Below are 57,671 nucleotides of genomic sequence, written 5' to 3'. Positions count from 1 at the left end.
ATATCCGTTGAATCAAAATCAGAATCCGCAGTATGGGAATCCATACCCGCCGAATCAGAACCAGAATCCGCAGTATGGGAATCCGTACCCGCCAAATTGCAATCAGCGTCCGGCAGATAACCGGAAAGAGGAGCCGGGAAAAGGTTTCGCAGTTGCATCCATGGTGTTGGGGCTGATTTCACTGGTATTATTTTGCACCGGAATCAATATTATAACTGCAATTCTGGCAATTGTTTTTGGAATTATACATCTGGTGAAACAAAAACAGAACCCTGGAATGGCAGTTGCAGGTATTGTAACAGCTGTAGTTGGTATACTTGCATTTGTAACGTACTGGCTTTTGATTATTCATGCAGCAGGCAGAACCAGTGGGCCGGATGAATTCCTAAGACGTTATGAATATCAGTTTGATGGTGAAATGAATGCACCGGATGACTATCAGGATTTAGAGGATTATCTGCAGCATAATTTTGAGAATTTTTAAGAAGAACATAAGAAGCATTGAATGGAGAATCAAATCTGTTCAGTGCTTTTTACTTCATTTACCTGGAAATACCGGAAAGTAAAAGGAAAGCACTAACCGTTGAAAAAAATAGTGCTTGACGCACAGACACACAAGTGTAATAATACAATAGTACAATCAAGACGATAACTGAAAGGAGAAGTTATGGAGGAGATTATGAAGGTAAAGGGTCTCAATAAGACCTTTACATTATCCCAGAAACAACAAAAGATTGAGAAAACCAATGAGAAGAAGCGAATTGCAGTGCATGATTTATCATTTACTTCTTATCGGGGAGAGGTGTTTGGACTGCTTGGACCAAACGGAGCCGGAAAGACAACCACACTTCGTATGCTGGCAACACTGATTAAACCGGATTCCGGAGATGCTGTTTTAGATGGCAGCAGTATTGTTAATGCACCGGAAGAAGTACGTGGCAAGATTGGCTTTCTGACCAGTGAACTGAAATTAGAGGGCTTTTTTACACCAAATTATTTATATAATTTCTTTTCGGATTTATATGGAGTAGAGCCGGCTGTCCGGGATGAAAGAAAGAAGAGACTTTTTGACCGCTTCGGCATCACACAGTTTGCAGAAGTGAAAGTAAAGGATATGTCTACCGGTATGAAACAGAAGGTTTCTTTGGTTATTTCCTTAGTCCATGACCCGGAAATCATTATCTTTGATGAACCGACCAACGGCCTTGATGTTCTGACAGCCAAAGTAGTAACGGATTTCCTGTTAGAGCTTAAGAAAGAAGGAAAGAGCATCATCGTTTCTACCCACATTTTCAGCCTGATTGAGAAAATCTGTGACAGAGTCGGAATTATCATCAAGGGAGAAATGATTATCTGCGATACATTAGAGGCAGTGAAAAATGGCAAATCATTAGAAGACAGATTCTTTGAAATCTATGAAGAAACGGTAGGTGAAGCAGAATGAGAAACAATCTTATGACAATTATAAAGAAAGAACTTGCCCGCTTCTTCGGGGATAAGAGAATGGTATTTACGACTATTTTAATGCCAGGCTTACTGATTTATATCATGTACAGCTTCATGGGCAGCGGACTGACCTCCAGATTTGAAGCAGAAGAGGATTATACTTACCGTATTTATGCAGAAAATATGCCATCCTCGGTTTCAGCCATGATAAAAGGCAGTGACATCAATGTGGAATATTTAGACCGGGATGGTGTCAGCGAAGAGGATATGAAGCAGGCGGTAACCGATAAAGATGCGGAAATGCTGATGGTATTTCCGGAAAATTTTGAAGCAGATGTACTGGCATATGACAGCATGACTGCTACCACACCAGCTCCGCAGGTAGCCTTATATTATAATTCCGCAGATACCGAATCCACGGCATGTTATCAGATTATGGCTTCTGTATTAGATGGATATGAAGCTTCTATGGCAAATAAGTTCGATGTCAACAGCGGTGACGAAGAATATGACCTTGCCAGCAAGGAAGACAGCACCGGACAGATTTTCTCCATGATGCTTCCAATGCTGCTTATGATATTCCTCTTCTCAGGATGTATGGCAATTGCACCGGAATCCATAGCAGGGGAAAAGGAGAGAGGAACTATTGCTACCTTATTGGTAACACCGATGAAACGTGGACAGCTTGCCATGGGTAAAATCATCAGCCTTGGTATTATCGGACTTTTAAGTGGAATTTCCAGTTTTGTGGGTACCATGTTATCCCTTCCAAAATTAATGGGAACAGAATCCAATGCAATGGATGCCAGCGTATACAGCGTCACCGATTATATCCTTTTATTGCTGGTGATTCTTACCACAGTACTGGTACTGGTTGGAGCATTAGCTGTAATTTCAGCATTTGCAAAGACAGTAAAGGAAGCCGGTTCTATGATTATGCCGCTGATGGTTGTGGTAATGGTAATTTCCATTACATCCATGCTTGGAAGCGGAGCACCGAAGGAATTTTACTGGTATCTGATTCCTTTCTATAACAGTGTGCAGGGCATGACCGGAATTTTTGATTTCTCCTACAGCGGAATCAATATTGTGGCATGTCTTGTCAGCAACCTTATTTATACCGGTATTTTATCAACGGTACTGGCGAAAATGTTTGGCAGTGAGAAAATTATGTATTCCTAGAAAAAAATACTAGACAAATAGCTTTTATAGGACTAAAATAATGAAAAAACATAGAACAATAGAAAGCTATAACATCAGGTTATAACATCTATTTGCGACAAATGAATGGAGGATGTTATTATGGAAAAGAAGGACTTAGACTGGTCTAATCTTGGATTCGGTTATGTAAAGACCGATAAGAGATATGTATCAAATTTCAAAAACGGAGCATGGGATGAGGGAGCTTTAACCGATGATGCAGATATTGTATTGAATGAATGCGCGGGTGTATTCCAGTATGCACAGACCGTATTTGAAGGATTGAAAGCATATACAACAGAGGATGGACATATCGTTACTTTCCGACCTGACTTAAATGCAAGCCGTCTTGCAGATTCAGCACGCAGACTGGAAATGCCGGTATTCCCGGAAGAGCGTTTTGTAGATGCAGTACAGAAGGTAGTAGAAGCAAATGCAGCATATGTTCCACCATATGGTTCCGGTGCAACACTTTACATCAGACCATACATGATGGGAACAAATCCTGTAATCGGTGTAAAACCAGCGGATGAATATCAGTTCCGTATGTTCTGTACACCGGTAGGACCATATTTCAAGGGTGGCGCAAAGCCAATTACCATCCGTGTCAGTGACTATGACCGTGCAGCACCTTGCGGAACCGGTAATATCAAAGCTGGTCTGAATTACGCAATGAGTCTTCATGCAATCGTAACTGCACATGCAGACGGATTTGATGAGAATATGTACTTAGACCCTAAGACAAGAACTAAGGTAGAAGAGACAGGTGGAGCAAACTTCATCTTCGTTACCAAGGATAATAAACTTGTTACACCGAAGTCAGATTCTATTCTGCCATCCATTACACGTCGTTCACTGGTATATGTTGCAGAACATTATCTTGGAATGAAAGTAGAACACAGAGAAGTATACTTCGATGAAGTAAAAGACTTCGCAGAGGCAGGACTTTGCGGAACAGCAGCAGTTATTTCTCCAATCGGAAAGATTGTTGACCACGGCAAAGAAATCTTAATTCCAAGTGGAATGGAAGAAATGGGACCTGTAACAAAGAAACTTTATGATACTCTGACCGGAATCCAGATGGGACGTATTGAAGCTCCGGAAGGATGGATTAAGAGAATCCTGTAAGAGACATATTGTAAATGAAATATAAGAAACACTCATTGCGGGTTTCCTACATAAACGAGAGGCGGTATCCGGAAGGATGCCGCCTCGTTTTGTGTTGTTCAGTATTTGTAAGAAGCTGCCAGAAATCTGTAAGAACTCCCGGTGGTAGCATCTGTAGATATAGAAAATTTGAAAATAGGAATTGACATTTAAAAATACAGGTTCTATACTTATTAAGAATATGAAAAGACGATGACGAAGAGAGTAGTTTTCCATGGAAAGTCAAAGAGAGCCGGGGCAGGTGGAAACCGGCATGAGTAAATGGAAAATGAAAATCACTTCCAAGTTGCAGTTCGAACAGGCAAAGCTGCGTTAGTAGAAACTGACGGATTTCCCCCGTTATGGGAACGTATATGCGAAGCAGAAAGCTTCAAGTATGTTGTAACAAGGTGGTTAGAAACGACAGGCGCGCGTCCTTATTACAGGACGGCGCCTTTTTACTTTACAGGAAATTGCTTTCCAGTAAAGTAAAAAACGCTCCGCGAGGATGCACACTGCGGCGTATAAGGTAGATGTCGCAAGCGATCGCCGCAGGCGCGAGAATGTGCCAAGGCACATTCTTTTTTACGCGGCTAGCGAGAAACTGAAAATTTTAAAGGAGGACTAACATGTACGAAAAAGTTTCCCCAAATCTGAATTTTGTGGACAGAGAAAAACAGACCGTAAAATTCTGGAAAGAAAATGACATTTTTAAGAAAAGTATGGAGAACCGGAAAGAAGGCGAGACCTATACTTTCTATGATGGACCGCCAACTGCAAATGGTAAGCCACATATCGGTCATGTATTAACCCGTGTTATCAAGGATATGATTCCAAGATACCAGACTATGAAGGGCAAATATGTCCCACGTAAAGCCGGATGGGATACCCATGGACTTCCGGTAGAGCTGGAAGTAGAAAAGCTTTTAGGATTAAACGGAAAAGAGCAGATTGAAGAATATGGTATGGAGCCATTCATCAAGAAATGTAAAGAATCCGTATGGAAATACAAAGGAATGTGGGAAGATTTTTCAGGAACCGTTGGATTCTGGGCTGATATGGATAACCCATATGTAACCTATGATGATAATTTCATTGAATCTGAGTGGTGGGCTCTTAAGAAAATCTGGGATAAGAAGCTGTTATACAAAGGTTTCAAGATTGTTCCTTACTGCCCGAGATGTGGAACTCCGCTTTCTTCTCAGGAAGTAGCACAGGGATATAAGACGGTAAAAGAACGTTCCGCAATCGTAAGATTCAAAGTAATCGGAGAAGATGCATATTTCCTGGCATGGACCACAACTCCATGGACACTTCCATCTAACGTTGCACTTTGTGTAAACCCGGACGAGACTTACTGTAAAGTAAAAGCTGCTGACGGATATACTTATTATATGGCAGAAGCACTGTTAGATAAGGTACTTGGCAAATTTGCGGATGAAGAAAATGGCGTAAAAGCATATGAAGTATTGGATACTTTCCCAGGAAAGTCCTTAGAGTACAAGGAATATGAGCCATTATTTGACTGCGCAAAGGAAATCTGTGAGAAACAGCATAAGAAAGGCTACTATGTAACCTGTGATACTTATGTAACCATGACAGATGGTACCGGTATCGTTCACATCGCACCTGCATTTGGTGAAGATGATGCCCAGGTTGGACGTAGATACGAACTTCCATTTGTCCAGCTGGTAGACGGAAAAGGAGAACTTACCAAAGAAACTCCATATGCCGGTGTATTTGTAAAGAAAGCAGACCCAATGGTATTAAAAGACCTGGAAGAAAAAGGACTGCTCTTTGATGCACCAAAATTTGAACATGAATATCCACACTGCTGGCGTTGTGATACTCCGCTGATTTACTATGCAAGAGAATCCTGGTTCATTAAGATGACCGCTGTAAAAGAGGATTTGATCCGCAATAACAATACCGTAAACTGGATTCCGGAATCTATCGGAAAAGGACGTTTCGGTGACTGGCTTGAAAATATTCAGGACTGGGGTATTTCCCGTAACCGTTACTGGGGAACTCCGCTTCCTGTATGGGAGTGTTCCTGTGGATATCAGGAGTGTATCGGAAGCCGTGCAGAATTAGCAGAGCGCAGTGGTAACCCGGATGATGCCAAAGTAGAATTACATCGTCCATACATTGATGCAGTAACCTTCAAGTGCCCGGATTGTGGCGGCGAAATGCATCGTGTACCGGAAGTAATTGACTGCTGGTTTGACTCAGGAGCAATGCCATTTGCACAGCATCATTATCCATTTGAAAATGAAGACCTCTTTAAACAGCAGTTCCCTGCACAGTTTATTTCCGAGGCAGTAGACCAGACCCGTGGATGGTTCTATTCCCTGATGGCAGAGTCTACCTTATTATTTAATAAAGCACCATATGAAAATGTTATCGTATTGGGACATGTACAGGATGAAAATGGACAGAAGATGAGTAAGTCCAAAGGAAATGCCGTTGACCCGTTTGATGCATTAGAGACTTACGGAGCAGATGCAATCCGCTGGTATTTCTACATCAATTCTGCACCATGGCTGCCAAACCGTTTCCATGGAAAGGCAGTACAGGAAGGACAGCGTAAATTCCTTGGAACACTTTGGAATACTTATGCATTCTTCGTGTTGTATGCAAATATTGATGAATTTGATGCAACCAAATATACATTGGATTATGAGAAACTTTCCGTTATGGATAAATGGCTTCTCTCCAAACTCAATACACTGATTAAGACTGTAGATAATAATCTGGGTAATTATCGTATTCCGGAAGCTGCAAGAGCACTGGATGAATTTGTAGATGAGATGAGTAACTGGTATGTAAGACGTTGTCGTGAGCGTTTCTGGGCAAAGGGCATGGAGCAGGATAAAATCAATGCATATATGACTCTTTATACTGCACTGGTAACTGTATGCAAGGTAGCAGCGCCGATGATTCCTTTCATGACAGAAGAAATTTACCAGAACCTGGTATGCAGCATCGACAAGAGTGCGCCGGAAAGCATCCATCTTTGCGACTATCCGGTGGCAAACGAGAGCTGGATAGACAGTGAATTAGAGAAAAATATGGACGAAGTATTGAAAATCGTTGTTATGGGCCGTGCCTGCAGAAATACTGCAAATATCAAGAACCGTCAGCCGATTGGAAATATGTTTGTAAAAGCACCATTTGAATTATCCGAATACTTTACAGAGATTATCGAAGATGAGCTGAATGTAAAGAAAGTGGCATTTACAGAGGATGTCAGTGCATATACTAGCTATACCTTCAAACCACAGCTTCGTACCGTTGGACCGAAATTCGGTAAATATTTAGGCCAGATTCAGAAAGCACTTGCAGAATTAGACGGCAACAAGGCAATGGCTGAGCTTAAGAGCACAGGTGCACTGAAACTTGACAGTATAAGCGACGAAGTTGTATTATATGAAGAGGATTTACTTATCACCATGACACAGCAGGAAGGTTACATGACAGAAGGTGATAATGAAGTGACCGTAGTTCTTGATACGAACCTTACTCCGGAACTTTTAGAGGAAGGAATGGTAAGAGAATTAATCAGCAAAATCCAGACAATGCGTAAGGAAGCAGGATTTGAAGTAATGGATAAAATTACTGTTTCTTATAAGGCAGATCAGAAGGTAAAAGACATCTTCGCAAAATATGGAGATGAAATTGCAAAAGAAGTTCTGGCTGATAGTGTTGTGGCTGATACGGTGAGCGGATATCAGAAAGAATGGAACATTAATGGTGAAACAGTTGTGCTTGGCGTGGAAAAGAAATAAGCAGAATAAAGATAAGGGAGTGGAGCCGTCAGGGGTCTGCTCCCTTTTTGCACAAAAAACACCGGAATCGAAACAAAAGGAGAACATTATGAAAAGCAAAATGTTTGAAAAGGAAACCTTCAAAAAAGAGGTAGTTGAGAACGTAAAACACCTCTATCGTAAGACAATGGATGAAGCAAGCGAGCAGGAAATTTTCCAGGCAGTATCCTACGTTGTAAAAGATGTAATCATTGACCAGTGGCTTGCAACCCAGCAGGAATTTGATAAAGCAGATCCAAAGATTGTATACTATATGTCCATGGAGTTCTTAATGGGCCGTGCATTAGGCAATAACCTGATTAACCTAACTGTGTACAATGAAGTGAAAGAAGCTTTAGAGGAAATGGGAATCAACTTAAATGCCATAGAGGATCAGGAGCCGGACCCGGCACTTGGAAATGGTGGACTGGGAAGACTTGCTGCCTGCTTTATGGAATCTTTGGCAACTCTGGGATATCCGGCATATGGTTGTGGAATCCGTTACCATTATGGAATGTTCCGTCAGAAAATAGAGAATGGTTATCAGGTAGAAGAGCCGGATAACTGGTTACAGAATGGATATCCATTTGAATTAAAACGTCCGGAATACAATTTCGAAGTAAAATTTGGTGGATATGTACGTGCAGAGGCACAGCCAGATGGAAGAACCAGATTCGTACAGGAAGGCTATCAGTCCGTAAAAGCAATTCCTTATGATATGCCAATCGTAGGTTATAACAATAATGTAGTAAATACATTGATGATCTGGGATGCAGAGCCAATGGAATGCTTCGAGCTGGATTCCTTTGATAAAGGTGATTATCATCGTGCAATCGAACAGCAGAACTTAGCAAAGAACTTAGTAGAGGTTCTCTATCCGAATGATAACCATATCGCAGGAAAAGAGCTTCGTTTAAAACAGCAGTACTTCTTTGTATCTGCCAGCTTGCAGCGTGCTATTGCAAGATTTAAGAAGAATCATCCAGACATCCATATGCTTCCTGAAAAAGCAGTATTCCAGATGAATGATACCCATCCAACCGTAGCAGTTGCAGAGTTAATGCGTATCTTACTGGATGAAGAAGGCTTAGAGTGGGAGGATGCATGGAATATTACAACAAAATGCTGTGCATATACCAACCATACCATCATGGCAGAAGCATTAGAGAAATGGCCAATCGAGATTTTCTCAAGACTGCTTCCTAGAATTTACCAGATTGTAGAAGAAATCAACCGTCGTTTTGTACTGGAAATCCAGCAGAAATACCCGGGAGACAACCGCAAGGTTGAGAAGATGGCAATTGTATATGATGGTCAGGTTAAAATGGCTCATCTGGCAATCTGTGCAGGATATTCTGTAAATGGTGTAGCGGCACTTCATACAGAAATCCTTAAGAAACAGGAATTAAAAGATTTCTACGAGATGTTCCCGGAGAAATTTAATAATAAGACCAATGGTATTACACAGCGTCGTTTCTTAATGCATGGTGATCCATTGCTTGCAGACTGGGTAACCAAATATGTTGGAAAAGACTGGATTACAGACCTTTCCCGCATCAAGAGATTAGAATTCTATGCAGATGATGAGAAAGTTCAGCAGGAATTTTTAAATATCAAATATAAGAACAAGCTGCGCCTTGCTTCTTATATTGAAGAGCACAATGGTATTGAAGTAAATCCTCGTTCTATCTTTGATGTACAGGTAAAACGTCTGCATGAGTACAAACGCCAGCTCTTAAATATTCTTCATGTAATGTATCTTTACAATGAATTAAAAGAGCATCCGGATATGGAATTTATTCCAAGAACTTTCATTTTCGGAGCAAAAGCAGCAGCAGGCTACCGCAATGCAAAACTTACCATCAAATTAATCAACTCTGTTGCAGATGTCATCAACAATGATAAGTCTATCAACGGAAAGATTAAGGTTGTATTTATCGAAGACTACAAGGTATCCAATGCAGAGATTATTTTTGCAGCAGCAGATGTCAGCGAGCAGATTTCTACCGCAAGTAAGGAAGCATCCGGAACCGGTAATATGAAGTTCATGCTGAATGGAGCGCTTACCATCGGAACCATGGATGGTGCAAACGTTGAGATGGCAGAAGAAGTTGGCAAAGAAAACATGTTTATCTTCGGTATGAGCTCTGACGAAGTGATTGCTCATGAGCAGAAACGTGATTATGATCCAATGCAGATTTTCAACAATGATCAGGATGTCCGTAAAGTTCTGATGCAGTTAATCAACGGATTCTATTCACCAAATGATCCGGAACTGTTCCGTGACCTTTACAACTCACTGCTGAATACACAGTGCACACAGTACGCAGATACTTACTTTATTCTGGCAGACTTCCGTTCTTATGTGGAAGCACAGAAGAAGATTAATGCTGCATATGCAGATGAAAAAGAATGGGCTAGAAAAGCAATCTTAAATATTGCAGCTTCCGGCAAATTCTCATCTGACCGTACGATTCAGGAATATGTGGATGATATCTGGCACCTGAACAAAATCACTGTTACAGTAGATGACAAAGCAGAATAAAATTAAGAAATAAGAGCATAAGCATAAAAACAGAAAGAGGCAGCAGCCCGGCAGGGTTGTTGCCTCTTTCTGCTTTAAGACGTTAGGCATCCGTAAGAAGCACCGGTGACAGATTCTGTGAGGTTTAAGCTACTGGGAAAAATTTACTTGTATTCAAAGAACTTATTTGTTACAATCAACACAAAGCATATATTCTGATTTTCGAATGGCGAAAGCCAGTCTAAATTTCTAGTATCAATTCAATGAATTCTATGCTTTTAAATTCTAATTACAATTAATAAACGCATAGTGCATTGAAGAGGCGGAAGTTTAGGAAAACATGAGATATATGCAATCCTGCTTTTCACTGCATTATGGGAAAAGGAGGAAAATGAGAACTTTAGAAGAACTGAATCTGGTGGATGACTTTTTAGTAAACAGCTTAACCAGTCACAAAATTTATGGGGAACAGTCAGCGAGGTATATTTTGGAATGCATTCTGCATCGACAGATAGGAAAGCTTACGGTAGTGCCGCAGCGTTTCTTTTGCGGAGAAAATTTGGAAACTCACGGCATCCGGCTGGATGTATATCTGGATGAAGAGAATGGAGAAATCTTTGATATAGAACCGGACCAGAATGATGGGAAGAACGAGATGGCAGCATTACCAAGAAGAGTTCGGTTTTATCATGCAAAAATTGATGCCGGAAATTTACCATCGGGCGAAACCTATGGAAGTCTTCGGAATGTTGTTGTTATTTTCATTACAACCTATGACCCCTTTGGACTGAATCGTATGGTGTATACCGTTAAGAACTGCTGTGTAGAAGTGCCGGAATTAAAGTATGAAGATGGGGCACAGACCATATTTTTGTATACAAGAGGAAGTGAAGGAAATCCGCCGGAGGAATTAAAACAGCTACTGCATTACATGGAACATTCATCCGTAGAGAATGCTTCCACCGAGAATCTGAAAAAGTTACACCGGATGGTAACAGCAGTCAAGCGGGATGGAGAGGTAGGTCTTGCATATATGAAGAGCTTTGAGAGAGAAGAAAGAATTCGGAAACAGGGCGAAGAGGAAGGCAGAAAAGAAGGAAAAAAAGAAGGAAAAAAAGAAGGCTTGGAAGAGGGCGAAATAGTAGGAAAAACGAAGGAAGTTATAAAACTTGGACGCAGGTTCGGAAAGTCAGAGAAGGAAATTATTTTATTGCTGCAAGAGGAACTGCATATAGATAAAGATAAGGCAACGTATTTCCTGAAAAAGTATGATAAGTAAGACGATTAGAAAGAATGTGAGAATTACAGCATGAGCAACAAATTGGCGAAGCATCAGAAACAAAAAGAACGATTAACCGGAAAGCAGAAGAAAGTTCTGTTCTGGAGTTGTTTTGCTGCTTTAAGCATAGCTTTTCTGGCGGTCTGGTTAAACGTATTTTTGACGTCGAAGGCACTTCACAGACAAATGGAAGAGATGGTATTAGGAGAAGATTATGATAGAGAAGATGTTGTGATAACGGATAAAAAGAGTGAAGATGCTACGGCGGATAATGCCATATCTCAAAATTATTTCTTCTATTATCATGGTGGCAAAACGAATGAATATAATAAGCGGATGCAGGTGCCGGAAAGTGTATATACAGAATATGAGGTGGGAGATACCATAACTGCATATACTACAGATCATATAAAATATTCTTATAATAAAGCGGGCATTCTTCCAGATAAAAAATTTAGGAACAATGAATTAATGAAAGTAGCCGGAGTGGTGCTTGGGGCTGCAATAGGTTTCCTGAGTTTGTGGGGCTTATTAAACAGAAAGATAAGTTAAAAACTATGATTTTAGGAGAAATTCAAAATGTTATATATTATGCGGCATGGAAAAACGGAATGGAATGCATTACATAAAATACAGGGAAGAACGGATATCCCATTAAATGAAGAAGGACGCCTGATGGCGGAAAAAGCATGCGAAGAGTATAAGGATTTGCACATAGATGTGTGTTATTGTTCTCCGTTGATAAGGGCTGTTGAGACAGCACAAATTGTGTTAAAAAACCGGAAAATTCCAATAATAAAAGACGAACGGCTGATGGAAATGAGTTTTGGCGATTATGAGGGAATCGAAAACAGCTTTGCTATTCCGGATTGCCCGATTAATATTTTGTTTCAAAAGCCGGGAGAATATCACGAATCGATAGGTGGAGCAGAAACCTGGGAGGAACTCTTTGCAAGAACAGGAGCATTTTTGAAGGAAGTGATAGACCCGCAGCTACAGGAAGGTAAGGATATCCTGATTGTGGGACATGGTGCGATGAATGCAAGCATTATCTGTCAGGTGAAAGGTATGCCGATTGAGGAGTTTTGGAGTGCGGGACTTGAACAGTGTAAAATTTTGGAAGTGTAAATTGGATAGATGTTGGAATATGATAAGTGAATGGAATGGAAAAACGGAATGACATGAGTAAATTGGAGTGGACAATAAAATTAATTATTATAGTGGCTGGTTCAGTCGTTGCGGCATATGGCATTACGCTGGCGCTGTATGCGGGATTTGGTGGTGCCACCCTTGCGGTATTATGGCAGGGAATTTCAAAAACATTTCATGTAAGCATCGGTATGGCATCCATGATAGTAGCCATAGTTATGATTGTATTTGCGTTTTTCTATGACAGGTCACAGATACATATCGGCACGATACTTTATCAGATTGTATATAGCCTTTGTGTAGATTTGTTTGCAAATGCACATGTGTACAGTACGCATATATGGGTAAATGCACTTATCATGTTATTAGGAATTGTGATTTTTGCCATAGGAACCGGATTTTATGCGGCAGCCTCCCTGGGGCGGGGTTCTTATGAGGCACTGACTTTTTCTCTTGCAGAGAAGAACAACTGGCAGGTAAAAATTGTACGAATGGTACTGGATGTCGTGATGGTTGTGACAGGTGTTATGCTGGGCGGAAAATTTGGCATATGCACCATAGTAACAATCCTCATTTCCGGACCGGTCATCCAGTTTACTGCGGCAAAAACGAAAAAGTTAATTTGTGTTGCTTGTGGCAACGACCGTTCTGATATCTAATAGAGGTATCAAAACAAAGGAGGCACATAGGACTGTCCCACTGTGCATCTTATAATTCAAGAATAACTCCTTTACCGGCATATGGAGAATGCGAAGAATAAGAAACAGACAGAGTCGGAGAGGGCAGAAGCAGAGAGAGTGGAAGCAGAGGCTGAATTGGAGGAATAGACATGGCTGCTACAATTATTTATTTGGTAATTTCATTATTGATTTCACTTATTTTTATCATACTTGGAATTATGCAGTATAGGTCTGAAAAACCAGTATCAATAAATACAGGAGAGAAACCACTTCGTAAAGATGAACTGACAAATGTTACGGAATGGAACCATAGACATGGCAGAAATTTTATTATTTTGGGTAGTGTGCTATTTATTACACAAGCTGTTTTTGGATATTTTATTAAAAAGCTGGATGGCGTTGTGGTTCAGGTGGTTATTTATATGATAGTTCTATTTTCTGAAATCGCATGGGTTGAGTTTGAACATAATATGATGAAAAAGAAAATGATAAAAAAGCATTGAAATAACAACTTATAATTGACCGAGCTCTTTGAGCGAGGGATACTTCTTGTCCGAAGGGCAAGAAGGTGGAACTGAGAAGAATTAAAACAATCGGAAGTTATAAAGGAGAAACACTATGGGATTATTTGGTAAAAGCAAAAAAGAGCGAGAAAAAGAGTATATGAACAGATTAGATGTTCCATTATGTTTAAAAGAAGACTTTGAATTGATTATTGATGATGTATTTACAATTATGGGGGTTGGAACAGTTGCCACAGGAAACATATCAACAGGAATGTGTAGAGAAGGAGAAAATGCGTGTGTTTATAAAACAAATGGAGGTGTATTAGAGACTATAATTACTACCATCGATATACATACAAAAGAACGAAAATCAAATGGTTGTGGATATAAAACAGAGCATGTTGGACTTGGGTTAAGAGGAGTTTCTAAGGAACAATTAGAAAAAGGAGATAGAGTGATTGTAAAGAATGCCAATATGTATGGAATGTAATTACAAATTCCAGTTTGATGGAGAAAAAATCATTCATGCCCTATGTTATATAGTTTTTGTATGTTTTCAGGAAGACTCCTTTATATAGTTCGTTTTGCCTTCCTGATAATGTTCTTACACATAGGCGTGTAAGGAATGTTATTCCTTGATTTTTTTCATACGCCAAATCCATGAAGTCGATGAAGATAATCTTGATGTCAGGAGTGCCATTCAGTTCAATGATTCTATCAATATATTTTGCTCTCGTGATTGTTTTTATATAGGCACCCACTTTCAAAAACACAAATTTTTTTATTTTTTGAAAGTGGAAACTATGTAAAGGCAACCCGAAGGCTGCCCGGACATCAAAGCCTATAGAAACGCTCAGAGGCTGTTTTACAGTGGGGAAAAAGAAAAAATATCAAAAAATTGATGATTAATGGTGAGCTTGTGATAGAATGAAAAAAGAGAAAAGCAGAAAGGATGTAGTTGTGGAGAATATTTGTTATGATTAGAAAGTTGCTGAACGGAGATATCGATAGAGTTGCTGACATATGGTTAAAGACAAATCTGAAAACGCATTATTTTATTTCCAATCAATACTGGAAAAGTAATTATGAATTAGTGAAAGAAATGATGTCACAATCCGAAGTCTATGTGTTTGAAGTGGATAAGATGATACAAGGATTTGTAGGACTAAATAATGAATATATTGAAGGTATTTTTGTTTCTGAAGAAATGCAGTCATGTGGCATAGGTAAGCTTTTATTGAATTATATTAAGGATAAAAAAGATAGATTACAATTAAATGTATACCAGAAGAATGCCAGAGCAATTTCTTTTTACCAAAGAGAAGGGTTCATTATTCAATGTAAAGGTTTGGATGAAGCTACTGGTGAAAAAGAATACACTATGCTATGGAAACAAAAATAGAAATCAAAATTTGACGGAGTGACAATATATGAAGTATTTATATTTGCATGGATTAGGGCAAAAACCAGACAGTTGGAATAGAGTAATAAAAGAAACGAAAGTATCGAAAAGCAGTTGCAGTTTGAGTTTATCAGAGCTGTTAGAAAGGAAATCTGCTACATATAAGGAATTATATTCAGCATTCTCATCAGAATGCGACAAGGAGAACGAAGAAATTGTCTTATGTGGACTTTCTCTAGGAGCTGTTCTGGCACTTAATTATGCAATAGACCACCCAGATAAAGTAAAGGCACTCGTATTAATTGCAGCACAATATAAAATGCCCCGAAAATTATTGAAAGTTCAGAATATATTGTTTCATCTTATGCCGAATTCGGCATTCAATAAAATGGGCTTCAAAAAAGCAGATGTTATTAACCTATGTGGTACGATGGCTGAATTAGATTTCAGTGACTCACTGCATAAGGTGTCTTGTCCGGTATTAATCGTTTGTGGAGAGAAGGACAATGCAAACAAAAAAACTTCAAAAGAACTTTGCCATTATCTGAACAATTCCTACTTCCATGAACTTATGAAAACAGGTCATGAAGCAAACATAGAAGCCCCGGAAGAGTTGGCGATTGTGTTGCAAAGATTTTATGATAGTATCAGTTAACTTCCTGCTTGTGAGGATTGCACCATTTGTTCTTATTGCATCTGTAATTGGAGTTGTATTCACATATAAAAGAAGTTAAAATGGAAACAGAACAGGAAAAGAAAATTAATAAGAAGATAGGAAAAACAAACTATGAAAATCGAACATATTGCATTATATGTAAATAATCTGGAAGAAGCAAGAAATTTTTTTGTGAAATATTTTGATGCAAAATCAAACGATGGATATCATAATTTTCAGACGGATTTCCGCTCTTATTTTCTTTCATTTGATGATGATACACGCATAGAGATTATGAATAAACCAGAAATGTCGGATTGTCCCAAAGAGCTTACTCGTACCGGATATGCGCACATTGCTTTTAGCGTAGGCAGCAAAGAAAAGGTTGATGCTTTGACTGCAGAGTTAAGGGCGGATGGTTATAAAGTTGTCAGCGGTCCAAGAAAGACTGGAGATGGTTATTATGAAAGTTGTATTGTTGCATTCGAAGATAACCAAATTGAAATTACAGTCTGAAAAATAGGAGGCACAAATCGGAAATGGACGAGGTTTGGAGAGATAATCAAAAAGCAGGCAATGCAGGAAGAGAGGAAAAACCTTGATTCCTGCATTTTTTATACGCACTAAACCAGGAGTAGAGTGCAAAAATATCGAAATTCAAATAGAATAAAGGTATCAAAATATCAGGGAGGAGAAGAAGTCCGGCAAACGGACGAGGAGGGGTATGGATAAAGAAAAAACAGGCGAATATATCAGAAACCTTCGGAAAAAGAAAGGCTGGACACAAATGCAGCTTGCAGAACAGCTTCATATTTCAGACAAAGCAGTTTCGAAATGGGAGCGCGGAATCTCATTTCCGGATATTGAATTAATGGAGGAGCTGGCACAGGTATTTCAGGTGGATGTTGCTGATATTATCCGGGGAGAAGAGGCTGGCAGGGCAGAGCATACGGTAAATGAGCTGGTAAAAGATACTATAGATATTGCAAAGAGGGAGAAAAAAAGACAGATACGAAAGTACCGGTGGGTGTTGTGTATTCTGTTTGTGCTATTTGGAGTTTTAATCGGATACAGTGTAGAGAACATTCAGAAAAATTATATTTTAGAATATCATTTATGCATGAATGCAGTGGTTGAATCGAAGGGTGAGGTGATTTATGTAAGAGAGACAGATGCAAATGGAAAAAATCCCGGAAAGGTATATCGTCTGGCGCAAGATGATGCAATCCCGGTAACATTACCGGATGGAAGTGCCGGAAGTTTTAAAGATATTAAAGAAGGACAACATATTCAAATCTGGTATTTGGGACACCGGGTATTATGGAAAAATGCATGGATACCGGGCGTAGAGGAAGTAGAGATTACAAAGGAGGTTAAAAAAGCTGTATAGAATAAAAAAAGTAATTTGTTGTGTGATAGTATTGGCAATATTGGGGAGTATGCCAGTAAATGCAAAAGAAGTATTACAGAATGAAAATGAGGCATGGAGTCCTTTGCAGAGCTTGCAGAGAACACCATGGAGAAAGCCAACTCCCAGGCAGAGTCCTTGGAGCAGATTGGCCAGGAAATTGAACAGCTGTCCGGCGTAGTACAGGGCAATGCTGCATCCTCCGAAGAGAATACTGCGATCAGTATTAATCTGGCAGAGGGAGCAGCCAAGATGCATGACCGTGTGAATATCTTTAAGCTATTCTAGAAAATGGCAGGAATAGAGTGAAGTTGTCGGAAGGAAGGTTCTTGTTGTGATTAATGATATATTTAGAGTGTTTGGAGAGCAGACAGCAGAAATCTTATTTGAGATCATTACAGGTGGCTTGATAAAGAAGGTATGCCGCTCTGGATTAACTGCCGTGGTATCGTGATCATTGATCAGCAGGGAAAGGCAGAGTATCTGGTTGGGTGCCTGAATGAGACCGGCAACAGGAGAAGAGCCGATAATGTCACAGGACTGCTTGGCGGGCCGGAATTCCTTGCTTACCTGCGTGCACAAAAGGAACCCATTTCCAAGGGTTTTTTTATGCATATAGGAATTGATGATTTCGGAGCGATCAATAGCTCCAGGGGAACTGATTATGGTAATTATATCCTGAAAAGCGTAGCCGGCTGTATGAAGGAATGCCTTTCAGACAAGCAGAGAATTTACCATCTGGTAGCGGATCAGTATGTGATCGTGGATCTGGAAGCTTCCTCCGCAGAAGACGCTGTGGCACTGAAAGAAAAGATTACAGATAAACTTCATAATTTCATAGTAGCCGAAAATTATGAAGCTATATTTTCTATTTCTATTGGTGTTATAGATGCAGCAATATTTTGTGAGGGAACCGAAGAATGCCGCAAAAAGTTTGAATTTGCCTTGAAACAGGCAAAAAACATGGGTAAAAATGGATTCTATATTTTTGACCAGGATGACTATGAGGTCTTTTTACGAAAAGGGAGAATCATAGCAACACTTCGGAATGCTATTGTGAACCATTATGATGGCTTTGAAGTATACTACCAGCCGATCGTGGACTGTCAGTCCGAACAGAACATTGGAGCAGAGGCACTGATGCGTTTTTCCATGATAACGGAAGAAGGGCGGGAGTTTGTTTCACCGATAGAGTTTATCCCATTAGTTGGAAGAGACCGGATTGCTCATTCCCGCTGGAAGATATATTTTGAACGAAGCTGCAGCAATGTGCTGTGAAATGCAGAAATATATTCCTGACTTCCGGATGAATGTAAATGTATCCTATGTTCAGATCCTGCAAGGCGATGAACAGTGCGAGGGATTATGAATTATATAAAAATATCATCCCAATGGTACATAGTATTAACGTCAGGATATGCGCAGAAGGCATCGAGGAAAAAGAATGGCTTCTGAAAATGAAAGAAATGAAGGTTGATTATCTGCAGGGATATTATTTTGGAAGACCATGCGGAAAAGAACAGTTTCTGCAGCAATATGTCAGTGGCATCAATGTTAAATAAAGAGAGTAAGGTAGACTCAGCTATGTGGGGCTGCCTTATTTTATGGTCTTATCAGAAGGATGAGTTCCTAACGGCTTGTCTGAGTCTCTCCAGGTCATCTGCATCAGGGTGAGACAATGCACAGTCAAAATTCTGGATTAATACGTCAAGATTTGCCGGATGCTCGGGAGCATCCTTCATTTTCAAGTAGCGTTCCCGGACAGACTGTGGCATTCTGCCCTGACACATATACTCTCCGACGATAACATTACTTGCATCAACGAACTGCTTAACCTGATTCAGGATTTTCCGGAAATAGATATCACTGCCACCAAAGCCAGCAGTTCCAAACAGAAAAATCTGTTTATTCTTTAACTGCGATAATAGCTGTAATGTCTTGGTATCTGCATTTCCCTTGTCTGTCCAAAATCCGATATAGAGCAGTTCGGAAGAAGGAATCACTGTGTCGGACACACCGAAATACTCACATTCATCCTGAGGTAATGCCTCGTGGATCGCATCAGCCAGCACCTTGGTATTACCTGTTAAGCTGCTATAAACGATGGAATATTTTTTATTCTTCATATCATGTTGTCTCCTTTCATAGGATCATGAAATTATCATATCGCATTCCTATTTTAGTTCGGAAAGCATGATTTGTCCAATGAATTTTCCATAAACATTTTACAGAGCGAAAGGGATAGTTGCTTTTCCTGCCGCTTGTGATAAACTTGTTCATAAGTGAGGGAAAAATCATGGACAGAACTCCGATAAGGGAATAAAAGCCGGGCTGTCCCGGTATCATTTAATGAGGTAGAAAAGTTGACAGAAGAGAAATATACAATCCGAAAGTATAAAAGAATTTTATTTTATGTGGTGATATGTGTGCTGCTTGCGGCATTCCTTTTGGGACAATATATTTACCCAAGTGAAAGGGAAACGGTCACGGAGGAAAGCATTACTTATACCGGAACCTTTTACCGGGTGCTGGCAGACGGAACCAAAGAGGAAATCCCGGTTCCGGGCAAATGTGATGTGCCTGCCGGAGAGCCTCTGGTCATCCGGTCAGTGCTCCCACAGGATTATCATGAAAATACGATCGCCATCAGGTCCTCTCTGGAGAATGTGCGCATTTACATCGGTGGGGAACTGAGGGCGTTGTATGATACGGAGAATACCAGACCTTTTGGGAAAAATTCTGCCAGTGGGTATGTGTTCTGCGAGACATCCGGCGAGGATGCGGGGCAGGAAGTGCGGATTGAACTGCAGTCCTTTACCGATAAGTATTCCGGTGTCGTCAACACGGTATATTGTGGGGACAAATCAGATATCTGGGCATATATACTCCACTGCTATTTTATGGTAACTCTGATCGCCTGCACCATGCTGTTTGCCGGACTGGTCGTGCTGATCATCAGTCTGGTGCTTGATATTATATATAAGACGAGATTTGATCTGGAGTACCTGGGATGGTGCATGATTCTGGGAGCAGTGTGGATGCTGGGAGAATCGAAGCTGCGCCAGCTGTTCGTTTCCAATGCTTCTATTCTGTCGAATATGTGCTTCTTCGTTGTGATGCTCTGCCCGGTTCCGCTCATGTTCTATATTGACAGTGTGCAGCAGGGAAGGTACCGGAAGGCCTATCATGTGGCAGAGTGTATCACCTGTGTGAACTTTGTACTATGCACGTCCTTACAGCTACTGAATATCGCAGATTTTATCTCGACAATGTTCTTGTCCCACCTAGTGATTGCAGGAACGTTCCTGACAATATTTATCACCATTTGCCGGGATCTCATCAAGGGAACGGCGAAACATTACAAGCTTCCGCTGATCGGACTGGTAGTTGCCATGATTGCAGTCATGCTGGAGGTGACAGAGGTGTATCGAGTGGTGTCAATGTCAGGGATTTTTATCGCAACCGGACTGGTGGTCCTGCTGGTCGTTACGCTGATCCAGACAATGGACCGCATCCGCGAGCTGGAGCTGGCCAGGCAGAAAGAGGCCAGGGAAAGCCTGGATTATCTGACAGGTCTTCCTATGCGTCATAAGGGTGAAAAGCTGATCCTTGAGAAAATGCAGGAGCATGATGGCTGTCTGGGATTTGTCGATATGGATAATCTTAAGAAGATCAACGATGTCTATGGACATAAGGCGGGGGATTGTGCTCTCAGGCTGGTAGGAGCAATGCTCACAGAGTGCATGGAGAACGCAGTGGTCTGCCGGCTGGGAGGAGATGAATTCCTGTTCTATCTGCCGGAGGCATCAGAAGAAGAGATGAACATGCGGATGAGAAAGCTGTTTGAAAGCTTTGGTGCGGCAAAAAATCTCACGGCAGAGACTTCACCGGCATCCCTGTCCTGCGGTCTGTGCATGTGCAGACAGGGAGGAAACTTTGAAGAATATTATATAAGAGCGGACAAGACATTGTATTATGTCAAACAGAATGGTAAGAACAGTTACCGGTTTTATGAGGAGCTTGAGGAACAGCAGACGGATGCATAGGCCAGAAAAAATGACCTGGAGGTAATCGCCGGAGCATCATCCTTGCGTGAAGCCATCAAACGATTCTGGACCTTCCGTGTTCCATGGGGATGGACATACATGTGGTGAGCATGGATGTGGAAACCATAGCTGTCATTAAGAAGAATAAAAAATACAACACGAAAGGATGTGTCAAGGTAATGCAAGAATTATCGTGATACATCCTTTTGTATTTGGATTGATTATTTTTCTTTCCCTGCTTGTCGGAAGTAATGGATGGAATGTATAATATTGTTAATGATCCAGAGATATTTATTTTGGAAACAGCTTAATCAATTTGGAGGTATAAAATATGTTAGAAGTAGGAAAAAAAGCACCGGACTTTGAATTGCCGGATCAGAATGGAGAAATGCATAAATTAAGCGATTATGCAGGAAAAAAAGTGATCCTATATTTTTATCCAAAGGATAATACACCAGGATGTACGAAGCAGGCATGTGGCTTTTCTGAGCGTTATCCACAGTTTATTGAGAAGGGAGCTGTTATTCTCGGAGTAAGCAAGGACTCTGTAGCGTCTCACAAGAGATTTGAAGAAAAATACGGACTGGCATTTACGCTATTAGCAGATCCGGAGCGTAAAGTTATTGAAGCATATGATGTCTGGAAAGAAAAGAAAAATTATGGAAAAGTATCTATGGGTGTAGTAAGAACTACATATCTTATTGATGAGCGGGGAATCATTATAAAGGCAAATGATAAAGTCAAGGCGGCAGATGATCCTGAAAATATGCTTAAGGAATTGGTATAATGAAGATTATTTTATCACCTGCAAAAAAGATGATTGTAGATACCGATAACTTAGCACCGGTTGAACTGCCTGTCTATATTGATAGGACAGCAGAAGTATTAAACTGGATGAAAAGCAAATCAAAAGAAGAACTGAAAGCTATCTGGAAATGTAATGACAAGATTGCAGAGCAGAACTTTAACAGATTGGAAAATATGGATCTTTATAACAGGCTTACTCCGGCTGTTTTAGCATATGAAGGGATTGCATTTCAATATATGGCACCATCTGTGTTTGAAAACCAGCAGTTTGAGTATTTGCAAAATCATTTAAGAATCTTGTCTGCGTTTTATGGCATTTTAAAACCAATGGATGGTGTGACTCCTTATCGTCTTGAAATGCAGGCAAAGGTTGGAATTGGAGATGCAAAAAATCTGTATGAGTACTGGGGAGAATTATTATACCGCTCAGTAATCGATGACAGTAGGATTATCATTAATCTTGCATCAAAAGAATACTCAAAATGTATAGAAAAGTATCTGACACCACAGGACAGATATATTACGATTGTATTTTGTGAGTTATCCGGAGATAAATTGGTAACAAAAGGTACCTATGCCAAGATGGCTCGTGGTGAAATGGTCAGATTCATAGCGGAAAATAATATTGAAAATCCGGTGGAGATTCAGAAATTTGACAGACTCGGATATTCGTTTAGGTCTGATTTATCTTCAGATTCAGAATATGTATTTGAACGCAAAATAAAATAGTTATTCAGCTAAAAGATGCTCAGTTTGGCATCTTTTGTAATAATGATAATTATTACTATTTTCTTATTGACAACAGGATGATAGTGATATATAATTCTTATTAAGAACTAATCCTAATAAGGAGGACAAATGACAAGTAGGAGAAATACCATTCAAAAAGATCTTGTAAGAAATACCGTATACGAAATGAGAAGACACGTTACGGCAAATGAAGTGTATGAATTTATAAAAGAAGCATATCCAACAATTGGAAAAGGAACTGTATATAGAAATCTTGATATATTGGTAGAGGAAGGTGTATTAAGAAAGGTTGAAGTTCCGGATGGACCGAACCGATTTGATTTTACATTGAAAAATCATTACCATGTAAGATGTATAAAGTGCGGTGAAATTTTTGATGTGGATATGGATCAAATACCGGATTTGCTGGAAAGAATTCATAACACTCATGGAATTGAATTTGTGGATTATGATATTTCATTTAAAGGCATTTGCCAAAAATGCAGGGAGAAAAAGTAGTAAAGAAAATGGAGGTAAAAGAGATGGCAGCAAACAAATATGCAGGAACACAGACAGAGAAGAATTTGCAGGAGGCATTTGCAGGGGAATCACAGGCAAGAAATAAGTATACCTATTTTGCTTCTGTAGCGAAAAAGGAAGGTTACGAGCAGATGTCAGCATTGTTTTTAAAGACTGCAGATAATGAGAAAGAACATGCAAAGATGTGGTTCAAGGAATTAGCAGGAATTGGTGATACAAAGGAAAACCTGGCGGCAGCGGCAGAAGGCGAAAATTATGAGTGGACAGATATGTATGAAGGCTTTGCTAAAACAGCTGAGGAAGAAGGATTCCCTGAGCTTGCAGCAAAATTCAGGGCAGTAGGTGAGATTGAGAAGCACCATGAGGAAAGATATCGTGCACTTCTTAAGAATATTGAAACTGCACAGGTATTTGAAAAGAGCGAAGTTAAGGTATGGGAATGCCGTAACTGCGGACATATTGTGGTAGGAACTAAGGCGCCTGAAGTATGTCCGGTATGTAATCATCCACAGAGCTATTTTGAAGTACATGAAGAGAATTATTAAGGAGATGAGATTATTACGAAGAAGAAAGTGATTAATTCAAAAAAAGCAGTAATGATAGGCTGTGGCTTTGTTGGTTCTGCATCGGTATTTGCTCTGATGCAGAGTGGCTTGTTTACAGAGATTGTCCTTATCGATGCAGATAAGAACAAGGCAGAAGGAGAAGCGATGGATATCAGTCATGGTATTCCATTTGCGAGTCCGATGAAAATATATGCCGGAGATTATGATGATGTGGCTGATGCTGCAATTGTTGTCATATCTGCCGGAGCGGGACAGAAACCGGGAGAGACAAGGCTTGATCTCGTAAATAAAAATGTAGCAATATTTAAGTCAATCATTCCTGAAATAGCAAAGAGAAATTTTGCAGGTATCATGCTTGTAGTTGCGAATCCGGTAGATATCCTGACTCAGGTAGCCATAAAGTTATCAGGACTTCCAGAAAACAGGGTTATTGGATCGGGTACCGTGTTAGATAGTGCCAGATTAAGATATAAGCTTGGTGAGCATTTATCTGTGGACAGCAGGAGTGTTCATGCATTTATAGTAGGTGAGCATGGAGACAGCGAAGTTGTAGCATGGTCATCAGCCAATGTATCTGGTGTTCCATTAAGTGAAATGTGTGAAATGCGTGGACATTACAAGCACAAGGAAAACACGGCAGAAATAGCTACAGCAGTCAAGAACAGTGCTTATGAGATTATAAACAAAAAGCACGCTACATATTATGGAATTGCAATGTCTGTAAAAAGAATCTGCGAAGTGATTATGAGAGATGAAAAATCAATACTTCCTGTATCACACATGATGCATGGAGTATATGATATTGACGGAGTATCGTTAAGTATGCCAGCTATTGTAGGTGCAGATGGTATTGAGTCTGATATACCTATTAATTTAAGTGGCGAGGAAGCGTTAAAGCTTAAGGAATCTGCAGATTCATTGAAAAAGATTATGGAGACAATTGAATTATAAATTTTACACATGGAAGGAGAAAAAGGCATGGAAGTAAGGTATTATATTTGTAAGCATTGTGGAAACATTGTTGAAAAGGTAAAGGATAAGGGTGTACCTGTAATTTGTTGCGGAGAACCTATGCAGGAATTAAAAGCCGGAGTGACAGATGCTGCTGTCGAGAAGCATGTACCTGTATATACGATAGAAGGCAGTCATGTTCATGTCGTGGTCGGAGAGACAAAACATCCAATGCTTGAAGAGCATTTTATTGAGTGGATTACATTAAATACAAACCAGGGAATATACAGAAAACAGTTAAATCCAGGGCAGGAGCCGGTAGCAGATTTTTGTCTTTGCGATGGTGAACAGGTAGAAGAAGTATATGCATATTGTAACCTGCATGGATTATGGAAATGCTAAAAGCATTTATACATATTAAGGTTACAGAACAACACAAATATAACAGTAATATAGGCTGTGTATTAATATATTTACAAGGAGGAACAACGAATGAAATACGTATGTGATGTTTGTGGATGGGAATACGATGAGGAGAAGGGCTATCCAGAAGGTGGTATTGCACCTGGTACAAAGTGGGAGGATATTCCAGAAGATTTTGAATGTCCGTTATGCTCTGTAGGAAAAGACCAGTTCTCAGAAGCATAAATGTATTATGATAGGATTATACAAATGAAAGAAGAACTAAGTATAGATATCATCGGACTTGCAGGAGCCTGTTCTTATGCTTTGGACTGTATAGAAGCAGAGTTGGTAAATATCAAAAACAAACATGGAAAAAGAGTGGCTTATATAAGTATATGCATGGCTGAATATTGGAAAATTCAAGGTGATGAATTACAAGATTTAGCCATGTGTGCTTTACTGCATGATAATGCTTTGACACAATATATTTCGGAAGAACTGAAAAAGGATTCCGTCATTGATTGTAAAAAAGATTTATCCGAGAAAAAAACAAATCTTCATTGTATTTATGGTGAAAAAAATATTACTAAAATTCCATTTAAAACAGATGTGTCAAATGTGATTTTGTATCATCATGAACATGCCGATGGAACTGGTCCTTTTCAAAAAAAGTGGAATGAAATTCCATTGTTTGCAAGGATTATTCATCTTGCAGATACCATTGATATTATAGGAAATAACACGGGATTTGGAAATAACAGTTGGAATTTTATATGTCAGTACCTTTTAAAAAATAGGGATGGATTATTTGATTCAGAATGTGTGAATGCCTTTTTTCATGCATTCACACATTCTGAATCTTTTATATGTTTAAGTGATAATTCTTTTGAAATGAAGCTATGGGAGATTATCCCAAGACAAAAACAGGTTTTTGATTGGAAAACGTGTAAAAATGTCGCAGATTTTTTTGCAAAGATTGTAGATTATAAATCTTCTTTTACAAGCAGACATTCTATAGGAGTGGCTGAAAAAGCAGCTTTTTTTGCTCAATATATCGGATATGATTCTATTAATGTGCAAAAAATTTATCTGGCTGGTGCACTGCATGATATTGGGAAGATGGCAGTAGGCAATGAAATTTTGGAAAAACCGGATAAGCTTACGGATGATGAATTTTCAAAAATGAAGAATCATGCTGGCTATACATACCTTATATTATCAGAGGTTAATGATTTTGAAGAAATACGAGACTGGGCAGCTTTCCATCATGAAAAATTAAATGGAAAAGGGTATCCTTTTGGAAAAACCGCAGCTGAATTAAATGAGCCGGAACGTATTATGGCATGTATTGATATTTATCAGGCATTAACCGAGGACAGACCATATAAGAAAGGTTTATCGCACGAAAAAACGTGTGAGATTCTTGATGACATGGCGCAGAAAGGTTTTGTTGATTCTGATATTTCCAAGAAAATTAGGGAATGTTTTGGTGGAATCTATTAATTATAAGAAGATATTTACACAGAAAGTTCAACATCAGGAATTTATACATAAACTTGATGAATTTATGGAACATCACAATGATGAGGTAGAAGATCAAGATGAACAGATTATGGGAATTTTAAAATATCTCACAGAGTGGTTAGTTAATCACATTCTGTATGTCGATGGTCAAATTCCAAAAGGCTGATATAGTAAGAAAGGCTGTTATTTTTCAGAGTAGCAGCTTTTTTTATTTTGAATATAAAATATGACACATACACTTGACAATATGCATACGTAGAAGAAACGCATCAAGTGCTTGCTAAGCGAAACTTTGTGCTGGCAGTAAGAGGAGGTATCTTTGGTGATAAACCAACTGCTTACTATGACTTTGGAGAGTAGAAAGCGACAAGATAGTTGTTTATTGGATGAAATAGGACATTTCTTCCCCAAAACAGTATGTTTATGGTATACTAGCTATTAGTAATGCGATTTCAACCGACATTACATATTATGATGAAAAATTAATACAAAGGACTATTCTTTCACAGCTTATGATGCAGGTGCAGGGCAGTGCTACCCGGGTAAATGGCGAAGGTACCTATACGGACAGCAGAGACCATGGTAAACAGTTTTCAGTGGGCAGATTAGGTAACTTTGACAAGAGCGAGGAAACGGAAAATGACGGAAAGTAAAATACTTCTGGTATTAGATAAAAAAGATTATGAGGATGGCATGCCGGTATTTGAAAGAAAGTGCGTCCGGGCAATCATAAAAAAGAATGGAAAAATTGCAGTCCAGCGCGGCAGGGCAGGGGACTGCAAAATATTAGGCGGCGGCATGGATGGTGAGGAAGATTTTGAAACGGCACTTTCCAGAGAAGTATTAGAAGAGGGCGGCTTGATATTATGCCCGGGAAGTATGCAGCTGTTGGGCGAGATAGAAGAAAAACGCCGTGATTTATTTGAAACAGATAAAATATATCACTGTCACACCTATTTCTTTGCCTGTGCAGTTGAGGAGAGAACAACAGAACCGCATATGACAGAAAGCGAGAAGGCAAAAGGCTATCATCTGGAATGGATGACACCGGAAGAGATTGTAAAAGCAAATGAGCCATTTTCGAAGGAACCGTGGATATATCGCGATACTGCATTTGTCAAAATGATGATGGAGGGAAATTTATGAACACAGGATATGAGGGAATCCTGCAATTTCGGGGAAAGTGGAGAGATTATCAGGAAAGAGTACTCTTACATGCGCAGCAGTATTTGAAGGATGGAAAGATACATATTGTGGCAGCGCCGGGTTCCGGCAAGACTACACTTGGAATAGAACTGATTCGGAGGCTGGGAGCACCCTGCCTTATTTTTTCACCCAGCATTACCATCCGTCAGCAATGGCTGATGCGTATACAGGAGGGCTTCTTAACCGAAGAGGCAGATCCGCAGGAAATATTATCCAATGATTTAAAACAGATGAAGCAGATGACTGCAACGACTTATCAGGCACTGTACAGTGCCATGAAGCGGGAGCAGGGCACACTGGAAGAGGACAGCGGGGAAGCGGCAGAGGAAGATGCAGCAGCCAGTGAAGCGGTGGATGGAGTAGATGCGGCAGACAGTAAAGTGGCAGCCGGCGGAGTGACAGAAGAAGCAGATGGAGAGAAGGAAACGGAGCAGGTTGACTACCGGGATTTCGATATTTTTAAGGCAGTGAAGGAAGCCGGTATTACAACAATTTGTCTGGATGAGGCACATCACCTTCGTAGTGAGTGGTGGAAGGCACTGGAGACTTTCTTAGACAAGCTGCCGGATGTGAAAATCATTGCATTGACAGCAACACCGCCATATGACAGCACACCGGCACAGTGGAAGCGTTATATCGATATGTGCGGACCGATTGATGAAGAAATCTTTACGCCGGAACTGGTAAGAGAAGGAAGCCTCTGTCCGCATCAGGACTACGTTTATTTTAACTGGCCGACAAGAGAAGAGGAAGCATATGTCAGGGAACATCAGAAGCGGATGCAGATGCAGGTGCAGAAAATGATGGCAGATGAGACATTGCGAAGAATCGTATCTTCCCATCAGGGGCTTATGCATCCGGAAGAATACAGTGAGCGGTTCTTAGATAAACCGGAGTATTTTACAGCGCTGCTGGTATACTGCCAGGCAAAAGGGATTCCATTTTCCGGTTATTTAAGGAAGCTCATCGGAACAAAGGGAAAGCTGCCGGGAATGGATGCACACTGGATGGAAGTGTTATTGCAGGGTGTTTTTTATGAGGACAGAGAGTCCTATACCATGATGGAAGCAGAGCGGGAAAGCCTGCTGCAGGAATTAAAAGAGGCAGGAGCCATCTACCGGAACAAGGTTGCACTGCGGGATAATGAAGCCATTAAAAAGGTACTTATGAAAAGCCAGGGAAAGATGGAGAGCATCCGTACCATTGTGCAGGCTGAGTATGAGGCACTGGGAAATGATTTACGCCTTCTGGTTCTCTGCGATTATATTAAGAAAGACAAATTGCCGGAGATTGGAAGTAAAGATACACTGGTAACAGAGCTTGGTGCAGTGCCGATTTTTGAATATTTAAGGCGGCAGAACATGACTGGAATCCGGCTGGGTGTACTGAGCGGAACAGTGATAATCGTTCCAATGGCAGTGGAAGCAAAACTGCCGGAATTGCTGGCACAGTATGGCTGCAGCGGAACGTTAAATCCACTGGGAGATACCGGATACGGACAGCTTATGATAAAAGGAAAGAGTACCCACACCGTAGCTGTTGTGACGGAGTTATTCCGCCAGGGAGAGATTCATACACTGATTGGAACCAAGTCATTGCTGGGAGAAGGCTGGGATGCACCGTGCATCAATTCCCTGATACTGGCAACTTATGTAGGGTCTTTTATGCTGAGTAACCAGATGCGTGGAAGAGCAATCCGTACCGACAGAGAGCAGCCGGATAAGACCGGAAACATCTGGCATCTTGCCTGCATTTTTCCAAAAGAGCAGGGACAGCAGAGTAATACCGATGCAGAGGGCGATTATGAAATGCTGGAACGCCGGTTTGAATCATTTTTAGGAGTATCCTGCAGGGAAGATGTAATCGAAAGCGGAATCGGTCGGCTGGACATTCCAAAGATAACATCAAAATATGAGGTAGATAAAGCAAACCGCATGATGCTTGAGCGTGCAAAGGACAGAAATGCATTGAGGCAGCGATGGAACCAGTCCTTACAGGAAGTGCGAAATCAGATGGAAATAGAACAGATAGATGAAATTGCAGCAAAAGAAATAGAAACCGGATATATCTTTATTAATGCGGTCTGTATAGAAATCATACAGGTGATACTTGCAATACTCTTAATGAGTGGAAGAATGATGGCACAGAAGCTTGGTAATCATCCGGCTTTCCTGTTACTTGGAATTGCGCTGTTAGCTGCATTTGCCGGAATTGTCTATCAGGGGATACGTCTGTTTAAATTCAGCACCCCGGCAAGACGGATGAAACAGCTTAGCGAAGCAATGCTAGATGCATTGAGGGAATGCGGGGAATTAGAGGATGGTGCCCATTGCAGGACAGAAGTAGAATCCTTTAACGGACTTGTGGTAGGTACCTGGCTTAAAGGTGGAACCACCAGAGATAAGACAACCTATTCTGCCTGCATGGAAGAATTGTGGGGTGTTATTGATAATCCAAGGTATCTTCTTATCCGGGAAAAAATCTTTGGCACATCAAGAGAGTGTTACAGTGTCCCGGAAATATTCGGAAGACAAAAGGAGCGTGCCCTGATTTTTGAAAAGCATATGAAAAGGGCTCTTGGACCATACCATGTGGTATATACAAGAACCCCGGAAGGACGAAAATTATTATTAAAAGAGCGGACACGCTCCTTTGTAAATCAAAACCAGAGCCTTTTGCAGGGAAAGAAAATTGCAAAAGGATATTAAGAATAATAAGAATTTTCAATTTTGGGATATTTTTTATTTACTCCAAAGAAAAAGAGGAGCAGTCCTGCAACCAGTAGTCCGGCACCAACAAAGAACCACAGGAAGAAGAACGGAACGGTATCTGCTTTATACATAAACCAGTCCGGGGAGAAGGTTCCCCAGATGTTAAAGAGGATATGGAAAAGCATGGAAGGATAAATGCTGCGGCTTTTCTCGCAGATAAATCCAAGAACAATTCCTACCACAAAAGCATAAACACCCTGAATCATATTCATATGGAACACACCAAAGAGCAGTGCCTGCAAGAGGTTAGCAACCCAGAAAGGCATTGCTCTTTTGGCATATTTCAAAGTCAGTCCACGGAAAATCAGTTCTTCACAGACAGGTCCAATCAGAACGGAATAGAGAACCAGAATCAGGGAAGGCTTATCCAGTCCCACCGATTCTACCAGGTTAGTGTAATATTCCAGCCAGTGCGGGTTAATGGCTGCAGTAAAAGATACAATGTAATTGGTAATATACTGTAATCCTACTGCAGTAATAAGAATGCCGAAGATAACCGGAATATTAAATGGTTTCCGTACATTTTCCGGTTCTGTCTGCCGGAACTTTTTATAATACCAGCAGGCAAATACCACAAGGGCAACAGTACCGTAGGCTGCACTGACACCGGCATTAAAATTGGCGGTGGAAATAATATTTAAAAATGCATCCATACAGTCATCGATAGAAGTTGCCCCTTTGGTATAAAAACCACCCAGCAGGGCAAGCCCTACTGCCGGAATGGAGATAAGCTGCTGCAGGCCAAATGCCAGCAGAGCCGGAAGAAAACAGAACATAATTCTGCCAAATCGCTTCATGAAAAAACCTCCTCAAGTATCATCACTTTTCTTGGCACATTATAACAATTATGAAGCGAATATGCAAACTACTGAGGTACCGCCTGTTTAAAAATACATGGAAAAATGTATTTTTAAATGCAGACAAATACTCTCCGGGTACTTGTGAAATAGGCGGAATCATGCTATACTAGGCGTTATGTTGATATATTTTATGATGCTGTATGAAATATAAATTCACATAATTATAATCAGAGGAGGAATAAATATGAAGAACATGAAGAAATTTGCAGCACTTTTATTAACTGCAGCAATGACAGTAGCAATGGTAGGATGTGGCTCATCTGTAGCTGCAAACACAGTAAATTCCAAGGATGACATTCCGGGAAAGAAAATCGGTGTTCAGCTTGGAACAACCGGAGATGCCGATGCAACAGCATACGAGGACGAAGGAAGCACCGTAGAGCGTTACAACAAAGGTTCTGATGCAATCCAGGCATTAAAGACCGGTAAGATCGACTGTGTAATCATCGACAAGCAGCCTGCAGAGGCATTTGTTGAGAAGAATGATGACTTGAAAATCTTAGATGATACCTTTGATGCAGAGGAATATGCAATCTGTATCGCAAAAGATAACACAGATTTAACAGACGAATTCAACAAAGCAATCGAAGAGTTAAAAGCAGACGGAACAATCGATACTATCATCAGCAACTATATTGGTGATGAAACAGGAGAGCATCCATATGAGACTCCGGAGGGAACAGAATATCCAAACGGAAAACTTACCATGGCAACCAATGCGCAGTTTGAGCCATACGAATATTATGATGGTGACAACGTAGTTGGTATCGATGCAGATATCGCAAAAGCAATCTGTGACAAGCTTGGCTATGATTTAGAGATTGAAGATATGGAATTTGATGCAATCATCGCAGCAGTATCTTCCGGTAAAGCAGATTTTGGTGCAGCAGGAATGACTGTAACAGAAGACCGTCTTAAGAACATTGACTTTACAGATACTTATGCAACAGCAAGCCAGGTTATTGTAGTAAGAAATAAATAATCGGTATAGGAGGAAAGACCTTGAGCGATTTTTTAAGCAGCTTTCAACAGGATTTTATAGAGAAAGACAGATATCTTTATCTGTTACGTGGCCTTGGCAATACACTGCTTATTGCAGTGCTTGCAGTACTTCTGGGTATTGTGGTTGGATTTTTAGTCGCAATTATCCGTTCCACCCATGATAAACATGGTGGATTAAATGTTTTGAATTTTATATGTAAAGTGTATCTTACCATATGGCGTGGAACCCCTACGATGGTACAGCTTTTGATTATGTACTATATTATTCTGGTTGCACTCGATAATAAGATTGCAGTGGCTGTAATCGCTTTTGGTTTGAATTCGGCTGCCTATGTGGCAGAGATTGTACGTTCCGGAATCATGTCTGTAGACGAAGGACAGTTTGAAGCTGGACGAAGCCTCGGACTGAATTATTCGCAGACCATGCGTCTGATTATTCTGCCACAGGCATTTAAGAATGTACTTCCGGCACTGGCAAATGAGTTTATTACCTTACTGAAAGAGACTTCCATCAGTGGATATATTGCAATCCCGGATTTGACAAAGGGTGGCGATATCATCCGTAGCCAGACCTATGACCCGTTCTTACCATTGTTCGGTGTTGCAATTATCTACCTGATAATCGTTATGATTTTAACGGCTGGTGTACATAAACTGGAAACGAGGTTGAGAACAAATGAGCGATAAGAAGGTATTGATTGAAGTAAAGGATTTGTGTAAATCCTTTGGAAATGTAAATGTATTAAATGGTATCTCCACAGAAATCGCCCAGGGAGAGGTAGTAGCCATCATCGGACCATCCGGTTGTGGTAAATCCACATTCTTACGTTCCTTAAATCTTTTAGAGGAGCCGACTTCCGGTGTGATTACTTTTGAAGGAACAGATATCACGGATAAATCCGTAGACATCAACAAGATGCGTCAGAAGATTGGAATGGTATTCCAGCAGTTCAATCTGTTTCCAAATTATACCGTAAAAGGAAATATCATGCTGGCACCGGTTCAGACCGGACTTATGAATAAGGAAGAGGCATCTAAGCGTGCGGACGAGCTTTTGATGAGAGTCGGACTGTCTGATAAAGCAGATACCTATCCGGCAATGCTTTCCGGTGGACAGAAACAGCGTATTGCAATTGCAAGAGCACTGGCAATGAATCCGGATGTCATGTTATTTGACGAGCCGACTTCCGCACTGGATCCGGAAATGGTAGGAGAAGTTCTTGAAATTATGAAAGAACTGGCACAGGACGGAATGACTATGGTAGTGGTAACGCACGAAATGGGATTTGCAAGAGAAGTGGCAAGCCGTGTCATGTTTATCAATGAAGGACAGATTCAGGAAGAGAATACACCGGCAGAATTCTTCGCCAATCCACAGAATCCGCGTCTTTGCGACTTCCTTTCCAAAGTATTGTAGCGAAAGAACAGATAAAACGGAAAAAATAGTTGATAAAAAGTTTTCATAAGCTATTGCAATCAGAAAAGAAATAGTCTATGATAAAACCGTTATATGACTGACGGATAAGTGGAAAAACCACATGAAGTATAACGAAAACGAGCCGACCGTCTGGGCGATGAACCTGGAGGACTGGCTCGTTTTCTTTTGTATGTTATTTTGAACACCAAAAGATATTGACAAAAAAATAACGGTCAGTATATACTAACTACAGTTAAACAAGACTAATTCAAACCAATGAATAAAAAGTCTGTTGACAGTAAATTTAGTAACCATTCAGTGTTCATACTGAATACATTTTTTTAGGAGGATATCGTAATGATTGAAATGAAAGAGTGGGATGGATTCGAAGGACGTCTCTGGAAAGAAGAAATCAATGTTCGTCAGTTCATTCAGGACAACTACACTCCATATGATGGAGATGAGAGCTTTTTAGCTGAGCCGACAGATGCAACCAACAAGCTATGGGGGGCACTTCAGAAATTACAGAAAGAAGAGCGTGCCAAGGGCGGCGTTCTTGATATGGAGACAGAGGTTGTAACCGGAATTACAGCTTATGGTCCGGGATATATCGATGAAAGCTTAAAAGATTTAGAGCAGGTAGTTGGTCTTCAGACTGACAAACCATTAAAGAGAGCTTTCATGCCATATGGTGGAATCAAGATGGCTGTTCAGGCATGTGAGACCTACGGTTATGAAGTAAATGATAAATTAAAAGAAATTTTCACCAAGTATCATAAGACACACAATACAGCAGTATTTGATGCTTATACACCGGAAATGATGAAGGTTCGTCATGCTAAGATTTTAACAGGTCTTCCGGATACCTACGGTCGTGGACGTATTGTAGGTGATTACCGTCGTGTAGCATTATACGGACTGGATTACTTAATCGCTGAGAAGAAGAAGGACAAAGCCAACTGCGGATGCGGACAGATGACAGATGATGTCATCCGTTTAAGAGAAGAAATTGCAGAGCAGATTAAATGTCTGGAAGACATGAAGAAACTGGCTGAGATTTACGGATATGATATTTCAAGACCTGCAACCAATGCAAAAGAGGCTGTTCAGTGGTTATACTTCGGATACCTTGCAGCAATCAAGACACAGAACGGTGCAGCAATGTCAGTAGGACGTGTTTCTACTTTCCTTGATATTTATATTAAGAGAGATATGGATAAGGGAATTCTTACCGAGCAGCAGGCTCAGGAGCTGATTGACCATTTCACAATGAAACTTCGTATGGTTAAATTCGCACGTATTCCTTCTTATAACCAGTTATTCTCCGGTGACCCTGTATGGGCAACCCTTGATGTAGCAGGAACAGGTGTAGACGGACGTTCCATGGTAACCAGGACAGACTTCCGTTTCCTTCATACTTTAGAGAATATGGGACCGGCACCGGAACCAAATCTTACTGTATTCTATTCATCCAGACTGCCACAGACCTTCCGTGATTATGCAGCACGTATCTCGATTGAAACAAGCTCAATCCAGTATGAGAACGATGATGCAATGAAACCGGTATGGGGCGATGATTACGCAATCTGCTGCTGTGTATCTGCTACACAGACAGGTAAAGAGATGCAGTTCTTCGGCGCTCGTGCAAACCTTGCAAAATGTCTGCTTTACGCAATCAACGGTGGTGTTGATGAAAAATCAGGCGAGCAGGTAGGACCAAACTACGCACCAATTACAGCTGAATATCTTGACTATGATGAAGTAATGGCAAAATATGACAAGATGATGGACTGGTTAGTAGACATCTATGTAAATACACTGAACCTGATTCAGTATATGCATGATAAATATTACTATGAAGCAGCAGAGCTTTCTCTGATGGATACCGACTTAAAGAGAACCTTTGCAACCGGTATTGCAGGATTTTCACATGTTATCGATTCTCTTTCTGCAATCAAATATGCAAAAGTAAAAGTCGTACGTGATGAGAACGGACTTGCAAAAGACTTCGAAATCGAAGGAGACTTCCCGAAGTACGGAAATGATGATGACCGTGCAGATGAAATCGGAGTATGGCTGCTTAAGACTTTCATGGATAAATTAAAGAAACATCATACTTATCGTGATTCTGAGCCTACAACTTCTATCCTTACCATTACTTCTAACGTAGTATATGGTAAAGCAACCGGAGCTATGCCGGATGGACGTAAAGCCGGCGAACCACTTTCACCGGGAGCTAACCCATCTTACGGTGCAGAGCAGAACGGACTTTTAGCTTCCTTAAACTCTCTGACCAAGCTTCCATATGAGTGGGCATTAGATGGTATTTCCAATACACAGACCATCAATCCTGGCGCACTTGGAAACAACGAGCAGGAAAGAATCGATAACCTTGTAAATGTAATGGACGGATACTTTGATCAGGGTGCACATCATCTGAATGTTAATGTATTTGGCAAAGAAAAGCTTATTGATGCAATGGAGCATCCGGAGAAAGAAGAGTATGCAAACTTCACAATCCGTGTATCCGGCTATGCAGTTAAGTTCATCGACCTGACAAAAGAGCAGCAGCTTGATGTTATTGCCCGTACCTGTCATGAGCGTATGTAATTTAAGACAGTAACCGAACTGCGGGGAGCATACGATTTTTCCGCGATTCAGGTAAAGCAGAATGTGCAGGCTTAATGAAAAAAGCCTGCACATTTTTATCGTAGGTTGTTAAGCAGCCGTAAGTATTTTGGTGTATAGGAGGCAACATGAGTGAAATAAAAGGACGTATCCATTCCGTAGAGAGCTTTGGTTCAGCAGACGGGCCGGGCGTAAGATATATTGTATTTTTAAAAGGCTGTAACATGAGATGTCAGTACTGCCATAACCCGGATACCTGGGCAAAAGATGGCGGAGAGCTGATGACACCGGAAGAAGTGTTAAAAAAGGCGCTTCGCTATAAAACATATTGGAAAGAAAAGGGCGGAATCACCGTAAGTGGTGGAGAGGCTCTTTTACAGATAGATTTCGTAACAGAACTGTTCCGGCTGGCAAAAGAAAAAGGGGTAAATACCTGTCTCGATACCTCCGGCAATCCATTTTCCATGGAAGAACCGTTTAAAAGTAAATTTGATGAGCTGATGAAATATACAGACCTTTTTATGCTGGACATTAAGCATATGGATGATACAGCACACCGGAAACTCACCGGACAGACCAATCAGAATATTCTGGAAATGGCAGCTTATTTATCAGACCATGGCAAAGCAATGTGGATCCGCCATGTGCTGGTGCCGGGTATTACAACAGAAGAGGATGAGCTTCACCGCTTAAGAAGTTTTCTTGATACCCTTAAGACAGTAGAGCGGGTGGAAGTGCTGCCATATCATACCTTAGGCGTCTTTAAATGGAAGGAACTTGGAATTCCATATCAGTTAGAAGGCGTAGACCCGCCTACAAAGGAGCAGATAGACCGGGCAAAAGAGATTCTTGGGGCACTGTAAAATAGATAAGCAGCATTACAGGAAAATAAAAAAGTAATGCTGCTTTTTAGATTCTGACGATAATGCGGGTAAGGTATTCACTTCGTTTATCCGTCATGGTAGCGTTAATCAATTCTTCTTCATAGAATCTGCCATCGGATGAAGTAATCTGGTGCTGCTTCATGTAGCTGCGCAGCCTGTCATAAGCGAGTGAAATATCATCCCAGTCTCCCAGGTGATAGGCAGCGAGACATTTAGAAGCCGGAAGAATCCGGTAAGGCATTTTCTTGGGAGGGGTCTGCATGGCAAGGCATACCTCGTGATAAAGATTGTGGGCACCCCGGGCAAGGTCACGCTCCATCTGGATATAAAGCACTGTAAAACCGGTAGTTTCCTTGCTTTCATAATAGGAGTTCAGAAGCTCACTGACTTTTACGGAGATGGTCTTATCATCGGAAGAACTGACAGGGTGTGCTGCAATATAAAATCCTGGCAGAGAGACTTCTTCAATGATATCCGGATTTGTAGTCAGGCTGGTTTTAATTCGTTTCTGCTGTCTTTGAATCCACTTCTGCTTTTCTTTTAATGCACGAATCTGCTGTTCGATGACAGCGTTTTCTTTCGTAAGAAGTGTGGCATAATTTTCCGGGCTTCGGTGTTCCATGTATTCTTTAATTTCCGACAGAGGCATGCCAAGTTCCCGCAGCGTGATAATGGCATCTAACACATCCATCTGGCGGACGGTGTAGTAGCGGTAGTCATTGTCCCCTCTTGCTTCGGGTGAAAAAATGCCAAGCTGGTCGTAGTGAAACAGTGTATTCTTTGTAGTGCCCATCATCCGGGCAACTTCTCCGGTGGTCAGATATTCATTTCTACTCATTAAAAAAATCTCCTTGACTATATGGTTACCATATAGTTTATGATAGCAAATAGTGATTCATAAGACAAGGAGGTTATCATGTCGAATTCATTAAATCAGAACTTTAAAACATTATCCTTATTGAAATTTGCATTGCCATCTATGATTATGATGGTATTTATGTCATTGTATACAATCATAGATGGAATCTTTGTGTCAAGACTGGTAGGAGAAAGCGCTCTTTCTGCAGTCAATATTGTATGGCCGGTTATTTGTATTCTCATTGCAATCGGCGTTATGTTAGCAACCGGTGGAAGTGCAGTGGTAGCAAGAAAAATGGGTGAGGGAGATGAAAAGGGAGCATGTGAGAACTTTACTTTTCTTGCAGTGGTAGGAGTTGCTGTAAGTCTGGTGCTGCTGGTTATTGTATTACTTTTTCATAAACCGATTGTATATGCATTAGGAGCAGACGACTCTTTATTCGAAAATGGGAAAACATATCTTATTGATATGATGTATTTTGGACCGTGCTGTATTTTGCAGAGTTTATTTCAGTGCTTCTTTGTGACTGCAGGAAAACCTGCATATGGACTCGGACTGATTACTGCCGGAGGTGTAGCCAATGCAATCTTAGATTATGTCTTTATGGGGCCAATGCAGCTTGGCATTGCCGGAGCAGCTATTGCAACAGGCATCGGACAGATGATTCCTGCGGTAGTGGGAGTCATCTATTTCCTGGTGAAAAGAAAAGGACTTCATTTTACCCGCTTCCATTGGGATGGAAAAGCATTGTGGCAGTCCTGCACCAACGGTTCTTCCGAGATGGTAACGAACCTTTCCAATGCAGTAATTACATACCTTTTTAATATTATTCTGATGCGTATGGTTGGAGCAGACGGGGTAGCTGCAATTACCATTATTTTATACGGACAGTTTTTATTCAATGCGCTGTATCTTGGATTTTCCATGGGTGTGGCACCGGTTATCAGCTTCCAGTACGGAGCAAAGAACAGTGAAAAATTAAGTAACGTTTACCATATCAGTAACCGGTTTGTAAAAATATCCTCTGGCTTTATGGCGGTGGCATCGATTCTTCTGGCGAAGCCGATTACATCAGTATTTGTCTCAGAAAGCAGTCATACCTTTGCAATGACAGTTACGGGATTTGCATTGTTTGGCATCAACTATCTTTTCAGCGGCTATAACGTATTTACCTCTTCGCTGTTCACGGCACTTTCTGATGGAAAAACATCTGCACTGGTATCCTTCAGCAGAACCTTTGTCTGTATTCTGGCCTCTTTACTGATTCTGCCGCAAATTATCGGATTAAAGGGAGTCTGGCTGGCAGTTCCGGTGGCAGAATTTGTGACATCAGGACTTTCTTTTTACTGTCAGAGAAGAAATTTATCGAAATACGGAATTTAAGAAACTTTTTTTTCATCTGGAACGTCTAATCTATAAAGAGTATAATGAATGGTAAAGAATGAATGGATAATACCATTTTAAGATAGTAAAGAGAGGATACGAAAGATGGTTTTTAGCAGCATAGCATTTATCATGTATTTTATGCCGGTATTTTTTCTGGTTTATTATATCCTGCCGGCTTCTTATAAGAATGCCTGGCTTTTCCTTGCCAGCCTTGGTTTTTATTACTATGGTGTCAGGGGAAATCCGGGTTATCTTTTACTTATGATTATGTCTGTGGTGGTCAATTTCGTGGCTGGAAAATTGATTGCGGCACAGAAGACGAAGCGGGCGAGGAAAGCCTGGCTTGTGGTTGGAATCGTCTATGATTTAGGATGGCTCATTCTGTTTAAATATCTGGGCTTTCTTATAGAGAATCTGAATGCCCTTTTTGGTGCAATGCACGTTAAGGTACAACTGGAAACATGGAATCTGATTCTGCCAATTGGAATCAGCTTTTATACGTTCCAGATTATTTCCTATCTGGTGGACGTGTACCGGAGGGAAACAAAAGCGGAAAAATCGTTGATTTCTCTGGGAACGTATCTATGCATGTTCCCGCAGTTAATTGCAGGACCGATTGTCAATTACCATCTGATTCAGGAGCAGCTTCATAAGAGAAAACATTCCATGGTAAAGGTGGAATCCGGACTTAAGGTATTTGCACTGGGACTTGCTTATAAAGTATTGCTGGCAAACCGGGTGGGACATCTTTGGACAGAGGTGACAGCAATCGGTTATGAGAGCATTTCCACACCGCTGGCATGGATGAGCATTGTGGCATACAGCCTGCAGTTATATTTTGACTTCTATGGGTATTCCCTGATGGCAATCGGACTGGGGCGGATGATGGGCTTTGACTTTCCACAGAACTTTAACAATCCGTATATGGCAGTGTCCATGACGGATTTCTGGCGCCGCTGGCATATGACACTGGGTGGCTGGTTCCGGGAATATGTATACATTCCGCTGGGCGGCAACCGCGGTGGTTTTGCAAAGACCGTCCGCAATATGTTTGTGGTATGGCTTCTGACAGGGCTCTGGCATGGCGCAAGCTGGAACTTTGTACTGTGGGGACTTTTGCTTTTTGTCTTATTATTCGTGGAAAAAGCCGGACTTGGAAAAGTGCTGGAGCGGCATAAGGCGCTTGGCCATATTTATATGATACTCTGGATACCACTTTCCTGGCTGGTCTTTGTGATTACGGATTTAAGCCAGCTTGGCATTTATTTACAGAAATTATTCCCATTCTTTGGCAGTACCGGAACGGTATTGTTTCAGGGAGATTATCTGAAATATGGTAAGACCTATGGCATTTATCTGGTGCTTGGTATCCTGTTTGCAACAGGTGTTCAGGAGAAGCTCCTTAAGAAGAATAAGAACCGCCTCTGGGTGATTTTACTGCTGCTGGCATTATTCTGGGCGAGCGTATATTGTATGTATCTTGGAATGGATGATCCATTCTTATACTTCAGATTCTAGTGAGGAAATACGATGAAAAAATATAAATTTACTATACTTTTACTGCTGACATTTGTGATTGCATTCCCGGTGATTACCGTAAAGCTTGTAACTGCGGAGCAGGAGAAGAAGGCAAGGCAGGAAGAACTGGCACAGGTGACAGACACAGAAAAAGAGCCGGCGGAAGCAGTTGCCGGAACGGAAGAAAACAGCACAGATAAAGCCGGTACAGGACAAGAAGATATTGATAGTACAGAAAATACAGAAGATAAAACAGGTACCAAGGATAATGAAACGGTGGCAGATACGGAGCAGGAGGGAACCTTTACAACAGAGGATATCAGCTATTTTTCCGATGCTTTATTTATTGGAGATTCCAGAACAGTAGGATTATCGGAGTATGCAGACCTTGGGGATGCGGATGTATTTGCAACGATTGGCTTAAGTTCCTTTAAGCTGTTTGAAACAGAGGTGGATATGCCGGGCTATGGAAAAGAAACTTTGGATGAAGTGTTAAGCCGGAAAAATTACGGAAAGATTTATCTGATGCTAGGTATCAATGAACTGGGATATCCACATGCAAGCATAGAAAAGCAATATCGTGAAGTGGTAGAGAAAATACGGGAAATGCAGCCGGATGCCATTTTATTCTTAGAGGCGAGTCTTCATGTTTCCAAGGCAAAATCCGATTCGGACAGCCTTTATAACAATGCCAATATTGACTGGCTCAATGACGTGGTGGAGTCCTTATGTGACCAGAAGCAGACCTATTATATTGATGTGAATGAAATCTTTGATGATGGGGCAGGAAACCTCGATGCCCAGTATACCAGTGATGATGCCCATCCTCTAGGAAAATATTATGCCCAGTGGGCAGAATGGATTCTGACGAAAGCTATTGTAAAGGAAAAATAAGACCAAAACTCTTAGGAAAACGCAGTGGAAAACCGATGTATTATTTATAAAAGTGTATACAACAGTGAAAGAAATATCCGATAACCGGATAAGCGTTGCAGAAAGGCAAGGGAAGCGTATATGAATGGAATCAATACCAGTTTTGGGACACAGAGCTTATATCAGAATGACGGGACACAGGGAAGTGCAAAGTCAGATGATAAGAAGCAGGATAATAAGAATGACAGCAATGTAATAAAAGGTGCCGGTCTTAATCTGAATCAGACAGATCTGATTGGACAGAAGATGGCAAATGCCCAGAAAGAAGCATTAAAGAAGATTATGGATACATTTTCCGGTGAGCACGCAGTGGATGAAGAGATGGACGAGCGGCGTGCCCACATTAAGGAAATTGACAGCGAGATAAAAGATTATCAGAGTGAAATCCGCGACTTACAGAATAAGGAAGCTGAATTAAAGGGACGTTACCAGGTAGCGGATGGCAGCCAGGAAGAGGCAGACCTTGACCTTTTAAAGAAAGCCAGTACAGCAGAAGGAAGAAGCATGCTTTCCAAAGAAGAATTAGAGCATGTCTCAGAATTACAGAAAGGCGGAATGACAGACTATCAGAAAGAGTCCATGGACTACTATAAAATGGAGTCAGAATACAGAAGCAAGATAAAAGACCTTGGAAAGGAAAGAGCCGAGGATAACGGATACCTCCGGGCAGTACATACGGAACGGTTAAAGCATCATGATATGATAGACAGCCAGAAGGAAGCGGAAGAAATATTAGACAATGCATCCGATGAAGCAACATTAGGACTGATTGGGGAAGCAGTAGACCACATCGATGAGACCATCAAAGAAAATGAGAAAGATACGGATAAGAAGGATGCAGACAAGAAAGAGGATAAGAAGACTGATACAAAATTAGACAAGGAGACCCAGAGCAGCCTTTTAAAGAGTGAAGCAGAGAAAAAGGTTGCGGAGCATAAACTTGCCGAGGACGATATCAAAGGACTTGTCTATGATGAGCAGTTATAAACAAAATGGACAATTTGTGCTGTCAGATATACAAATTGTCGAAAAAGTATAACTTGACCATACAAAAAAAATCTATTGTATATGTCAAAAAAACGCATTGTTTCTTATACTAATAAATGTTAAAATACATAGAAGAAAAAAGAGGGAGGAAGTTAGCATGGCTTCATTCGTTGAAAACACACAGCACAAAGTAGAAAGAAAAGCTTTTGAGATAATGACCAATAGCATCGTAGGTAAGTTGACTAAGACAGATGATATCGCGAAAAGACAGGAAACATTCCTTGAACTTATTGATAAGGCAGAGACTTTCTGGGGAAATGGCGCAGACAAGGCAACATTGGATAAGGTCAGAGAGTATGTAAAGAATCCGGAGAACAGATGGGTGAAGTTTGTAAACCGTGTTCTGGATGAGACAAATCCAAATTATGCTAAGAAATTCCTTCTGAATTTAGGATATGAAGCATTTTTCCGTGGAACAAAGACAATCAGGGCAAACCGTGAGAAGTACAACTGTAATATTCCATGGCTGATTCTTTTTGACCCGACAGACGCATGTAATATGCATTGTGTAGGATGCTGGTCCGGCACATATGGCCACAAGAATAACATGTCCTATGAGGATATGGATAAGATTGTTACACAGGGTAAGGAACTTGGAACTTATCTTTACTTTATGACAGGTGGAGAACCGACTGTTCGTAAGAATGATATTTTAAAACTTGCTGAGAAGCATAATGATTGTATGTTCGGTCTTTTCTCCAACTCTACTCTGATTGATGAGGAGTTATGTAAGAAGATTGTAGAACTTGGAAATATTACATTCCTTCTTTCCATTGAGGGAACACCTGAGACAAATGATGGACGTCGTGGTGACGGACATTATGCAGCAGTTATGAAGGCAATGGATCTGTTGAAACAATATGGTATCATATTCGGAACTTCTATCTGCTATACCAGAGCCAATGTTGAGGCTGTTACCGATGAGAAATTCTTACGTTTCATTGCTGATAAGGGCGCACGTTTCGGTTTCTACTTCCATTATATGCCGGTAGGACAGAACGCAGCTCCGGAGCTGATGCCGACATTGGAACAGCGGGAAGAAATTATTAAGAAGATTCGCTGGGTTCGTACCGGAGACAATGATATCGGATTTTTCCCAATGGACTTCCAGAATGACGGAGAATTTGTTGGCGGATGTATTGCCGGTGGACGTAACTACTTCCATATTAATGCACAGGGAGACGCAGAACCGTGCGTATTTATCCATTTCTCGGATTCGAATATCCATGATAAGTCAATCCTTGAGATGCTGCAGAGTCCATTGTTTAAGGCATATCATGAAGGACAGCCATTTAACAGAAACCACCTGCGTCCATGTCCGATGCTTGAGAATCCAAAGCTCTTAAGAGAAATGGTAAACAAGACTGGTGCGAAGGGAACAAACGCTGAGGCAGAAGAGACTGTTGAGCATCTCTGCTCTAAGTGTGATCACTATGCAGAAGAGTGGGGACCGGTTGCAGACCGTATCTGGGCAGAACAGAAACATAAGAAAGCACCTTATGAGAACTATACGGAAGAAAAGAGAGAACATCCGGAACTTGCAGCATTTGAGCATGCGGATGGTTCCGATGGATTAAGAGATGAGGATCTTCAGTAATTAAATCAGATGATAAAATAGGACTAAATCAAGAGAAACCTTATACAACAAGGGTTTGAATGATTTAAGTCCTATTTTTTTGAAAGTCCGCGAGAGATAAGTAAAGCATCTTGAAGTCTTATACCTGATACAGTAAAATAGATACATCCGGCAACAGGGAGGTCTCAAATGAAACAGGAATCCATTACAATCATATGATGAAATAGTTTTCTCTTAAGATAACCGCAGCATAATATTTGAAATAAACTCCATTTCCTCATTATAAAACCGGGTAGAACCATGATAACGTTCGGCAGTGGTTTGGATAGAAAGAAGTCCAATACCGCTGCCGCTTTCTGTTGTAGACAGAAACTGCCCGTTCATCTTTTTTACAATTCCATTGAAACTGTTTACCATTGTGATATATATGGTGCCCGGACTGTTAAGGTCAGAACTGAGGTGGATATATCTGTTTTCCACCGGAACCTGACAGCAGGCATGGATGGCATTTTCCAAAAGATTGCCGAAAAGCAGGCTTAAGTCTACATCAGAAATAGAAATCTTCCGGGGAACAATAACCTTAAAATCCATTTTGATATGACAGGATTCTGCAAGGGAAGCATAGTAACTGATAACTGCATTCACAGCCATGTTTTGGCAGAAAAGATACTGCATGGAATGTCTTCCGGTTTCCATCTGGTAGTCAGCCATATAATTTTTTAATTCTTCATATTGCCCGGATTGGGCCAGCTCTTGCATAACTGCAATGGTATGTTTGAAATCATGCCGCTCCTGACGGGACTGATCGAGATAATTCTGAAGCTTGACATACTGGCTTGCCTGGGCGCGGTACATAATCGAAGTGGTATCTGCTTTGATTTTCTGTGCAGTTGTAACGGCAATGAGATAAAGCAGAATCTGGAAGGTTATAAAAAAGATAAAAAGAACCACCTCGATAACCATGGCAATTACAAATACCCGGCCTACACGGATATTGTTGTAGTCCTTAGGCAGCATAAAGATATTACAAAAAGTAATAATGGCAGGAATAATCCATGTAAGCCACCAGAATAAAGGCTGATTTACATTTTCGAAAATCCATTTCAGCTTATCTTTTATGACGATAAATACGAACATAATAAGAAAGCTGATGGCGTATTGTAAGAGCAGTCCCGGAACAGAGCTGTCATCTACATTGGAAGAAGGGACGGTATAAGCAATGATATAATCGTTGGCAATGCAGCCAAAGGAAAGGGCTGCGGTGGCACATAAAAATAAATACCAGAGCTTTAGATTACTCAGGCGGACCGTAATAAAATATACAATAAGGCATACGGACAGGAGTGGGAAAAAGAACAGATTTGCATCATAATTCCCGGTGGATTCAACGCAGCCTAAAATCAGACAAATTGCAGTCATAACCGGAATCAGAACAGAAAAGAGTTTCCGCAGGGGAATTGATATCCAGTCAGCAACCGGAACGATGCAGATAAAAATACCCGGGAAAATAACTCCGTAATGGGCTGCGGCAATCAGAACAGTAAAAGGATTCATGACAGACCTCCGTGTAAAAGTGACTTTGTGCGTTGGGTAAATTGCCAGGTAATATAAGTCTGCTGAAGGGTATTAGACTGCTTTTTGTTCATGGAAAAGGATGCTCCATCATTCATCATGCAGACTGCTCCGTCCATGGAAGAAACATAGTCCAGATTTACCATAACACCACGGTTAATGGTCAAAAAACGTTCATCCTCCGAAAGCGTGCGGGTAACATCCCGAAACAGCATCCGGCAGCGGATTTCTTCGCTGGTATGAATAATAAGATAGTTTGAATCTGAAATAATATATTGAATGTCCGAATAAAGAATCGGAAGCTTCGTCTTGTTGGTATTTACGGTCAGAAATAAATGGGAATCCAAAACAGGACGGACAGCCAGAAGGTCATCTAATAACGGATGGATGGCAGCTTTGGTAATCGGTTTTTGCAGATAGTCGAAAGCGTGGACATGCAAAGCTTCCACATGATATTCCGAGCTGGAGGTCAGAAAGACAATCGGTGTCTTCGGTGAAATTTTTCGAAAAGAAACCGCAAGGTCAATCCCGTTTGCTTCCTTAAGATAAATATCGAATAGCACAAAATCATAGGAATTCGAGGCGGCAGACAACAAAAAAGCATCTCCTTCGGTAAAGGTATCACAGCAGACCGTCATGTTATGGCTGCCGCACCAGTCCCGGATGAGCAGCTCTGTCATATGTATTTCTTCTATATTGTCATCAACAATCGCAAACCGCAATAAGATAGCCTCCTTTCGATTTCATGGCTTTTCAGGCATTATTATAGCATACCTGTCGAAAAAATACGAATCTTTCATCCCACTAAAGTGCTTTTCATCCCACCCCGGTTGACAATCCTTAAATAAGAATGGTATAAAGAAAATTGGTATACAAATTCATTTTGAAAAATATTTCGTAAGAGAAAAATAAATTTTGGAGGGAACTTATGAAATTAAAAAAGAAAACATGTGGAATCTTGGCAGTGTTACTGCTGCTGATGACTGTATTTACCGGAATGCAGGAAGTAATGCCGGTACATGCAGAGGGACTGAAGGTATCCATAAACGGAACTGAACTGGAAGAGGGCAAATACTATGCATTCGGAGGAAGCAGAGGGAGTGGAACCATGAGTGAATGTGACCCGGCGGCTCTTCCGGAAGCATATATCTATTATAGTGCAGGTATAATGGAAGTAAAAGGAATTGTAAGAATATATTCGAACGGAGGAAGTTCAACAGAAATCTTAAAGATTGAAAATGGAACCCTGACATTGAAAGGGGATGGTAACTTTTATCTGACAAATTGTAATGATACGGAAACATTGGTTACAGGAACTGCAGATGCAGTACTTAAGACGGATGAATATACCGGAGATATTAAATTTTCTGGAAGGGGTGGAAATGCTCTTATAAAGGGACTTTCTCTGGTGGACTTAAAAACCGCCGGGAAGATAACTTTAGATGCAGACGATGTTACTGGTGATGCATTTATCTCTGCCGGTTCAGTTAAGCTTGAGGCGGATCAGTTGGACATCTATTTATCAGGTGGAGCGGTGAAGTATCTGATAGAGGCAACGGATGAGCAGAACGGAGAAATCAGCCTGAAAAAGACTGGTTCCCTGAATTCGTTTGATCTGGTAAATGGAAATAATATAAATGTAACAGAGGCATTTTTTAAAGCAACAGATACTTTCCTGTCATCCAATGGAAACAGTAATTCGAACAGTTCGAGTGGCAGGATAGTTCTTGTGGGTGAAACAATAGCAGAAGGCAATCTTGAATTAGAAACAGTAAAAGATGTAACAATCCGCGCAAAGAAGACTGCGGTAAAAGGAAATCTCGCTGTCAATGCAGAAAATGGATATGGTGTTGAGATAACCAGTGAAGGGGGAGCGGTATCAACCGGAAGTACAGAGATTACGGCACCTTCATTAGTTGTTATGCTGCAGGCAAATGGAGATGCTGCCATAATCGAAGGAAATGCAAAGATAAATGCAAATAGAATATCCATGAAGAGTGCGAACAATGCAGCAATTGCAGGGGATGCAGACCTTCAGGCACGAAATTACATTACACTTCTGGGAGCAGAAGGGCATTCTGTAATAGGGGGAAGCAACATTTTAATGAATGCAGCAGGCGGTGAGCTTTCCATATCCAGAACCGGAAGTGCTGCTACCGGTACTCCGCCACTTCTGGGAGGAACATTGCAGACGCAGAATGATATCGTAAAATATAGCGATGGCGGGGAAAACTGGGTACAGATAATGGCAACCGGCGAGACATATGATGTAGATAACTGTGAACATCCGATTTTAGCAGGATATTCCGGCAGATGTATGGTCTGTGGAGAATATGACATAGAATATGCAGAGCTGATTGGAACGGATGGAACGACTAAGAGAATGCTGAATGGAGACTTCGGTGGAACCGGAGCACGTAATGATTTCAGATACCTGGAAGATGGAGATACCATCAAATTTGTGAAAGATATTTATGGAAATGGAAGAACCGCAGCAATCGGAGACAGTAAAGCCGTAACCCTTGACCTGAACGGACATACATTGATTCTGGATACGATTTCCTCAGGGAACAATCTTACCATTGCAAATGGTAATTATAAGGGAAAGATTACCAATGGCGGTGTCGGACTTACAAAGGAACTGACCTTTAAAAATGCAAAAGCAGCACTGACTGATTTACAGTGGATGACGAACAGTGGAGTAAAGCTTGAGGGAAGTGAAGTTACAGTATCCGGAAATGACGGTTCTGGACGGTGCTGGTTAGAGAAGCTTACAATGGATGAAGATTCAAAGCTGGTATTAAAGAATGTGAGTCAGGGCATTTCGAATTATGCCAACGTTGCTCTGGAAGAAAGTCTCGGAACAATCCGGGGATTCCTGCCAAAAGATTATTCTATTGCAAATAGGAAGAGAAATCCTGCAGATGCTGATTACAGAAATACCATTGTGGATGCAGATGGTCAGATTGCCCAGAATGTGGAGCTTCGTTATCGCAAGATGACAGATGCAGATTTATCGGCAACATTGAATCCAACGACCTATACTTATGATGGAACAGCAAAGGAACCGGAAGTACTTGTGGTATATGACGGACAGACACTGACAAAGGATACGGATTACACCGTTGCTTATTCGGATAACAAAAATGCAGGAAGTGCAGAGGTAACAATAACAGGTATTGGAGTGTATCATGAAGCAGCACATCTGCAATTTACGATAGGGAAGGCAGGTCAGGCGGCACCAACAGGACTGAAGGCTGTAAATACCAGTAAAACAGGTGCAAGTGATGGAGCCATTGAAAACCTGACTACTGCAATGGAATACAGCACAGATGAAATTCATTGGACCAAGGTTACAGATGGTACAAAGATAAACCAGCTTGCAGCAGGTGACTATTTCGTACGGTATGCAGAGACAGGGAACTATCTGGCTTCTGCATCTACAAAGGTGACAGTTGCCGTAAAGGAAGCCCCTTCCACTGGAAACGGTTCCAATCCAGGTGAAACCACAGGCAGTAATGGAACTACAGGCAGCACTGGAACGAACGGTTCCGGCACAGTAGCGGGAACTTCAAATAGAAGCAGCTCTGATGCAGCCGGTTCCAATACGGCAGCCCTGACGGGAACAACACAGAAGACTGCAACCATAAAAACTGGTGATGAAACACCGGTTGGAAGAATACTGCTTCTGATGTTTTCCGCAGCTGGATTGATGGTTGTGGCAGCTGCTGGCAGAAAGAAATATTGTTAATTGTTTAAGAAGGCACGCAGCGCATCCTTTTGTGCTTTATAATCACTGATTCCTAAATCATAAAGCTCCTGCATGATTTTCGGGTCAGTGGTAAAAGTGCCAATCTTAACCTGATGGGACGGTGCAAAGAGAAATGCCCGTCCTTCTTTTTGTAATTTTGCAGCAACTTCTACCGAGTGCCGGTAATTTAAGTGTCTGTTATCAATTGCAGTAATCGTATTTGGAAATTTCCGTAACATCTTTTTGTAAAGAAAACGGTAACTCTCCGGCTGCTTGACATAGCCAAGTGGACGGCAGTAGATAATTACTACCTTGTCGCAGCCATCTGCAATGGCACGTTCAACCGGAATGGAATCTGCAACACCGCCATCATAGTAATAATTGCCGTGAAAAGAAATCGGTTTGCAGAAGCCCGGAAGGGCACAGGTTGCCATAATGCCGCGGTAATCATCACGGCCTAAATCTTCTTTGGAAAAATATTCTGCCTTTCCGGTGGCAGCATTGGTTGCCGGAAAATGAAATTCACTTGGATTTGCTGCTAAGGCATCATAATCCAGCGGGTCGTTTCCTGTGGAATTGGTTAAGGTTCCGTAAATATATTGAAGTCCGAAGAGAGAACCGGTTTTAATCAGATTTTTGATACTGATGTAGCGGGGGTCTTTTACATGCTCTATATAGAAACGCAGATTACGACCACGTTGCCCGGCAAGGTAAGAAGCAGTATTTGCCGCACCGGCAGATACACCCATACAATAATCAAATGTAACATTGTCGTCTAAGAAGGCATCCAGAATTCCGGCACTGTAAGCGCATTTCATACCGCCGCCTTCTACAATCAATCCAGACTTTTCCACGATATTCACCTCTTGAGATATACTTCGTTAATTTTTTCACATATAGTTTAGCACATTGAAGAAGAAAGTCAAAATACATTTTTTATTGTATGTATATTCCGGGAAAATATAAGAGTTTGCGGCATTCGGGCTGCTACCCATATGTCACTGCATTGTTAAGAGTCTCTAAGAATTTCATGAAATATAAAAAAAGTTCCGGCAACCGGCACAAATTCACATCCATGTTCATCTGTGCCTTGCTGGCACGTCCATGTGCCAGCATTGCCAGTTTTGGTGAGAAATTCTAAGAGTCTCTAAACAATTTCGTTAATATATGGGTAGCAGCCCGAATGCCGCAAATTGATATAATTTCCCCGGAATAATCCACACAGAATCTCCTTCCGGTCGTTGAAACCTTCCGCAAAAAACGTTATAATATGAGACAGTGATAAAAGGCGAAGAATAGAAACAGCGGAAGAGAGGAAACGGGAATGGCATTTGCCCATTTACATGTACATACAGAATACAGTCTGTTAGACGGTTCAAATAAAATAAAAGAATATGTGGAGAAAATCAAGGCACTTGGCATGACAGCAGGGGCGATTACCGACCATGGTGTTATGTATGGTGTCATTGATTTCTATAAGGCAGCCAGGGAGGCGGGAATTAACCCGGTTCTTGGCTGTGAAGTCTATGTGGCTCCTGGCTCCAGATTAGACCGCGAGATGGTACATGGAGAGGACAGATACTATCATCTTGTGCTTCTGGCAGAGAATAACACAGGCTATAGCAATCTGATGAAAATTGTATCCAAAGGCTTTGTGGAGGGATACTATTATAAGCCGCGTGTGGACATGGAAGTGTTAGAAAAATACCATGAGGGAATCATTGCCCTAAGTGCCTGTCTGGCAGGTGAAGTACAGCGTAATCTGGTGCGTGGAATGTATGAAGAAGCCAGAGAAGTGGCATACCGATATGAACGCTGCTTTGGAAAAGGTAATTTCTTTCTGGAATTGCAGGATCATGGAATCCCGGAACAGAAGCTGGTAAACCAGCAGCTGCTTCGACTGAGCCAGGAAACCGGAATAGAGTTAGTTGCAACAAATGATGTGCATTATACCAATGCAGAGGATGCAGAGCCTCATGACATCCTGCTCTGTCTTCAGACCGGAAAGAAATTAGCGGACGAAGACAGAATGCGCTATGAAGGCGGACAGTATTATGTCAAATCCGAAGAGGAAATGAAATCACTTTTTCCATATGCACTGCAGGCACTGGAAAATACCCAGAAGATTGCAGACCGCTGTCATGTGGAAATTGAATTCGGACATACCAAGGTGCCGCATTTTGAGGTGCCGGAAGGCTATGATTCCTGGACTTATTTAAATAAATTGTGTCATGAAGGACTGGATAAGCGGTATGGAGCCGATGCACCAAAATATTTACAGAAATTAGATGATGAGCTTGCCGTTATTAAAAATATGGGATATGTGGACTATTTCCTGATTGTGTGGGACTTTATCCATTATGCGAGAGAGCATGATATTATGGTGGGACCGGGACGAGGCAGTGCCGCAGGAAGCCTTGTTTCTTACACCACCGGAATTACAGATATTGACCCGGTTCGTTACAATCTGATTTTTGAGCGTTTCTTAAATCCGGAACGTGTATCTATGCCCGATATTGATGTGGACTTCTGCTTTGAACGAAGACAGGAAGTTATTGATTATGTGGTAGAAAAATATGGCAAGGACTGTGTGACACAGATTGTAACCTTTGGTACGCTGGCAGCCCGTGGAGTAATCCGTGATGTGGGACGTGTCATGGATTTGCCGTACAATTTTGTAGATACGATTGCCAAGGCAATTCCAAATGAACTGGGAATTACCATTGATAAGGCACTGATGATGAACCCGGAGCTCCGGGGCATGTATGAATCTGACGAGTCGGTAAAGAAACTTATCGATATGTCAAGAAGATTAGAAGGTCTGCCGAGGCATACGTCCATGCATGCAGCAGGCGTGGTAATCAGCCAGAAACCAATGGATGAATATGTTCCGTTGTCAAGAGCATCCGATGGCACCATAACCACACAGTTTACCATGACTACCATTGAAGAATTAGGACTTCTGAAAATGGATTTCTTAGGACTCCGGACACTGACTGTAATCCAGAATGCAGTCCGTCTTGCAGAAAAGAGCAGCGGTAAAAAAATTGATATGAATGCCATCGACTATAACGATAAGAAAGTGCTAGACTCTCTTGGAACCGGCAAAACCGATGGTGTCTTCCAGTTGGAAAGTGCCGGAATGAAGAACTTCATGAAGGAGTTAAAGCCACAGAGCTTAGAGGATGTTATCGCAGGCATTTCTCTTTACCGTCCGGGTCCAATGGACTTTATTCCGGCTTATATCAAGGGAAAAGACCATCCGGAGAGCATTACCTATGACTGCGCGGAATTGGAGCCGATTCTGGCACCGACCTATGGCTGTATTGTGTATCAGGAACAGGTTATGCAGATTGTACGTGACCTCGCCGGTTATACATGGGGCAGATCTGACCTGGTGCGCCGTGCCATGTCTAAGAAAAAAGGCAAGGTAATGGAGCAGGAGCGGAAGAACTTTGTCTATGGTAATCCGGAAGAAAATGTTCCGGGTTGTATTGCAAGAGGAATCGATGAGAAAGTGGCAAACAAGATTTATGATAACATGATTGACTTTGCCAAATACGCATTTAATAAATCCCATGCGGCAGCTTATGCAGTGGTTGCATATCAGACCGCATATTTGAAATACTATTATCCGGTAGAGTTTATGGCAGCGTTAATGACATCAGTCTTAGACAATACTTCCAAAGTCTCAGAATATATCTACACCTGCCGCCAGATGGGAATCGCAATTCTGCCGCCGGATATCAATGAAGGCGAGGGTGGTTTCTCCGTATCCGGTCAGGCAATCCGCTATGGACTTTCTGCCATTAAGAGTATCGGAAGACCGGTGATTGATGCCATTGTGGAGGAGCGTAAAATCCGTGGACCGTTTACCACGTTAAAGGATTTTATTACAAGACTTTCCGGAAGAGAAGTGAATAAACGGACCATAGAAAACTTTATCAAAGCGGGAGCCTTAGACGGACTGGAAGGAAACCGCCGTCAGAAGATGATGATATACGGTTCTCTTTTGGATGCACTGAATCAGGAAAAGAAGACCACAATGGCTGGTCAGATGACACTTTTTGATATTGCACCGGAAGAGGACAAGGCAGAATACGAAATCAAGCTTCCGAATGTAGAAGAGTATGACAAAGAAGTGCTTCTTGGCTTTGAAAAGGAAGTTCTGGGCATATATATCAGCGGACATCCGCTGGAAGAATATATGGAGCGTTTAAAGAAGAATACCAATGCCGTTACTACAGACTTTGTACTGGATGAAGAGACCGGAACCCTTAAGGTATCGGATGGCGCAAAGGTACGTATCGGTGGAATGATTACCGATAAAGTCATCAAGTATACCAAGAGTAATAAGGCGATGGCATTTATTACGTTAGAAGATCTGGTGGGAACAGTGGAAATCATCATTTTCCCGAAGGATTATGAGCGTTATGCAAAATATCTTGAAAATGATGCCAAAGTATTTGTGGAAGGCCGTGTAACTGCAGAAGAAGACCGTAACGGCAAGCTTATTTGTGAGAAAATCATTTCCTTTGATGAAGTGAAACGGGAGCTGTGGCTGCAGTTCCCAAGTAAGAGCGATTTCGAAGAAAAAGAAGGTGCTCTTTATGGAAAAATGATGGATGCCGATGGCTCAGAGCATGTCGTTATTTATCTTGCAGCAGAAAAACAGATGAAGCGTCTGCCGGAAAACAGAAATGTTGCAATTACAAAAGAGCTTTTAGAAGATCTTGGGAATTTCTTAGGTAAAGATAATGTAAAAGTTGTAGAAAAGTCGTTGTAGCCATTGCAAAACCACAGTTTAAGGATTAGAATAAAAATGATTGGATAAAGAACAAAGAGAAGTGTTTACATATAGGAGGTAACAGGGAATGTCAAAAGAAATTCAGACAATTGGTGTTTTAACCAGTGGCGGGGATGCTCCGGGCATGAACGCTGCTATCCGTGCAGTAGTAAGGGAAGCTATTGCAAAGGGAAAGAAAGTAAAAGGAATTAAGAGAGGTTATGCAGGTCTTTTGCAGGAAGAGATTATTGATATGGAAGCAAAAGATGTAGCAGACATTATCCAGAGAGGTGGAACAATTTTACAGACTGCACGTTGTCAGGAATTCGTAACACCGGAAGGACAGCAGAAGGGTGCTGAAATCTGCAGAAAACATGGCATTGATGGAATTATCGTAATCGGTGGAGACGGTTCCTTTAAGGGCGCACAGAAGCTGGCAGCACTTGGAATCAACACCATCGGATTACCGGGAACCATTGACCTTGATATTTCCTGTACCGATTATACCATCGGTTTTGATACCGCAGTAAATACTGCCATGGAAGCCATTGATAAGGTACGTGATACCTCAACCTCCCATGAGCGCTGCTCCATCATTGAAGTAATGGGCAGAGGCGCAGGCTACATTGCACTGTGGTGTGGTATTGCCAATGGAGCAGAGGATATCCTGCTTCCGGAGAAATATGATTATGACGAGCAGAAGCTTGTAAATAATATTATAGAGAACAGAAAACGTGGAAAGCAGCATCATATTATTGTAAATGCAGAAGGTATCGGTCATTCCGCAAGCATGGCAAAGAGAATTGAAGCAGCAACCGGAGTTGAAACCAGAGCGACCATCTTAGGACATATGCAGCGTGGTGGAAGCCCGACCTGTAAAGACCGTGTTTATGCATCTACCATGGGATGCATTGCCGTAGATTTGCTGTGCGAAGGCAAATCCAACCGTCTTGTAGCATATAAAAATGGTGAATTCGTAGATTATGATATTGACGAGGCACTGGCAATGACCAAATCCATTCCGGAATATCAGTATGAAATTTGTAGAAATCTTTCCAGATAGGATGTTATTATGATTACCAGTACAGCAAATCCGCAGGTAAAAAATTTAATTCAGTTAGTAAAAAAAGCCAAAGTTCGTAATGAACAGAGGCTTTTTGTTGTGGAAGGAATCCGTATGTTCCGGGAAATCCCGGAAGGCTGGCTTGATAGAATTTATGTTTCCGAGCATTTCATGGAAGAGGAATCCCATGTAAAAGTTCTGCAGGGAAAAAATTATGAAGTACTTGCCAATCATGTGTTTGAAAGTGTGTCCGATACCAAGACACCGCAGGGAATCCTTTGTCTTGTGAAAATGCCGGATTATACCTTAGAAGAAGTAATACCAAAGGAAAATGCCCATCTTCTGATTCTTGAAAGTATTCAGGATCCGGGCAATTTAGGCACGATGTTCCGAACCGGAGAGGGAGCGGGAATCAGCGGAATTATCATGAACCGCACCACTGTAGATGTTTTTAATCCAAAGACCATCCGCTCCACTATGGGCAGTATCTTTCGCGTACCATTTTTCGTGACGGAAAACCTGCAGGATATATTGATGCAGTTAAAGTCCCGGAAAATAAAGCTTTACAGTGCCCATCTGCAGGGCAGTGTTTCTTATGAGGAGCCGGATTATAAAGAACCCACAGGCTTTTTAATTGGAAATGAAGGAAATGGATTATCGGATGAGATTGCCAGAATGGCAGATACCTATATCCACATTCCAATGGCAGGAAAAGTAGAATCACTGAATGCAGCAATTGCGGCAACACTGCTGATGTATGAGGCAGCACGCCAGAGGAGGTAAGGGATGTTCCGGTTATGGGCAAAAGAATTTAAAGACAATCATATGTTAAAGGATACCACCATCTGTGATGACTCCGGGGATACCAGAACCCATAAGGTGTTCCGGGCATTAGATGAGGTGTGCTATACCTTTGATTTGGGAAAACCAATCTGGTTAGACCGCAATGTGGATGAATTTAAGCGGCATGCAAAGACCAGGTTTTATCAGGATAATTTTGTGGAAGAAATTGAATTTGATTTTTTGGAAATTCATGTGATTGAAGAGGATTAAGTAACTGTGTCAGGAGGAAAGAAAATGGAAGGGCAGATGCGCCGGGATACCATCATTAAGATGCTGGGGGAGAAGGGAAAACCTTTGTCCGGAACAGAATTGGCAAAAGAATTAGGAGTCAGCCGTCAGGTGATTGTACAGGATATTGCATTGCTTCGTGCAGTAAATAAGAATATTTTAAGCACCAACAAAGGCTATGTGCTTTATGACCCTTCGGAAGAGACACAGAAAGCAAGAAGAACCATTGCAGTAAGCCACAGTGATGAACAGACACAGGATGAGCTTTATACCATCGTGGATTTCGGTGGGAAAGTCTTAGACGTCGTAATCGAGCATGATATTTACGGACAGATAACGGTGGATCTGATTTTAAAAAGCCGTCAGGATGTGGACGAATTTATTGCAAAGGTTGCAAAGAGCAAGGCAAAGCCGCTTAAGACACTGACCGGAAATAAACACTTTCATACCGTAGAAGCAGATTCAGAACAATTACTTGACATCATAGAAGAAAAATTACGGGAAAAAGGCTACGCAAGATAACAGCTTGACTTTTTTTCTCGATATGGTAAACTACTCCTTGACTGACAAGA

Annotated in this window: 52 protein-coding genes, 2 pseudogenes and 1 riboswitch (1 of these 55 running past the window's edge); of the genes and pseudogenes, 47 read left to right on the top strand and 7 right to left on the bottom strand. The window is 41.2% G+C overall.

Translation table 11 applies throughout. The features are described 5' to 3' along the window. From DV740_RS15070 to DV740_RS07265, 12 genes are all read left to right on the top strand, one after another. Window positions 1-484: the 3' portion of a DUF4190 domain-containing protein gene (locus DV740_RS15070; protein ID WP_118087777.1), read on the top strand. It extends 65 nt beyond the left edge of the window; only the last 484 of its 549 coding nucleotides appear in the window; its start codon lies off the left edge, out of view; its stop codon occupies window positions 482-484. 183 nt (window positions 485-667) lie between these two features. Then, window positions 668-1,444, top strand: coding sequence for an ABC transporter ATP-binding protein (locus DV740_RS07315; RefSeq protein ID WP_117699085.1), 777 nt, complete (start codon window positions 668-670; stop codon window positions 1,442-1,444). Beyond that, complete coding sequence (locus DV740_RS07310) at window positions 1,441-2,628, top strand: ABC transporter permease (protein ID WP_117699084.1); 1,188 nt, start codon at window positions 1,441-1,443, stop codon at window positions 2,626-2,628. The genes DV740_RS07315 and DV740_RS07310 overlap by 4 nt, the downstream gene beginning before the upstream one ends. A 120-nt stretch (window positions 2,629-2,748) precedes the next feature. After that, window positions 2,749-3,774, top strand: coding sequence for a branched-chain amino acid aminotransferase (locus DV740_RS07305; protein ID WP_117841706.1), 1,026 nt, complete (start codon window positions 2,749-2,751; stop codon window positions 3,772-3,774). Between the two features lie 647 nt (window positions 3,775-4,421). Further along, the gene (ileS, locus tag DV740_RS07300; protein WP_118087776.1) at window positions 4,422-7,580 is read left to right on the top strand and encodes an isoleucine--tRNA ligase; all 3,159 of its coding nucleotides are present in this window, start codon (window positions 4,422-4,424) and stop codon (window positions 7,578-7,580) included. 88 nt (window positions 7,581-7,668) lie between these two features. Beyond that, window positions 7,669-10,143 (top strand): glycogen/starch/alpha-glucan phosphorylase, encoded by a 2,475-nt coding sequence (locus DV740_RS07295; RefSeq protein ID WP_118087974.1) that lies wholly within the window; start codon window positions 7,669-7,671, stop codon window positions 10,141-10,143. Window positions 10,144-10,513: 370 nt separating this feature from the next. Next, complete coding sequence (locus DV740_RS07290) at window positions 10,514-11,401, top strand: Rpn family recombination-promoting nuclease/putative transposase (RefSeq protein ID WP_118087775.1); 888 nt, start codon at window positions 10,514-10,516, stop codon at window positions 11,399-11,401. 30 nt (window positions 11,402-11,431) lie between these two features. After that, window positions 11,432-11,953, top strand: coding sequence for a hypothetical protein (locus DV740_RS07285; protein ID WP_118087774.1), 522 nt, complete (start codon window positions 11,432-11,434; stop codon window positions 11,951-11,953). Window positions 11,954-11,980: 27 nt separating this feature from the next. Then, a complete protein-coding gene (locus DV740_RS07280) occupies window positions 11,981-12,529 on the top strand; it encodes a histidine phosphatase family protein (protein ID WP_117841710.1) in 549 nt (182 codons plus the stop codon). 35 nt (window positions 12,530-12,564) lie between these two features. Further along, window positions 12,565-13,209: a YczE/YyaS/YitT family protein gene (locus DV740_RS07275; RefSeq protein WP_330415599.1), complete on the top strand. Its 645-nt coding sequence runs from the start codon at window positions 12,565-12,567 to the stop codon at window positions 13,207-13,209. A gap of 170 nt (window positions 13,210-13,379) precedes the next feature. Continuing rightward, window positions 13,380-13,733, top strand: a complete 354-nt coding sequence (locus DV740_RS07270) for a hypothetical protein (RefSeq protein WP_118087773.1) — start codon at window positions 13,380-13,382, stop codon at window positions 13,731-13,733. 115 nt (window positions 13,734-13,848) lie between these two features. Continuing rightward, the gene (locus DV740_RS07265) at window positions 13,849-14,226 is read left to right on the top strand and encodes a translation elongation factor Tu domain protein (RefSeq protein ID WP_021748087.1); all 378 of its coding nucleotides are present in this window, start codon (window positions 13,849-13,851) and stop codon (window positions 14,224-14,226) included. Window positions 14,227-14,343: 117 nt separating this feature from the next. On the opposite strand, the pseudogene DV740_RS07260 reads toward DV740_RS07265, so the two are convergent. Then, a pseudogene (locus DV740_RS07260) lies at window positions 14,344-14,521 on the bottom strand (ATPase); the annotation flags it as partial. A gap of 191 nt (window positions 14,522-14,712) precedes the next feature. Between DV740_RS07260 and DV740_RS07255 the strand changes: the two are divergent. From DV740_RS07255 to DV740_RS15065, 7 genes are all read left to right on the top strand, one after another. Next, window positions 14,713-15,138, top strand: a complete 426-nt coding sequence (locus tag DV740_RS07255; RefSeq protein WP_118057281.1) for a GNAT family N-acetyltransferase — start codon at window positions 14,713-14,715, stop codon at window positions 15,136-15,138. A 28-nt stretch (window positions 15,139-15,166) separates the two neighbouring features. After that, window positions 15,167-15,793: an alpha/beta fold hydrolase gene (locus tag DV740_RS07250; protein WP_118087772.1), complete on the top strand. Its 627-nt coding sequence runs from the start codon at window positions 15,167-15,169 to the stop codon at window positions 15,791-15,793. A 132-nt stretch (window positions 15,794-15,925) separates the two neighbouring features. Next, on the top strand, window positions 15,926-16,309 hold the full coding sequence (locus tag DV740_RS07245; RefSeq protein ID WP_118087771.1) for a VOC family protein: 384 nt from the start codon (window positions 15,926-15,928) through the stop codon (window positions 16,307-16,309). 208 nt (window positions 16,310-16,517) lie between these two features. Continuing rightward, entirely contained in the window at window positions 16,518-17,183 is a 666-nt protein-coding gene (locus DV740_RS07240) for a helix-turn-helix domain-containing protein (RefSeq protein ID WP_118087770.1), read from the top strand. Between the two features lie 93 nt (window positions 17,184-17,276). After that, window positions 17,277-17,489 carry a hypothetical protein gene (locus DV740_RS07235; protein ID WP_242994244.1) on the top strand — a complete coding sequence of 71 codons (213 nt, stop codon included), beginning with the start codon at window positions 17,277-17,279 and terminating at the stop codon, window positions 17,487-17,489. Window positions 17,490-17,621: 132 nt separating this feature from the next. Then, window positions 17,622-18,479 carry a diguanylate cyclase domain-containing protein gene (locus tag DV740_RS07230; RefSeq protein WP_242994242.1) on the top strand — a complete coding sequence of 286 codons (858 nt, stop codon included), beginning with the start codon at window positions 17,622-17,624 and terminating at the stop codon, window positions 18,477-18,479. Window positions 18,480-18,547: 68 nt separating this feature from the next. Then, window positions 18,548-18,763: an EAL domain-containing protein gene (locus tag DV740_RS15065; protein ID WP_242994240.1), complete on the top strand. Its 216-nt coding sequence runs from the start codon at window positions 18,548-18,550 to the stop codon at window positions 18,761-18,763. Window positions 18,764-18,814: 51 nt separating this feature from the next. Here the strand turns inward: DV740_RS15065 and bilS are convergent, their stop codons facing one another. After that, the gene (gene bilS, locus DV740_RS07225; RefSeq protein ID WP_118087769.1) at window positions 18,815-19,327 is read right to left on the bottom strand and encodes a flavodoxin family protein BilS; all 513 of its coding nucleotides are present in this window, start codon (window positions 19,325-19,327) and stop codon (window positions 18,815-18,817) included. Between the two features lie 237 nt (window positions 19,328-19,564). Here bilS and DV740_RS07220 point away from each other — a divergent pair, with 237 nt between their 5' ends. The 12 genes and pseudogenes from DV740_RS07220 to DV740_RS07160 all read left to right on the top strand — a co-directional run bounded on the left by DV740_RS07220 (window position 19,565) and on the right by DV740_RS07160 (window position 30,683). Continuing rightward, complete coding sequence (locus DV740_RS07220; protein ID WP_242994238.1) at window positions 19,565-21,247, top strand: GGDEF domain-containing protein; 1,683 nt, start codon at window positions 19,565-19,567, stop codon at window positions 21,245-21,247. Between the two features lie 331 nt (window positions 21,248-21,578). Beyond that, window positions 21,579-22,034, top strand: coding sequence for a thioredoxin-dependent thiol peroxidase (gene bcp / locus DV740_RS07210; RefSeq protein WP_118087768.1), 456 nt, complete (start codon window positions 21,579-21,581; stop codon window positions 22,032-22,034). After that, window positions 22,034-22,783 (top strand): peroxide stress protein YaaA, encoded by a 750-nt coding sequence (gene yaaA / locus DV740_RS07205; RefSeq protein WP_117697961.1) that lies wholly within the window; start codon window positions 22,034-22,036, stop codon window positions 22,781-22,783. Before bcp ends, yaaA begins: the two co-directional genes overlap by 1 nt. Window positions 22,784-22,912: 129 nt before the next feature. After that, complete coding sequence (locus DV740_RS07200; protein ID WP_118087767.1) at window positions 22,913-23,302, top strand: Fur family transcriptional regulator; 390 nt, start codon at window positions 22,913-22,915, stop codon at window positions 23,300-23,302. Window positions 23,303-23,325: 23 nt separating this feature from the next. Continuing rightward, window positions 23,326-23,868: a rubrerythrin gene (rbr, locus tag DV740_RS07195; RefSeq protein WP_117947600.1), complete on the top strand. Its 543-nt coding sequence runs from the start codon at window positions 23,326-23,328 to the stop codon at window positions 23,866-23,868. Between the two features lie 27 nt (window positions 23,869-23,895). Beyond that, the gene (locus DV740_RS07190) at window positions 23,896-24,840 is read left to right on the top strand and encodes an L-lactate dehydrogenase (protein WP_117841718.1); all 945 of its coding nucleotides are present in this window, start codon (window positions 23,896-23,898) and stop codon (window positions 24,838-24,840) included. A 27-nt stretch (window positions 24,841-24,867) separates the two neighbouring features. After that, on the top strand, window positions 24,868-25,242 hold the full coding sequence (locus DV740_RS07185) for a desulfoferrodoxin family protein (RefSeq protein WP_023920586.1): 375 nt from the start codon (window positions 24,868-24,870) through the stop codon (window positions 25,240-25,242). Window positions 25,243-25,332: 90 nt separating this feature from the next. Continuing rightward, window positions 25,333-25,488: a rubredoxin gene (locus DV740_RS07180; RefSeq protein WP_012740305.1), complete on the top strand. Its 156-nt coding sequence runs from the start codon at window positions 25,333-25,335 to the stop codon at window positions 25,486-25,488. Then, the gene (locus DV740_RS07175) at window positions 25,489-26,748 is read left to right on the top strand and encodes an HD-GYP domain-containing protein (protein ID WP_199534937.1); all 1,260 of its coding nucleotides are present in this window, start codon (window positions 25,489-25,491) and stop codon (window positions 26,746-26,748) included. Beyond that, a pseudogene (locus tag DV740_RS15345) lies at window positions 26,735-26,935 on the top strand (bacteriohemerythrin); the annotation flags it as partial. The gene DV740_RS07175 and the pseudogene DV740_RS15345, both read left to right, overlap by 14 nt. A 473-nt stretch (window positions 26,936-27,408) precedes the next feature. Beyond that, complete coding sequence (locus DV740_RS07165) at window positions 27,409-27,915, top strand: NUDIX domain-containing protein (protein ID WP_118087765.1); 507 nt, start codon at window positions 27,409-27,411, stop codon at window positions 27,913-27,915. Beyond that, window positions 27,912-30,683: a DEAD/DEAH box helicase family protein gene (locus tag DV740_RS07160; protein ID WP_118087764.1), complete on the top strand. Its 2,772-nt coding sequence runs from the start codon at window positions 27,912-27,914 to the stop codon at window positions 30,681-30,683. The genes DV740_RS07165 and DV740_RS07160 overlap by 4 nt, the downstream gene beginning before the upstream one ends. Here the strand turns inward: DV740_RS07160 and DV740_RS07155 are convergent. Then, window positions 30,680-31,543, bottom strand: coding sequence for a type II CAAX endopeptidase family protein (locus DV740_RS07155; protein WP_118087763.1), 864 nt, complete (start codon window positions 31,541-31,543; stop codon window positions 30,680-30,682). The genes DV740_RS07160 and DV740_RS07155 overlap by 4 nt on opposite strands. 247 nt (window positions 31,544-31,790) lie before the next feature. Between DV740_RS07155 and DV740_RS07150 the strand changes: the two genes are divergently transcribed. The 5 genes from DV740_RS07150 to pflA all read left to right on the top strand — a co-directional run bounded on the left by DV740_RS07150 (window position 31,791) and on the right by pflA (window position 37,516). Continuing rightward, the gene (locus DV740_RS07150; RefSeq protein WP_118087762.1) at window positions 31,791-32,588 is read left to right on the top strand and encodes a transporter substrate-binding domain-containing protein; all 798 of its coding nucleotides are present in this window, start codon (window positions 31,791-31,793) and stop codon (window positions 32,586-32,588) included. Between the two features lie 20 nt (window positions 32,589-32,608). Next, window positions 32,609-33,295 carry an amino acid ABC transporter permease gene (locus DV740_RS07145; RefSeq protein ID WP_022242707.1) on the top strand — a complete coding sequence of 229 codons (687 nt, stop codon included), beginning with the start codon at window positions 32,609-32,611 and terminating at the stop codon, window positions 33,293-33,295. Continuing rightward, a complete protein-coding gene (locus DV740_RS07140; RefSeq protein WP_022242706.1) occupies window positions 33,285-34,025 on the top strand; it encodes an amino acid ABC transporter ATP-binding protein in 741 nt (246 codons plus the stop codon). Before DV740_RS07145 ends, DV740_RS07140 begins: the two co-directional genes overlap by 11 nt. An 83-nt stretch (window positions 34,026-34,108) precedes the next feature. Then, a riboswitch (ZMP/ZTP riboswitch) is annotated at window positions 34,109-34,188 on the top strand. Between the two features lie 194 nt (window positions 34,189-34,382). Then, a complete protein-coding gene (gene pflB / locus DV740_RS07135; protein ID WP_022242705.1) occupies window positions 34,383-36,635 on the top strand; it encodes a formate C-acetyltransferase in 2,253 nt (750 codons plus the stop codon). Between the two features lie 146 nt (window positions 36,636-36,781). Next, the gene (gene pflA, locus DV740_RS07130) at window positions 36,782-37,516 is read left to right on the top strand and encodes a pyruvate formate-lyase-activating protein (protein WP_117697970.1); all 735 of its coding nucleotides are present in this window, start codon (window positions 36,782-36,784) and stop codon (window positions 37,514-37,516) included. Between the two features lie 46 nt (window positions 37,517-37,562). On the opposite strand, the gene DV740_RS07125 is transcribed toward pflA, so the two are convergent. After that, window positions 37,563-38,375 carry a MerR family transcriptional regulator gene (locus tag DV740_RS07125; RefSeq protein WP_117697971.1) on the bottom strand — a complete coding sequence of 271 codons (813 nt, stop codon included), beginning with the start codon at window positions 38,373-38,375 and terminating at the stop codon, window positions 37,563-37,565. A 78-nt stretch (window positions 38,376-38,453) separates the two neighbouring features. Between DV740_RS07125 and DV740_RS07120 the strand changes: the two genes are divergently transcribed. From DV740_RS07120 to DV740_RS07100, 5 genes are all read left to right on the top strand, one after another. Continuing rightward, window positions 38,454-39,779: an MATE family efflux transporter gene (locus tag DV740_RS07120; protein WP_022242703.1), complete on the top strand. Its 1,326-nt coding sequence runs from the start codon at window positions 38,454-38,456 to the stop codon at window positions 39,777-39,779. Between the two features lie 105 nt (window positions 39,780-39,884). After that, window positions 39,885-41,300: an MBOAT family O-acyltransferase gene (locus tag DV740_RS07115; protein WP_117697972.1), complete on the top strand. Its 1,416-nt coding sequence runs from the start codon at window positions 39,885-39,887 to the stop codon at window positions 41,298-41,300. A gap of 12 nt (window positions 41,301-41,312) precedes the next feature. Next, the gene (locus DV740_RS07110; protein ID WP_117947551.1) at window positions 41,313-42,194 is read left to right on the top strand and encodes a GDSL-type esterase/lipase family protein; all 882 of its coding nucleotides are present in this window, start codon (window positions 41,313-41,315) and stop codon (window positions 42,192-42,194) included. A gap of 120 nt (window positions 42,195-42,314) precedes the next feature. After that, on the top strand, window positions 42,315-43,220 hold the full coding sequence (locus DV740_RS07105; RefSeq protein ID WP_117697975.1) for a hypothetical protein: 906 nt from the start codon (window positions 42,315-42,317) through the stop codon (window positions 43,218-43,220). Between the two features lie 157 nt (window positions 43,221-43,377). Next, on the top strand, window positions 43,378-44,877 hold the full coding sequence (locus DV740_RS07100) for a radical SAM protein (RefSeq protein ID WP_022242699.1): 1,500 nt from the start codon (window positions 43,378-43,380) through the stop codon (window positions 44,875-44,877). A 213-nt stretch (window positions 44,878-45,090) separates the two neighbouring features. On the opposite strand, the gene DV740_RS07095 is transcribed toward DV740_RS07100, so the two are convergent. Beyond that, complete coding sequence (locus DV740_RS07095) at window positions 45,091-46,410, bottom strand: ATP-binding protein (RefSeq protein WP_118087761.1); 1,320 nt, start codon at window positions 46,408-46,410, stop codon at window positions 45,091-45,093. Further along, window positions 46,407-47,150 (bottom strand): LytR/AlgR family response regulator transcription factor, encoded by a 744-nt coding sequence (locus DV740_RS07090; RefSeq protein WP_118087760.1) that lies wholly within the window; start codon window positions 47,148-47,150, stop codon window positions 46,407-46,409. The genes DV740_RS07095 and DV740_RS07090 overlap by 4 nt, the downstream gene beginning before the upstream one ends. 206 nt (window positions 47,151-47,356) lie before the next feature. On the opposite strand from DV740_RS07090, the gene DV740_RS07085 reads away from it, so the two are divergent. After that, window positions 47,357-50,179 (top strand): hypothetical protein, encoded by a 2,823-nt coding sequence (locus tag DV740_RS07085; protein ID WP_118087759.1) that lies wholly within the window; start codon window positions 47,357-47,359, stop codon window positions 50,177-50,179. On the opposite strand, the gene DV740_RS07080 is transcribed toward DV740_RS07085, so the two are convergent. Further along, complete coding sequence (locus DV740_RS07080; protein ID WP_022242317.1) at window positions 50,176-51,033, bottom strand: patatin-like phospholipase family protein; 858 nt, start codon at window positions 51,031-51,033, stop codon at window positions 50,176-50,178. The genes DV740_RS07085 and DV740_RS07080 overlap by 4 nt on opposite strands. Window positions 51,034-51,503: 470 nt before the next feature. Between DV740_RS07080 and DV740_RS07075 the strand changes: the two genes are divergently transcribed. From DV740_RS07075 to DV740_RS07055, 5 genes are all read left to right on the top strand, one after another. Further along, on the top strand, window positions 51,504-54,965 hold the full coding sequence (locus DV740_RS07075; protein ID WP_118087758.1) for a DNA polymerase III subunit alpha: 3,462 nt from the start codon (window positions 51,504-51,506) through the stop codon (window positions 54,963-54,965). Between the two features lie 88 nt (window positions 54,966-55,053). After that, a complete protein-coding gene (gene pfkA, locus DV740_RS07070) occupies window positions 55,054-56,028 on the top strand; it encodes a 6-phosphofructokinase (protein ID WP_117841732.1) in 975 nt (324 codons plus the stop codon). A gap of 9 nt (window positions 56,029-56,037) precedes the next feature. Continuing rightward, on the top strand, window positions 56,038-56,811 hold the full coding sequence (locus DV740_RS07065; protein ID WP_117841733.1) for a TrmH family RNA methyltransferase: 774 nt from the start codon (window positions 56,038-56,040) through the stop codon (window positions 56,809-56,811). 3 nt (window positions 56,812-56,814) lie between these two features. Continuing rightward, window positions 56,815-57,081 carry a hypothetical protein gene (locus tag DV740_RS07060; protein ID WP_022242313.1) on the top strand — a complete coding sequence of 89 codons (267 nt, stop codon included), beginning with the start codon at window positions 56,815-56,817 and terminating at the stop codon, window positions 57,079-57,081. Window positions 57,082-57,105: 24 nt separating this feature from the next. Continuing rightward, entirely contained in the window at window positions 57,106-57,621 is a 516-nt protein-coding gene (locus tag DV740_RS07055; RefSeq protein WP_022242312.1) for a transcription repressor NadR, read from the top strand. Window positions 57,622-57,671 lie beyond the last annotated feature (50 nt).

Origin of the sequence: Roseburia sp. AF02-12, from assembly GCF_003461765.1 — a bacterium.
Lineage (GTDB): Bacteria > Bacillota > Clostridia > Lachnospirales > Lachnospiraceae > Roseburia_C > Roseburia_C amylophila.
Note: the sequence above shows the minus strand (reverse complement) of the source record. Positions and strands in the feature narration are given on the sequence as shown.

Coding starts and splice junctions, on each gene's coding strand:
- DV740_RS07315 (WP_117699085.1), top strand. CDS start 668: ATGGAGGAGATTATGAAGGTAAAGGGTCTCAATAAGACCTTTACATTA.
- DV740_RS07310 (WP_117699084.1), top strand. CDS start 1,441: ATGAGAAACAATCTTATGACAATTATAAAGAAAGAACTTGCCCGCTTC.
- DV740_RS07305 (WP_117841706.1), top strand. CDS start 2,749: ATGGAAAAGAAGGACTTAGACTGGTCTAATCTTGGATTCGGTTATGTA.
- ileS (WP_118087776.1), top strand. CDS start 4,422: ATGTACGAAAAAGTTTCCCCAAATCTGAATTTTGTGGACAGAGAAAAA.
- DV740_RS07295 (WP_118087974.1), top strand. CDS start 7,669: ATGAAAAGCAAAATGTTTGAAAAGGAAACCTTCAAAAAAGAGGTAGTT.
- DV740_RS07290 (WP_118087775.1), top strand. CDS start 10,514: ATGAGAACTTTAGAAGAACTGAATCTGGTGGATGACTTTTTAGTAAAC.
- DV740_RS07285 (WP_118087774.1), top strand. CDS start 11,432: ATGAGCAACAAATTGGCGAAGCATCAGAAACAAAAAGAACGATTAACC.
- DV740_RS07280 (WP_117841710.1), top strand. CDS start 11,981: ATGTTATATATTATGCGGCATGGAAAAACGGAATGGAATGCATTACAT.
- DV740_RS07275 (WP_330415599.1), top strand. CDS start 12,565: ATGGAAAAACGGAATGACATGAGTAAATTGGAGTGGACAATAAAATTA.
- DV740_RS07270 (WP_118087773.1), top strand. CDS start 13,380: ATGGCTGCTACAATTATTTATTTGGTAATTTCATTATTGATTTCACTT.
- DV740_RS07265 (WP_021748087.1), top strand. CDS start 13,849: ATGGGATTATTTGGTAAAAGCAAAAAAGAGCGAGAAAAAGAGTATATG.
- DV740_RS07255 (WP_118057281.1), top strand. CDS start 14,713: ATGATTAGAAAGTTGCTGAACGGAGATATCGATAGAGTTGCTGACATA.
- DV740_RS07250 (WP_118087772.1), top strand. CDS start 15,167: ATGAAGTATTTATATTTGCATGGATTAGGGCAAAAACCAGACAGTTGG.
- DV740_RS07245 (WP_118087771.1), top strand. CDS start 15,926: ATGAAAATCGAACATATTGCATTATATGTAAATAATCTGGAAGAAGCA.
- DV740_RS07240 (WP_118087770.1), top strand. CDS start 16,518: ATGGATAAAGAAAAAACAGGCGAATATATCAGAAACCTTCGGAAAAAG.
- DV740_RS07235 (WP_242994244.1), top strand. CDS start 17,277: ATGGAGTCCTTTGCAGAGCTTGCAGAGAACACCATGGAGAAAGCCAAC.
- DV740_RS07230 (WP_242994242.1), top strand. CDS start 17,622: ATGCCGCTCTGGATTAACTGCCGTGGTATCGTGATCATTGATCAGCAG.
- DV740_RS15065 (WP_242994240.1), top strand. CDS start 18,548: ATGAACAGTGCGAGGGATTATGAATTATATAAAAATATCATCCCAATG.
- bilS (WP_118087769.1), bottom strand. CDS start 19,327: ATGAAGAATAAAAAATATTCCATCGTTTATAGCAGCTTAACAGGTAAT.
- bcp (WP_118087768.1), top strand. CDS start 21,579: ATGTTAGAAGTAGGAAAAAAAGCACCGGACTTTGAATTGCCGGATCAG.
- yaaA (WP_117697961.1), top strand. CDS start 22,034: ATGAAGATTATTTTATCACCTGCAAAAAAGATGATTGTAGATACCGAT.
- DV740_RS07200 (WP_118087767.1), top strand. CDS start 22,913: ATGACAAGTAGGAGAAATACCATTCAAAAAGATCTTGTAAGAAATACC.
- rbr (WP_117947600.1), top strand. CDS start 23,326: ATGGCAGCAAACAAATATGCAGGAACACAGACAGAGAAGAATTTGCAG.
- DV740_RS07185 (WP_023920586.1), top strand. CDS start 24,868: ATGGAAGTAAGGTATTATATTTGTAAGCATTGTGGAAACATTGTTGAA.
- DV740_RS07180 (WP_012740305.1), top strand. CDS start 25,333: ATGAAATACGTATGTGATGTTTGTGGATGGGAATACGATGAGGAGAAG.
- DV740_RS07175 (WP_199534937.1), top strand. CDS start 25,489: ATGTATTATGATAGGATTATACAAATGAAAGAAGAACTAAGTATAGAT.
- DV740_RS07165 (WP_118087765.1), top strand. CDS start 27,409: ATGACGGAAAGTAAAATACTTCTGGTATTAGATAAAAAAGATTATGAG.
- DV740_RS07160 (WP_118087764.1), top strand. CDS start 27,912: ATGAACACAGGATATGAGGGAATCCTGCAATTTCGGGGAAAGTGGAGA.
- DV740_RS07155 (WP_118087763.1), bottom strand. CDS start 31,543: ATGAAGCGATTTGGCAGAATTATGTTCTGTTTTCTTCCGGCTCTGCTG.
- DV740_RS07150 (WP_118087762.1), top strand. CDS start 31,791: ATGAAGAACATGAAGAAATTTGCAGCACTTTTATTAACTGCAGCAATG.
- DV740_RS07140 (WP_022242706.1), top strand. CDS start 33,285: ATGAGCGATAAGAAGGTATTGATTGAAGTAAAGGATTTGTGTAAATCC.
- pflB (WP_022242705.1), top strand. CDS start 34,383: ATGATTGAAATGAAAGAGTGGGATGGATTCGAAGGACGTCTCTGGAAA.
- pflA (WP_117697970.1), top strand. CDS start 36,782: ATGAGTGAAATAAAAGGACGTATCCATTCCGTAGAGAGCTTTGGTTCA.
- DV740_RS07125 (WP_117697971.1), bottom strand. CDS start 38,375: ATGAGTAGAAATGAATATCTGACCACCGGAGAAGTTGCCCGGATGATG.
- DV740_RS07120 (WP_022242703.1), top strand. CDS start 38,454: ATGTCGAATTCATTAAATCAGAACTTTAAAACATTATCCTTATTGAAA.
- DV740_RS07115 (WP_117697972.1), top strand. CDS start 39,885: ATGGTTTTTAGCAGCATAGCATTTATCATGTATTTTATGCCGGTATTT.
- DV740_RS07110 (WP_117947551.1), top strand. CDS start 41,313: ATGAAAAAATATAAATTTACTATACTTTTACTGCTGACATTTGTGATT.
- DV740_RS07105 (WP_117697975.1), top strand. CDS start 42,315: ATGAATGGAATCAATACCAGTTTTGGGACACAGAGCTTATATCAGAAT.
- DV740_RS07100 (WP_022242699.1), top strand. CDS start 43,378: ATGGCTTCATTCGTTGAAAACACACAGCACAAAGTAGAAAGAAAAGCT.
- DV740_RS07095 (WP_118087761.1), bottom strand. CDS start 46,410: ATGAATCCTTTTACTGTTCTGATTGCCGCAGCCCATTACGGAGTTATT.
- DV740_RS07085 (WP_118087759.1), top strand. CDS start 47,357: ATGAAATTAAAAAAGAAAACATGTGGAATCTTGGCAGTGTTACTGCTG.
- DV740_RS07075 (WP_118087758.1), top strand. CDS start 51,504: ATGGCATTTGCCCATTTACATGTACATACAGAATACAGTCTGTTAGAC.
- pfkA (WP_117841732.1), top strand. CDS start 55,054: ATGTCAAAAGAAATTCAGACAATTGGTGTTTTAACCAGTGGCGGGGAT.
- DV740_RS07065 (WP_117841733.1), top strand. CDS start 56,038: ATGATTACCAGTACAGCAAATCCGCAGGTAAAAAATTTAATTCAGTTA.
- DV740_RS07060 (WP_022242313.1), top strand. CDS start 56,815: ATGTTCCGGTTATGGGCAAAAGAATTTAAAGACAATCATATGTTAAAG.
- DV740_RS07055 (WP_022242312.1), top strand. CDS start 57,106: ATGGAAGGGCAGATGCGCCGGGATACCATCATTAAGATGCTGGGGGAG.